This window comes from Rhodococcus sp. WMMA185, assembly GCF_001767395.1.
Taxonomy (GTDB): Bacteria; Actinomycetota; Actinomycetes; order Mycobacteriales; family Mycobacteriaceae; genus Rhodococcus_F.
This window is the reverse complement of record NZ_CP017014.1, coordinates 230,686-287,852: the sequence shown is the minus strand read 5'-3', so window position 1 is coordinate 287,852 and position 57,167 is coordinate 230,686. Positions and strand designations below refer to the sequence as shown.

Genomic DNA, 57,167 nt, shown 5'->3' with positions numbered 1-57,167 from the left:
CGCCGATCTCCTGGGTGTGATTGCGCGGGGGGTGCGGGCCGCCTGAGTGGCTCACCCGCGCCACCCGGCTATCGGGGCAGCCCCCGATAGCCCCGTTGCGAAGTGATACGGCAACCGCCGCCGCCACCTGAAACTGGGGGCGCCTTCGGCGGACGATGCTGAGTACCCTTTGTCTGTGAGCTGGTCCGCTGAGTTTCTCCCGAGCATTGTCGGGGTGACGGTCCTGGTTGCCATCACAACCGCGGTGCTCTGGGGATTCCGAACGCCGCACTATTTCGCTCCGGCTCTCGCGGTACTCCGCGGTGCACTGCAGCTAGCCCTGATCAGCATCATCCTGTCCGGAGTGATCACGGACCCTCTGTGGGTCGCTCTCGCGCTCTTCGTCATGTTCTCGGTAGCGGCGCTGACGGCAGCGGGTCGGATCGGATGGAGCCCCTGGCACGTCGAGTTGGTGTTCACGGCGATGGCACTCGGAATCGCCGTGACGCTGACCGTCACGTTCCTGACAGGTGCGATCGAGTTCTCGTCGCGCTACGCCCTGGCCATCGGCGGAATTGTCATCGGCAACGCCATGACCACCGCAACCCTCGCGGGTCGACGTTTCATGGAGGTCACCGACGAGCGGTGGGAAACAGTGGAGGGTTGGCTAGCGCTCGGCGCCACGCCTCGCCAGGCGACGCGCCAGCTCACCCGAGTCGCGGTGCACTCATCCTTGATTCCGTCGACCGACCAGACCAAGACCACGGGATTGGTCACCCTTCCCGGGGCATTCGTCGGCGCGATCTTCGGTGGCGTATCACCGCTCGAAGCCGGCCGCTTCCAAATCGTGGTGCTAGCCGCGATCATGGCGGCCGGATCGATCACCGCTGTCGTTGTCGTCTTGGGCCTTGCCCCGGTACGCACCCGCCCCCAAGTTCCCTCATGACGTCTGCGCCCTCATGACATCTGTGCCCTCATAGCGACGGCACCCTCATGACTTCGATGCGCTCGAGGTACCTCCGGTGAGCAAAGTCTCCAAGTCGTCCTCGGTATCGAAGATGGTGTCGTCGTCGGGGTCGGCGACTTCCGATGCGGACAGCTGTAGGTCCGTCTCGGTGCACCACTCATAAGCCAGCTCCGCCAAGGGGGTACTCGCAATCGTCGACATCTAGTTGTTCCTGTCTCTGTTGTGGTATCTCGATGTGTTCTGGCCCTATCAATACTGCCGAAAATGCAGAGCCCTGCCATTCCGCCGAACAGTCCCTTTGCCGGGTGAACCGAGGGTCCCCCGATCGGACCCTCGCAGCGGCTGCCCGGGTTCCCTCGCTGAGCGGACCGATGCCACGGGTGCCAAAAGCTACGCTTACGGCACACGGTTTCTCAGCCGAAAGCAGAGACGATGCAGGTGACTCCCGCCGCCTGGGGCCTGACGATCGCCGCGATCGTCGGCCTACTGCTGTTCGACTACTTCGCTCACGTCCGCAAGGCGCACATTCCCACACTCAAGGAATCGGCGATGTGGTCGGCGCTGTACGTAAGTATCGCGATCCTGTTCGGCGTTCTGGTGTTCATCTTCGGCGGCATCGACATGGGGTCGGAGTACTTCGCGGGCTATGTGACGGAGAAGGCCCTGTCCGTGGACAACCTCTTCGTCTTTCTCATCATCATTGCCAGTTTCCGGGTGCCCCGCGAAGATCAGCAGAAGGTGCTGCTGTTCGGCATCGTCTTCTCGCTGTTCGCCAGGACCGGATTCATCTTCGTGGGCGCGACCCTCATCAATACATTCGCATGGGTCTTCTATATCTTCGGCCTGATCTTGCTGGTCACCGCCGGAAACATGCTTCGCCCGGAGACCGAAGAGGCCCATTCCGCAGACAATTTCGTCATTCGGATCGCCAAGAAATACCTGCACACCAGTGCCCACTACGACGGCGACAAACTCTTCACCATCGAGAACGGCAAACGGGTGATGACGCCGATGGTGCTGGTGATGGTCGCGATCGGCGGCACAGACTTGCTATTCGCCCTCGATTCCATCCCGGCCATCTTCGGACTCACCCAGAACGTGTTCATTGTCGTCACGGCTACCGCGTTCTCGTTGATGGGGCTCCGTCAGCTGTACTTTCTGCTCGACAACCTCCTCGACCGCCTCATTTACCTCTCGTACGGACTGTCCGCAATCCTCGCGTTCATCGGCATCAAACTGGTCTTGCACGCGCTCCACGAGAACAACCTGCCGTTCGTCAACGGCGGCGAACCCATCGATGTCATCGAGGTGAGCACAGGAGTTTCACTGACCGTCATCGTCGGAATTCTGATCGTCACGATCATCGCTTCGTTGACCAGCCGGCGTGGGAAAGCCCAGTCGGCGATCGCCGGCGCACGTCGACATGCCACCAATTACGTCGGTCTCGATTACACGGCGGACCTGGCTGAGCGCGAGGAAATCTACAGCAAGTTGCTCGCCAAGGAGCAGCAGATGAAACAGCTCGACCCGAAGTACCGGAAGATGGCAAACGGGGAGAAGGCGCTCATGGAACTGATCACCCGTGCTCACACTGAGCACGACGCGTTCTTGAACCGGTAGGCGTTCCTGAACCAGTGGTGACAGACGCCTGAATAATCCGCCCGAAGATCAGCGGCAGAAAATCATCAGCTGGAAGCTGTTAGCCCCCGTAGTGGTGAATCGCCGCGGGTGAGCCGGCCGTCGGCTGTGTCATCCCCGATCGTGTCATCCGAGATTCCGCCATCCGGGATTGGCTGAGCCGGGCGCGGACCCGTGCGGTGACCTGCCAGATCTGGGCCGTGTCATAAACGCTGATGCATGGCACTCCGAGCGACTTCGCCCGCTCGAGGGCGATCTTCTCCGACTCGGAGGCGATTCCGTCGAGGATATCTTCGGTCACGATGACGCAGAGTACGTCGCCCTCGAACTCGCTGATGGGCTCCAGTCCGTGGATCAGCGCCCATTGCCTCACCATCGCCCACCGTGACACGTCGTTGTACCGGGTTGGATTTCCAATGAACAGCACCCGGTGTGATCGGCGTGCTCGAGCGACCTCAATGTTGGTTACGTGTGACATGCAAAAGTTCCTGTCCATATTCGCGACCGTCCCGACCATACTAACGACTGGTCTGACCGGTCATAACTCACTCATTGGACAGTACCGATATCCACACATCGATCAATCCTTGCGATAGCTGAATCTTGTGTCCCCCGATCGGGGGACACAAGATTCACAGGGGAGGTGTGGCGTCGACCACATCAAGCGCCCGCGCAGCGGAACAGCGCGACCTGGCGAACCAGCCACAGTCAGCCCCGCAGTTCGTCTGTTCGCCTCCGATCAGCCGTTGTCGCCATCTCCGCTATCGGTGCCTACATCGCCGGAAACCTCAGCCGCCGGGATCTCACCGTCACTACTCCCACCGGCTGCGCCCGCACCCTCGGAGGTGTCATCACCGGTACCCTCACCGGCCGGATCGTCATCTTCCGGGCTGTCGCCCTCCGGGGCATCGCCCCCCTGGTCGTCGCCATCCGGGGCGTCACCGTCCGGCGCGTCACCCTCGGGTGCGTCATCCTCTGGGGCGTCACCTTCACCACTGCCGCCGTCCGTGCCCTCACCGTCCACATCTTCACCCTCTGGGTCTGCGCCGTCGGCGCCCTCACCCTCGAGGTTGTCGTCCACTGGTGGGGCCTCCTCGGGAGGCGGCGGTTCCGCAGCGGGAGGCGGCGGGGCAGCAGGCGGTGGGGGTGCCTGAATGTGAACCGGAGCCCGTACCTGGCCGCCCGGCGCACTCCCGCTGCCGGCCCCGGGTGCGACCGCCGGCGGTGAACCTTCCGAGAGACTCGGTGGGAGCGGCGGGAATGTCTTGGTGGCTACCGCAGTGGTCGTATCCGACGTTTCGGATGTCTGTTTCGCGCCATCGTCAGACCCACACGCGGGCAAGGCCAGGAGTGCGCAACTCGTCGCGGTCACAAGCACTCGTCTCACGAAATCTCCTTCATTCGAGTATCTAGCGATCGAAGGAAACATACAGTCCGTTTAGTCCGTTTCTGCCTTCGCGGAGATTTCTCGCCGTGTCGCTCTCGATGACCGGACAGATCCCGCACACCCGGCGAGATCGGGATTTGCGCGAGCCTCGACGGATACGGCAGCGACCGGCGGTACCGTCGAGCAGGTGATGGGACTGCCTGACGCGATCGCCGCCTGCCTGTTCGATCTCGACGGCGTGCTCACCGAGACGGCGGTTGTGCACCGGAAAGCCTGGAAGCACACATTCGATGATTTCCTGAAGCGCCGCGAGGGCCCCGGCTTCCGGCCGTTCACCGACGCGGACTATCTCGATTACGTCGACGGACGACCCCGCGCCGACGGAGTTCGCACCTTCCTCACCTCCCGGGGAATCACGCTGCCGGAGGGCGAACCCGACGATCCACCCGGCGCGGCGACAATCAATGGGATCGGGAATTCCAAGAACACGTTGCTGCTGACAGTGTTGGAGAAAGAAGGAGTGACCGCGTACTCCGGTTCCGTTCGCTACATCGACGCCGTGTACAAGGCGGGCCTGAAGATCGCCGTCGTCACGTCATCCGCGAACGGCAGGGCGGTAATCGAAGCCGCCGACCTCGGCCGCTACGTACACGTCCTCGTCGACGGCGTGGTGAGCGCCGAGAAGGGTTTCAGAGGCAAGCCGGCGCCGGACTCGTTCCTCGAGGGTGCACGCGCACTCGGCGTGAGTGCCGATCGAGCAGCAGTGTTCGAGGACGCATTGGCCGGGGTGGAGGCTGGACGTGCCGGTGCATTCGGATTCGTCGTCGGCGTCAATCGAAGCGATCAGGCGGAGGCCCTGCGCGCCCACGGCGCCGACGTAGTAGTGAACGATCTGTCCGACCTCCTGGGAGGGTGAGCATGAGCGAACTGGGTTACCAAATCTCGCCGTGGCAGCTGTGCTGGAGCGGACTGGATCTGGAGGCGCTGCGCTTCACCGAGTCCACCTTCGCACTCTCGAATGGGCACATAGGGATTCGGGGCACGTTCGAGGAAGGCGAACCACGGGGGCTGCCCGGTACCTACCTCAACGGGTACTACGAACAACGCCCCCTGCCGTACGCCGAGGCCGGCTACGGCTACCCCGAGGATGGCCAGACCGTGGTGAACGTGACCGACGGCAGCATCATCCGATTGCTGGTGGCAGATGAGCCGCTGGACATGCGGTACGGGAGCGCAACGGCTCACGAGAGAGTCCTCGACTTCCGTTCCGGCACTCTGCGCCGCACCACCGACTGGACCTCCCCGACCGGCAGGAAGGTTCGGATCCGTTCGGAACGTCTGGTGTCGTTTACCTCGCGCGCCATCGCGGCCATCCGCTACGAAGTCGAGCCACTCGATGACGATATCGAGCTCGTCTTGCAATCCGACCTGCTCGCCAACGAGCGCCTACCGGTTCGGACGGACGACCCCCGTGTCGCGGCCGCACTGCACCATCCGCTGGTCGCCGATTTCGCCGCCTCCCACGACTTCAGAGCTGTTCTCGCCCACCACACGCGGGCCTCGGGGCTGCGAATGGCTGCGGGGATGGACCATGAGATCGAACTTCCCACCAATGGCCGATGCAGCATCGAGACCGAAGAGGATCTCGCGCGGCTCACCGTGGCGGTCAACGTACCGAAAGGTCAACGTCTGAAGATGACGAAGTTCCTGGCCTACGGCTGGTCGGCGCATCGGTCGACACCGGCGCTGCGGGGACAGGTCGAAGGTGCGCTTGCCGGAGCACTCGAAATCGGCTGGGCCACACTGCTACGCCGCCAACGCGAGTATCTCGACCTCTTCTGGGAAACCGCAGACATCGAGATCGCCGGTGATGCGGAACTGCAGCAAGCTGTCCGGTTCGGACTCTTCCACGTGCTTCAGGCGGGTGCGCGCGGAGAGACTCGAGCGATCTCCGCAAAGGGCCTGACCGGGCCCGGCTACGACGGACACGCGTTCTGGGACACCGAGGCATTCGTCCTTCCCCTGCTCACCTATACCGTGCCGGACTCGGCAAGAGATGCGCTGCGTTGGCGACACTCGACTCTCGACAAAGCGAAGAATCGTGCCGCACAGCTGGGTCAGGCAGGCGCAGTGTTCCCGTGGCGGTCGATCAACGGCGATGAATGCTCCGGATACTGGCCCGCGGGAACAGCCGCTTTCCACGTCGGCGCAGCCGTGGCTGCCGCCACCTCCCGATATCTCGCGGCCACAGGGGACGAGGAGTTCGAATCCGAGTGCGGTGCAACATTGCTCATAGAGACTGCACGTCTTTGGACTTCCCTCGGCCACCACAACTCACGGGGCGAATTCCGGATCGACGGCGTTACCGGACCCGACGAGTACACGGCCGTCGCCGACAACAACGTCTACACCAATTTGATGGCACAGAAGAATATGCACGATGCAGCCGCCGTCTGCGAGCGCAGGCCTGATCTCGCGCGTGAACACGGCGTGGACGACGAGGAATCGTCTCGGTGGCGCGATGCGGGTGCGCGGATGCGTATTCCGTTCGACGAGGCCCTCGGAGTGCATCAGCAGTCCGAGGGCTTTACTCATCACGCCGAGTGGGATTTCGAAGGCACCCCACCCGAGAACTATCCCCTACTGCTCAACTATCCGTATTTCGATCTCTATCGAAAGCAGGTGGTGAAGCAGGCCGACCTGGTGCTGGCGATGTATTTTCGCGGCGACGCCTTCACCGATGAGCAGAAGATGGCCAATTTCGCCTACTACGAGGCCCTCACAGTGCGCGATTCCTCCCTGTCGGCTTGCGCGCAGTCCGTAATGGCCGCAGAGGTCGGCCAGCTTCAACTCGCCTACGACTACCTCGCCGAGGCGGCACTGACCGATCTCCACGACCTACACTCCAACGTCGAGAACGGATTGCATATCGCCTCGCTGGCAGGGACTTGGATGGCTTGTGTCGCCGGCTTCGGCGGAATGCGCGACCATGGCGGCAATATCACGTTCGCACCCCGGATACCTCCGCAACTGGCCAACATGAACTTCCGGATGACCGTGCGGGGCAGTCAAATCCATGTCGACATCCGCGCGAACTCCGCAACGTACCGGCTGAGATCCGGTCGCCCGGTCAAGCTCGCCCATCACGGAAAAACGTTCACTCTGGGTTCCTCCCCCGTGACGAAACCGATTCCGGAGCTGCCGACCATTCCGCCCGTGCGCCAGCCGTACGGACGGGCACCCGTACGGCGTGGAGGCAGCTGAGCTCCCAGACTGCCGCGCCTAGTCCGGGGGAAACGTAATTACCGGGACGAGCCGCCGGCGAGCCCGGACAGTTCGGATGCCGTCGTCACCAGGCTGGGAGCGAGCTCTTCCATGCGCGCACCGACGAACCACTCATTCACGAGAGTGGCCAGAATGCGGTGAACGGCACTCTTGGGCAGGTCGACGACCTCGGCGATGCGGGCGAGCGGTAGCCCGTTGACCTTATCGCGGAACGGTGTTCCACTCTTGAAGACTGTTCCAGTTCGGTGAACTCTGGAGGCGGTGTGAACATGCGAACCACTATCACTGGGGGTGCTGGATTCCTGGGGGTACTGCGGGCGCGCCGAGCACGAGCATGAGTGCCGCCGAGGAAGACACCGTCTTGGGCGGCGAAGACGACCGATACCTTTCCGATTCCAAGCGGACATCGGTCCGCACCCCCGCCGAAGTCCGTCGGGTCGCCTTTGCCGGCGGCATCGGCACCCTCATCGAGTATTACGATTTCGCGCTCTACGGCTATGTGTCCACGATCATCGCGCCGCTGTTCTTCCCCTCCGATGATCCGATCACGTCACTACTAGCGGTATTGGCCGTGTTCGCTGTGTCCTATGTGGTCCGTCCGATCGGCGGGGTCTTCTTCGGCTGGGTCGGCGACCAGTATGGGCGCCGAAGAGCTCTGCTGGTCACGGTAATCGGAATCGGTTTGGCGAACACGGCTATCGGACTCCTACCGACCTATGCGGTGGCCGGTGTGCTGGCACCGATCCTGCTGGTGTGCATCCGCTTCCTGCAGGGCTTCTTCGCCGGCGGAGAGGTGGGCGGCGCCGCGACGGTGATCGCGGAGGCCGCCCCACCGGGCCAGCGGGCGCGGTACGGGGCATTTACCCCGATGGGCACCAACGGAGGCTTTGCGATCGCGGCTGCGGCCGTCGGGATCGTGTCCGGCGTCCTCGCCACCGACCAGCTGAACACCTGGGGCTGGCGTATTCCGTTCCTCGTGGGGCTGCCGCTGACCATCGTCTGCTACCTCGCACGCCGCACGCTGCCGGACATCGACAAGAACATCTCACTCGGCAGACACGGGTTCCCGCTGCTCTCTACGCTGCAGTCCCACCCCAAGTCGCTGTTGCAGGCCACCGCACTGGGCATTGGTGTTCAGGGTGCGGCCTACATCGGATCCACATTCGTCAGCATCTACCTCGTCACCAACCTGCACTACGCGAGGTCGCCGGTGTACTGGATCACCGCCGCCGTCACACTCGTGGCTGTGGGCCTCATGCCGTTCACCGGGCGCCTCGCTGACCGGATCGGCACGCTGAAGGTGGCGACAATCGGGCTCGTAGGGTACGCGGCCGTAACCTACCCCGCGTTTTTACTCATGGGCGTCGGCAGCCTCGCACTCGCCGCCCTCGGTTACGTCCTGATCATGGTGAACATGGCATTCCTGCAGGTCGCGTCTTTCACTGTGACACCGCAGCTCTTTCCCCAGGAGGTCCGATACACCGGCACCGCGCTGGCCACCAACCTCTCCGTCGTGATCGCCGGCGGCACCGCACCATACGTCGCCACCTGGCTCGTCCAGCAGACGAATGACCTGCGCTCGCCGTACTACTTCGTCGCGGTGACGTGCATCATCGGCCTGATCGCCGTGGCAACAATGCAGAAGCAGAGCCATGTCAGCTCAGCAGACTGACCAATACCGCCACCTCCACATAGAGCAAGCCTCTTCTCTGTCAACGACTGAGCCAGCACTGTCGACCCATCTAAACTCTGTGGTTCCGGCCCGGTAACCGGTGGAAGGAGGACCCGTGACGGGTCTGCTGGTAACCGTCGATGACTTGGCGAGCACGCTCGACAGCAATGCTCCACCGATCCTTCTCGATGTCCGTTGGGCGCTCGGCGATACCCAGGGCCGGCAGCACTATCTAGACGAACACATTCCCGGTGCGGTCTTCGTCGATCTCGAAACCGAGCTGTCTGCGCACGGGGTACCGGCGCTCGGGCGGCATCCGCTTCCGACGGTCGCAGACCTCCAGAACGCCGCCAGGCGTTGGGGCGTCCGATCCGACACCCGGGTCGTGGCATACGACGCCTCGGCCAACCTTGCCGCGGCCCGGGCATGGTGGCTGCTGCGTTGGGCTGGAGTTGCCGAGGTGGCAATGCTCGACGGTGGGCTCGACGCGTGGACGTCGGCGGGCTACGCCACCCGGTCCGGTGACGAACACCCCCAGTCCCGCGGTGACGTCGTGCTCAGCGCGGGTCACCTCCCCACGCTGACGGCGGATGATGCCGCGATACTCGGCGCCGATGGCGTGCTCCTCGACGCCCGAGCCGCCGAACGCTATTCGGGAGATGTCGAGCCAATCGATCCGCGTGCCGGACACATTCCCGGCGCCCGCAGCGCCCCCACCTCCGAGAACCTCGACCACGACGGGCGGTTCCTTCCCGTCGAGGCACTTCGCCGACGCTTCGCAGCTCTTGGGGTAGGGCGGGACGCCGCGGTCGGTGTGTATTGCGGGTCTGGGGTGACAGCGGCGCATCAAGTCGCCGCTCTCGCCCTGGCCGGTGTCGATGCAGCCCTGTACCCGGGGTCGTGGTCACAGTGGTCGTCCGATCCGAACCGCCCGGTGGCCGTCGGCCCATCGACTGCACTGTCGTAAGAAGACGTTTCCCCGTCGGTGCCTGTGACATATTCGACAGTCCCTAAATATCATTGCTTACGCTAACTATGTATATAGTGGCTGGTGATCAAGAAGCCTCACCTAGGGTTTTGCGAGCGATTGGAATACAAGACATTGACTGAAACGCAGATACGGCCAACCACCGCCAAACCGGGAAGCATGACCCACCGTCAGATCCTCGAGACCCTGGTCGGCTTGCTCGCCGCGCTGTTCACCGCACTGTTGAGCAGCACCATCGTCTCCACTGCTCTACCTACGATCATCGCCGACCTCGAGGGCACACAGACCGCGTTCGCCTGGGTCATCACGACGGCGCTACTTGCCAATGCCGCCTCCACCCCCATATGGGGCAAACTCGCCGACCTGTTCAACAAGAAGGTCCTCGTTCAGAGCGCGATTGTGATCTTCGTCATCGGCTCGATCATCGCGGGCTTCGCCCCCAATGTCTCGGTTCTGCTCGCCGCACGCGTCGTCCAGGGCATCGGCATGGGCGGCTTGACCGCCCTCGTCGTCGCCATTATCGGAAGCATCGTCTCGCCACGGGAGCGCGGCCGCTATTCCGGCTACACAGGTGCTGTCATGGCGGTGTCGATGTCAGGCGGTCCCATCCTGGGCGGTGTCGTCGTCGACAGCCCGCTCGGATGGCGTTGGTGCTTCTTCGTTTGCATTCCTCTCGCCGTCATTGCGCTCATCCTCCTACAGCGCACCCTGCACATCACCACCGAGAAGAAGCGTGACGTCTCGATCGACTGGCTCGGCGCAGCACTGCTCACAGCAGGTGTGTCGATCCTGCTGATCTGGGTCTCTTTCGCAGGCAAGGACGGCTACTACGCATGGCTCTCCCGCGAGACCGCGGTTTATGTGGGGGCCGGAATCACATTGCTGCTGGCTACCGTGATCGTCGAGTCCAGGGCGTCCTCGCCCATCATCCCGCTGAAGATCGTCACCGAGAAAACCACCGGGCTGGCGATCCTCGCCTCGATCGCCGTCGGCGTCGGAATGTTCGGGGCCACCACGTTCCTGGGCCAGTACTTCCAGACGTCGCGTGGATACACCCCCACCGTGGCCGGTATGCTCACCACTCCCATGGTCGCAGGCATGCTCATTTCCTCCGTCGGATCAGGACAGCTGATCACTCGCTTCGGCAAGTGGAAGCCGTTCGTGATCAGCGGCGCCGTGCTCCTGATCATCGGATTCAGCTTCCTCGGCACCATCGACCACGCAACCAGCCTGGTGCTGGTCGGCATCTTCATCGCAGTCGTCGGTCTGGGCATCGGCATGCTGATGCAGAATCTGGTGCTCGCGGTGCAAAACACCGTCAGCGTCCAAGACATCGGTGCGGCGTCGAGTTCGGTCTCCTTCTTCCGGACCTTCGGTGGCGCGATCGGCGTCTCGGTTCTCGGTTCCGTGCTGGCCACCCGCGTTTCCGATCTGTCCGCGCAGGGCTTCGCCGAACTCGGCCTCCCGGCGGGTTCGAGCAGTGGGGGCGACAGCCTGAATCTGGCGTCTCTGCCTACACCGGTGCAGGACGTCGTCCGCGCTGCGTACGGTGACGCGACAGGCCGCATCTTCCTGATCGCCGCCGCTGCCGCAGCCGTCACCTTGATCGCGGCCGTCCTGCTGCCCAACCGGCCACTACGGCGAACGGTCGACGTCTCGAGCGAGCACGAGGCCGCTCTAGAACCCGATAACAAGGAGGCGGTCGACGAGGCGGAGATGATCCTCGACGAGGTGTGCCGCCTGCGCGATGATCTTGCTGCCGGTCTCATCGAACTCGACGCAGTCTCGGATCGGCTCCGCGAACTGGGACTGAGCGACGAGCAAACCGCCGCGGTACTCGACCCAGTCACGCGATCGGAATCGGTGTGCTCCTCCGCGCAATGACAACGGTGCGCCCATCCGCACGATGAGATGACCCAACTTCGCGACGCCGCCGGTCGGCCCACGCACTCTCCCGTGCGTGGGCCGACCGGCGGCATGTTCGCTCAGCTGACCAGGTTCACCCTCGTGGGCACCGCGAGCAACGTGCTCTATGCGGTCGCGTTCTTCATGCTCGACGTGTACGGGTTGTTCGTGGCCAACCTGGTTGGGGTGGTGCTCAGTTCGATGTTGGCCAACGAACTTCACAGACGCCACACCTTCCACGCCACCGACCGCGTCCGATGGTTCGTCGCCCAGTGGGAGGGTGGCACGCTCGCCGTGATCGGCCTCGGCATCACCTCACTCGCGCTCTTGCTCCTCCAGCTACTCCTGCCCGATGCCGACGGACTCACGCAAGCCGCCCTCGTCATCGCCGTCACTACCGCAGTCGGCGGGCTGAGATTCTTCGCGCTTCGCGGATGGGTATTCGCGCGCTGAGCCGTTCGGCACTTCGCGCGCCGCGATTCCCGTCGGGTGGGCTCGGTATGCTCCGGCCATGTCTATCGCGCAGCGCCTGGGCGAAGACTTCGTCACACGCGCTGAACCCTACCGACGCGAGCTACTCGCTCATTGCTATCGGATGATGGGTTCGCTTCACGACGCCGAGGACCAGATGCAGGAGACCCTCATCCGGGCCTGGCGCGGATACGACGGCTACCAGCAGCAGGCATCCCTGCGGACGTGGCTGCACAAGATTGCCACCAACACGTGCCTGACGGCCCTGCAGAACAAGTCCAAGCGCCCGCTACCCACCGGGCTCGGGTCTCCCGATTCCGATCCAACGGCCGGACTCGTCGAGCGTCACGATATTCCGTGGCTCGGTCCGCTACCCAACCGTCTCATCGACGACGCCGGGGACCCAGCCGCTGTTGTCGCCTCGCGCGAGTCGGTGAGGTTGGCATTCATCGCGGCGCTACAGCATCTTTCGGCACGCCAACGCGCCGTAGTCGTCCTCCGAGACGTACTGCAGTGGAAGGCGTCCGAGGTCGCCGACACGTTGGGCACCACCACGACCGCCGTCAACAGTCTGCTCCAGCGTGCCCGCGCCCAACTCGACTTGGCCGCACCCTCCGCCGACACCCTTCTCGAGCCGGGCTCCGCGGAGGAGCGCGCTCTCCTCGACCGCTACGTGGCCGCCTTCGAGGACTACGACATCGACGCGATTGTCGATCTCTTCACCACGGACGCCATCTGGGAGATGCCACCATTCGACGGTTGGTACCGCGGTGCCGATTCCATCGGTACCCTCATCCGCACCAACTGCCCGGCCAGCGGTCCGGGCGACATGCTGCTGGTCCCGACGTCGGCCAACGGACAGCCCGCCGTCGGCCTGTATATGCGCGACGAGAACGGCGCGCATCAGCCGTTCCAGATACACGTCATCGACGCCACCGTCGCCGGGGTCTGCCACGTCGTCTGCTTCTTCGATACCGATCTGTTCGGGAAGTTCGGACTGCCGCCGTCCCCGCCGACGTGACCTCTACGCCGGCGCGGACGGATCCATCCACATGACCTCCCAGACGTGGCCGTCGAGATCACGGAACGCACGCAAGTACATGAAGCCCTCGTCCTGAAGCTTGCCCCACGCCGCACCACCCGACGCAAGCGCCCTGTCGACCAGCGCATCCACCTCTTCGCGGCTGTCGGCGGAGAGACAAGTCAAGGTCTCGACGGATGTCGAGGTGTCGCAAATATCGTCTTCGATGAAATCCTTGAACCGCGATTCCACGAGGAGCATCACCCACGTGAGTTCGTTGACCACCATGGCGGTACAGGAATCATCACTGAACGTGGCGTTGAACTCGAACCCGAGGTCGCCGAAGAATCTCCGGGCCGCGTCGAGGTCCTTGACTGGCAGATTGACAAAGAGCATTCGGCTCATGTTCACGTCTCCTTCTCTGGTTCCACCCGCTGTGGGCGGTCAGAGAGATAGACCCGAACAGACCCGATAACTCATCGGTGGTCTAGCCGACGATTCTCCTCAGCCCTCGGCCAGGTCGAGGAACGAGCCGACCATCTTGCGCCCGACCGCCTCCACCTCGTCCAGGTGCTCTCCCGAAGGCACTGCCCCCTCGGGCATCTCGGCCTGCAGCATCGGCAGTTGGGCGCGGGTCAACTCCGCATGGAACTGGAACCCGTATGCCAGACGGCCGATCGTGAATGCCTGATTCTCGTACATCTTGCTCGACGCCAGCCGCACGGCACCGACCGGAAGGTCGAACGAATCCTGGTGCCAGTGGATAGCGGGTAGATCGGATCCCACCGAACCGACTACTGGATCTCGTGCCCCGTCTTCTGTCACCGTCACGCGCCCCGCACCGGTCTCCAGGCGACCCCGAAAGAGTTCACTCCCGAACGCAGTTGCGAGAAGTTGCGCACCGAGACAGATCCCGATCATCGGAAGTCCTGCATCCACGGTCTCTTTGATGAGGTTTCGCTCACGCGGAAGATGCGCATACGGGAAATCCTCCCTGTCATGGAGCGGTCCGCCCATGACTGCAAGCCCACCGATGTCGGTGATCGACGGAAGATCCGGGGACTCGTACAGCGGATACTCGATGTAGGGGATACCCCGCTCATCCAGGAGCGCGCCGACCAATGCGGGTCCTGCGACCGGCACGTGTTTGACGACTGCCCACGGCTTGTTCACCACACCATTCATACCAGGCAGCGATACCTTCGGCTTTGGGCGAAGTAGCAAAGCTCACCACCGGAACAGCGAATCGGGCGACCGTCCAGTGGCAAGCTGTTCCTGGTTCCTGTAAAAACACCTGCGTCGCTTTTTCGTGATTTGTCCTATATCTATTTGGTTGTCCCCAGGTGGTTTCCGGCAAATCGGAGTATCACCGCGTTCAGTCACCTCCAACCCCCAGGACCAACTCCCGCACAATCCGGGAGGGCAGTCTCCGGGATAGAAAGGGCTCCAGAATGCTGCTTCCCATGTCCCCGGTCGACTCGATGTTCCTCATCGCCGAGTCGCGCGACCACCCCATGCACGTCGGCAGTCTGGAGATATTCCAGCCGCCGGAGGGTGTGGACGCTCTAGAAATCTTCGCCATGCTCGACCGTGCGGTGACCGAAGGTGACGGACTCCTCCCGCCTCAACTCACCAAGCGAGCTCGTCGGTCCCTGACTTCGTTGGGCCAGTGGGGTTGGGAGACTGTGGATGTCGACCTCGGCCACCACGTCCGACACGACGCCCTACCCGCCCCCGGCGGTGAGGCCGAGCTGATGGCCCTTTGCTCGCGATTGCACGGGTCGCTACTCGACCGCAATCGTCCCCTCTGGGAGATGCACCTGATCGAAGGGCTGAGCGACGGGCGCTTCGCCATCTACGCCAAGATTCACCACGCCGTCACCGACGGTGTCAATTCCATGAAGATGATCCGGCGCGCGCTCAGCGACGATGCCGAAGAGCGGAACATGCCGCCCATGTGGGAGCAGCGCGACCGAAGGTCGGGGTCGGCGCCATCGAAGGACACCGGTGCGCCGACCACATCCGACTCTGCACTGCGCGCCGCGCGCGACGCCGTCGGCGAGGTCGCCGGTCTCGTGCCCGCACTCGCCGGCACCGTAACGCGCGCGTTGCGCAATCAGGGGGGACCGCTCACCCTGTCTGCACCGAAGACCCCCTTCAATGTTCCGATCACAGGCGCCCGCCAATTCGCCTCGCAGATATGGTCTCTCGAACGTCTCCGCCTCGTTGCCAAGCTGTCCGACTCCACCATCAACGACGTCGTTCTCGCCATGTCCTCGGGAGCACTCCGCAGCTACCTTCAGGACCGAGGCGCACTCCCCACCGACCCACTGATCGCGATGGTCCCGGTGGCTCTCGCAAGTCAGGGCGAGGAGTCGGGTGGTAACAACGTCGGCGTGCTCATGTGCAATCTCGGCACCCACCTTGCCGAACCGGCGGACCGTCTCGCGACCATCCGCACGTCCATGCGCGAGGGCAAGGAGGCGTATGACGCGAAGACCACCACACAGATCCTCGCAATGAGCGCACTCGGCACCGCGGGCCTCGCCGCGAATATCGTTCTCGGGCAGACCCCGTGGTTGCGACCGCCGTTCAACCTCATCATCTCCAACGTGCCCGGCCCCAGCTCGCAGCTGTACTGGAACGGTGCGCGCCTCGAGGCCCTCCATTCGCTATCGGCACCCGTCAACGGACAAGGGCTCAACATCACCTGCACGAGCAATGACGACGAGATCTCGTTCGGCGTCATCGGGTGCCGCGACGCGGTGCCGGACCTCAAGTCGATCCCGAGCAGGCTGGGACACGAATTGCATGCCCTCGAAAGGACTCTCGGTATCTGACCTCTTCGCTGGGATTACGGGTGCAGGCGAATTTCGGTGTTCGTCTGCACCCGTTCCCGCATGGAGACATGACCTACTGGCGCGGGCCACCTCCGCCGGTTGCGCAGATCGGTGAGCCATTCGTCACGGACGACGGACACATCGGCCACGCCGAGCTGCGCCTGCAGACAGGGATGATCTACCTCGCCGAGGAGTTCCCGCAGATGGGGCTGACGGCACCAGAGTCCGGCGCAACGTCTGTGACCATGGTGCTGCCCGTCGACGACACCGACGCGGTGCTCGAGCGGGCCCACGACGCCGGGGGCACCGTCGAGCGCGGGAGCTCGGAGAACTTCGGCCGACGGACGGCGACGCTCACCGACCCCTTCGGACACCGCTGGATTTTGTCGGGCCCCACGAAAAAGGAACCAGCCAACTAGGGTCGTTCCCGCGAGCGAAACTCACCCGAAGCGTTGGATGATCGCATCCGCTATTCGGTCGGGGGCATCCTCCTGGATGTAGTGCTTGGCTTCGGGTAACTCGACCAGGACGTGATTGGGGAAGGCCGCCTGCACACGCGGCATCATGGTCTTGGGCTTGAACGCGAAATCCTTCATGCCCCACACGATCAGAGCCGGCTTCGTGCCGAGTCGCGCCGGCACGTCCCTGGAGAGCCTCTCGAGCATCGGGCGGGCCGCCAGAATCTGCTTGGGCATCTCCGCCACACCCCTGCGCGCCTCCCGCGAGGGTTGCACGCCGCGGTAGTGCGCCATCTCGTCGGGCGTCAACGACCTCGCGGTCCCCACCGGTACGAGACGTTCGACGAAGAAGTTGTTGTTCAGGATCGCGCGTTGCATGGGGGCACTCGACATCACCCTGCTGAACAGCTTCATCGTCGGGCTGCCGGCGGGCCAGAACCATGTGTTGCCCAATACGACACCGCGCACCCGATCGGCCCGGGCAGTATCGACCGCCATGCTGATCGGACCTCCCCAGTCCTGGCCAAACGACACGAACCCGTCGAGTCCGAGGTGGTCGACCAGGGTGCCGACGACGTATGCGTGTTCCTCGATGGTGTACCCGAACGCATCAGGATGATCCGACAATCCGAAACCGAGATAGTCGACAGCGATGCACCGGAATCGATCCCGCAGCCTGGTGATGATGTTGCGGTAGAGGAAACTCCATGTCGGGTTGCCGTGGCAGAACAGGATCGGCGGGCCTTCGCCCTCGTCGATGTAGTGCATTCGTCCGTGTGGGCTGTCGAACCAGCGGGAGGCGAACGGATACAACTCAGAGTCCGGTGTGAAGTCGATCCTCATCAAACCCCCGCTTCCCATTGCTTGGAACCCACGAGTCTCACTTGGAATCTACGAGTCCGAACGGTCGGCTCAGCCCCAGCTTGCGAATCGGCCAACCGCGACGAAGACGGCCAGCAACAACAGCACGATGTTCACCGGAAGCACCTGGAGTTCCTTGCGCCGGACGTGGAAGACTATTGCCCCCACCTGAACGATCGCCAGTCCGACTGCGGCCAGCGGAGTCAAGACCTCCGCAATTCCCGTGGCCTGAGGAAGGATCAAACCGATCGCACCGAGAAGTTCGGCCGTACCGAGCGCGCGGATCGAACTGGGGGAGAAATCTTTGGCCCAGCCCATATTCGGGTTCTCGGTGAGCTTCTTGTACGGCACTGCCACCTTCATCAGACCGGCAGCGAGATACACGACGGCCAGGACTACGGCGACGACCCACAGGGCGATGTTCACGGCTCCTCCTCAGGTCTGCTCGGGTTTGAGCTGACGAACCGATTATCCCCTACAAGCGTGGGGAATTGGGAGAAATCACAACGGCGCGCCTAGTCCTTATGGCTGCGGCACGAACCAGGCTACTTCCCGCGAAGAACTTGCGTGGACCGGGAAGCATGCGCGGTTGCTCGGGGGTTTCGTTTGCAGCACCGCGCCGCGCGTGCATCAGAATGCAAAGGAGTGAATCATGGCGACATACGCAGCAAAAAATGCGTCAGAGCACAGTGTTTCAGTTCTTGCGAGATCCACCCGAACCGCTGCAATCGGGGCAGTAGCCGGGATCGGGGCATCGTTGGCGATGGCGATGTACGCCATGATCGCAGCCGCGACGTATCAGAATTCTGGGTTCTTCACCCCGCTCTATCACATCGCGTCCACGCTGATCGCCCCGGACGCGATGATGACTTCGATGGAACGTGCCATGTCCGGCAGCAACTTCTACTTCACGTTGGGGCCTGCCATAGTCGGCGCGGTGATTCACATGACGGTCGGTGCCGCTTATGGAGTGATCCTGGCTCTCATCGCACGCGCCGCCAAACTGCATGGAGCCGGACTCATCGCCGCAGGGGCGGTCTACGGGCTTATCGTCTTTGCCGTGAGCACCTGGATCGGGCTGCCTCTGGCCGCCGCGATCTTCTCCGCCGGAGACCCGATCTCGAACATGGCCTCGATGGTCGGATACCCGACCTTCATCACCGAGCACGTCCTGTTCGGCTTGGTCGTCGCAGCAATTCTGCTCCCTGCTGCCCGCAGAAACTGGGGTCGCAGCTGACAACAGCCAGTCCGGAGGAGGGCTACCTCGACCTCACCTCTGGGCGAAGTTGAGGTACGCCTTCGACGGTGTCGGCCCCCGCTGCCCCTGGTACTTGGAGCCGACGGCGGAACTTCCGTACGGGTGCTCCGCCGCGCTCGACAGCCGGAGCAAGCACAGCTGGCCGATCTTCATGCCAGGCCAGAGCGTGATGGGCAGGTTCGCGACGTTCGAGAGTTCCAGAGTGATGTGCCCGCTGAAGCCCGGATCGATGAAGCCGGCCGTCGAATGCGTCAGCAATCCGAGACGTCCGAGTGATGACTTCCCCTCGAGCCGTCCCGCCAGGTCGTCGGGCAGCGAACACACCTCGAGGGTCGAGCCGAGCACGAACTCGCCGGGGTGCAGGACGAACGGCTCTCCCTCTGTCGGCTCGACCAGCGTCGTCAGCTCGTCCTGCCGCTGAGCGGGGTCGATATGCGTGTATCGGGTGTTGTTGAACACGCGGAACAGGCTGTCGAGACGGACATCCACGCTCGACGGCTGAACCATCGAATCATCGAACGGGTCGATGGCCAGACGTCCAGCGGAAATTTCGGCACGGAGGTCGCGATCGGAGAGAAGCACAGATAGAGGCTATCGGGTGGGGGTGAGCATCGGGAGCAGCAGTCGCCGCGGGTGTCCTGAGGCCTCCCCGACCAGGCCCGAGAGGCCATCAGCAGACTCAACCGGTCCCCGTTCGGCCAGTACGCGCTACGCCCCGGAGTGGCGTCGACGCCCCTAGATCACGATCTGATAATGTTTTCGGCGCAGGGTGTCGGGCCTGCCATTGGGCGCCCGGTATCGTGCACGCCGATGTAGTTCAATGGCAGAACATCAGCTTCCCAAGCTGAGAACGCGGGTTCGATTCCCGTCATCGGCTCTCTTGAAGGCCCCGGCTAGCGTGTTTCGCCGCCGGGGCCTTCGTCGTCCTTCCGGTAGCCAGTACCTCCGCGGTACCTCCAGCATGTCAGGGCCCCTCACTACGCTCCGCGCTATGAACACTGCCGTCTACCTGGCCAGTGGGCGCGTACTGGCCAAGGTGTTTGGTGCCGAACTGCAACTCGAAGCCGTCTTTGGTGGCGTCCTTGGGGGTTCACATCACGCAGGCGTTGTTGATCAGGAACTCGATGCGTGGTCGGTTGGCGCGCAGCTCGTCGGCAACTGCATGGATGTTGTCCAGTGACGTCAAGTCGTCCCGCTGCAGCGGGACGACCGCGTCCGGACTGGCTATCTTGATGCGATCGACCGCTTGCTTGCCCTTGACTAGGTTGCGCACCGCCAGCACGACGGGGCACCCTTGGCTGCGAGAACGGCGGCGGCCCCGTAGCCGATGCGGGTGTTGGAGCTGGTGATGTTGGCGACCCGGCCGGATCGATCGGGAAATCGGCTGCGGTCCACTTCATTTGCGCACTCGCTTCTTTAATGCGATTCGGTGGTGACCGCGTCGTCAAGGTCGGAGGGCACCCTGACGCCGAGATAGCAGCACGTGGATCGCACTGCCTCCCTGACGAATTCGTCCGTCGTGCGCTGTCCCATACGTGTTGGCATCGGTGGGTCGAAAAGTCGCGCGGACAGCATGGTGGCGAGCTGTTCAAGCACAAACGCGATGGCAAGTTCGGGGTCGGGATGGCTGATCTCGTCGCGGCGGGCCAACAGAAGATCACGAACGCCCTGGTCGAGCTGGTCGAGTAGCTCGCGGTTGCGCTCGGCCACCACCGGGTCATGCTGGGCGGCCCGAAAAGCGGCGCGTTTGAAATCGGGCCGCCCTGGATCGGCTTCGAGGGAGAAACCGATGTAACCCTGCAAGATGTCACCGATACCAGCGCCTTGCCAGCGGACCGGATCCACTGCGGCGCGGGTGGTGGCATCCAGCGCCTGGGCATACCGGTCGAACAGCGCGCGCAGGATCGCTGTCTTGTCGCGAAAGTGGTGATAGATCGCGCCGACCGAGGAATTCGCGGCCGTGGCGATGTCGGTGATCGTGGTGGTTTCCACACCTCGCTCGGCGAACAGCGACTCGGCGGCATCAAGAAGATCATCCTGCGTACGTTGGCTGCGGCCTTGCTGGCTGACTCGGATCCAATGCAAATCGGAAATCCACCGTTGCTCACCCATGCGTTTACCCCCCGCCGGTCACGTCGGGGCCGGAATCAGGCCGTGCAAGCGTCGCGATGTTGATCCCTCCATCCCATTGACAATCAGAATAAGAATTCGTATTCTGATTGTCAAGGCTGAAGTCCTCACCCAACCGTTTGGCAGAACCACGAACCCCGAGCTACCAAACCCAGCCCCAACCGCTGATGAACACAGCAATGAACGACAACACCGCCCCCGGCATCCAGATCACGGAGCTGGTCGCCTGCGGGCTTGCGTTTCCGGAGCGCACCCAATCCTCAAACGTCCCGACAGAGTCGGTCTCGACTACGGGCATGCTTTCCTTCCCGCCCGCGATGGGCGGTTGCCCACTGATCCAAGCGCGTGGTGGCGCGCCTCGGCAGTGGCTCGGTGCGCTTGGCGACTGCCGCACTGGACTTCCAGCCTCAGCTGCATAGCGGACGACGAAGAGGAGAACCCCCATGTTCGCGAAGATGGTTTCGGACATGATGATCAAGCCGGGTAACTCCCCGGTGTTCGATCAGCCCGCGGACTTCAGCCTGGACTACGAAGACGTCGAGTTCAAGACGAGGGATGGCGTCACCTTGCGCGGCTGGATCATCAAGGGCGGCAACGACAAGGTGATCGTTCAAACGCACTTCGGCGTGCAGTGCAGCCGATCCGGCTACACGCCCGAGGGCAAGGGGCGCATCAAGATGTGGAAAGAGAACATCTCCTTTCTCCGGCAAGCCAAGTACCTCAACGAGCGTGGCTACACGGTTCTGATGTACGACATGCGCAACCACGGCGAGAGCGATCTAGGAAATCCCCCCTGGATTTCATGGGGTCCCAACGAGGCTGAGGACGTCATCGCCGCCGTGGATTTCATTTCGAGCAACCCTGTCTACAAGGACGCCAGCATCGGTCTGCTCAGCATCTGCATGGGCGCAGTCGCCAGCACCTATGCGTACGGCAAAGGGGATGCAGGCCTACGGAAGTATCCCAACATCAAGGCCATGATCGCGGTGCAGCCCCTGAACTACCGAGCGTTCGTCAAGGCGTTCGGCCTGCCAGGCTTTCTCGACAAGGCGGGAAGCAAGAAGTCTCGCGAACGGCTGGGCTTCGATCTCGACACGAAGACGTTCGTCCCCGACATCAAGCATGTCAGCGTCCCAACGCTCGTCATACAGAACAACAACGACCCGTGGACCGACCTCGATTTCGTCCAGCACTACTACGACGAACTCCACGTCGAAAAAGACATGCTCTGGCTCGACCTGTCCAAGGACCGAGCCGCCGCCTACGACTACCTCGGCACGAATCCAGAACCGCTGGCCGACTTCTTTGACCGGTATCTATGAGAAGGCTCACGTGGGCAGTCGGGCTGATTGGAGTGATCACCATGGCACTGTCGTTGTTGGGACGCAAGAATGTGCATGCCGAGCTGATGATCCCGGCGCCGGCGGAAGCGATCTGGTCGGTGCTCACCGACGCGGAGGGCTACCAGGACTGGAACCCAGTCTTCACGAGCGTAACGGGCGAGTACCGCCCAGGCGCCAAGATGGCCTATCTCATGCGTGACAAGAGCGGCAACGAAACCGACGTCACCGCCTCCGTCGCCAAACTGGATGAAGCGCGCGAACTCAACCAGTTCGGAGGCATCCGCGGCATCCTCACCTTCGACCACCACTGGTTGCTCGAGCCCGTCGAAGGTGGAATTCGCGTAACCCAGCACGAGGAGTATCGCGGCATCGGCGTGTGGTTCTGGGACCCGAGCTGGTTCAAAACGGCCTACGAGCGAGCAAACGAGGCGTTGAGAGACAGAGTTCTAGGAAACGTAGAAGAAGAGACAGCTCCTTAGGCACGCTCACACGAAAGGCAGAACCATGGAAACGGCACAAGAGACGACGGAGTTTCTGAAGAGCCTGGCCTGGAATCTCGCAAAGCCTGTGAGAAGTCCGATGCTCCGCAGGCCCGACGAATACGAGTTGGAGTACGAAGAGGTGAACTTTCCTGCGCTCGACAACGTGAAGCTCGACGCCTGGTTCATCCCGGCGGATTCCAACAAACTGGTCATTCACAATCACTTCTCTCCGGCCAACCGCTATGGGTTTCCCGGTCACATGAAGAACTTCGAGGCGTCAGGCGGGTTCGAAGTGAACTTCCTTCCCAAGTACAAGGCGCTGCACGATGCCGGCTACAACATCCTGACCTACGACATCCGCAATCATGGCACCAGCGAGTCTTCGCCGAACGAAATCTGCGGCGTGGGCTACTGGGAATGGCAGGACGTGATCGGTTCGTTGAGATTCGCGCGATCGTTCGAAAAGACGGCCGGAATGGATATCTCGCTGCAGAGCATGTGCATGGGCGCCAACTCGACCTTGCGTGCGATGGAAAACCACCCCGAAGAGTTCGAGGACATCAAATGTTGGATTCTGATCCAACCACTACATGGACAGACCTGCGTCGAGCGCAGTTGCGAAGCGATGGGCATAGACGTGGAAAAAGGGCTCGAGGAGTTCATTCCGATCAACGAGAAGCTGACCGGGCTCAAGCTCGAAGACCACGATATGCGACCCCTGATCAAAGCGGTGAACATCCCAACCCTCATGCTGCAGGTCAGAAACGATATGGTTTCGAGGGAATCAGATATCCAGGAGCTCTATGAGAACCTTCCTGTCACAGACAAGAAAATCATCTGGATAGAAGACACACCGTGGAGATTCCATGGGTACACCTACTTCTCCGATCACCCGGAAGAGATGATCGAATGGTATGACGCGCATAATTGAATGTCGCTTGCCACGGTCATCGGACCGTGTGAGCAACCGGAACCTAGTGGTACCACTATGGTATGCAACGGATTTCGTCGGCTCTGACTTAGGATCGACCTCTCCCGGCGGAGCTGCTCGGCGAAGCAGATCGTTCCCGAATGTCCCTGTACAGCGGTGGTGCTGACAAAGCATCGAAGTGCGCCGTAGAGTGGCCGCAGCACGGCAATGCTGGGCAGCGCCCGGCGAGCCGATACGCAAATCCCTGATCCGTGATCGGGCTTCCAGATTCGGCAACAGGTGGCCGAAAATTCCCAGCGCTCCTAGATCACGATCTGTTAGTGTTTCCCCGCGCTGGGGGTAGGCCTGCTTCTAGGCGGCCGATATCTTGCACGCCGACATAGTTTCAATTGGCAGAGCATCAGCCTTCCAAGCTGAGGGTACGGGTTCGATTCCCGTTGTCGGCTCTCCGGAAAGCCCCGGCCAGGTCGTTTCCTGGTCGGGGCGTTCTCTGTTGGCGCCTAGTTGCGCTCATTTGCTCTGTCTCCCTTGTTGGTTGGGACGAACCCGCTGAAACTGAAGCCGGAGCGTCGTCTTCGGTGGCGGTCCGCAACGGCTGCTTCACCATGCGGTCAGCAGTGTTCTCCAACCGAACGCGCGCCTTCGCCCCAAGTGGTCGCATTCCTTGCCGGTCCGGGCCGATGGCAAAAAGGTCAAATCCTTTACACCAATGGAGGACTCGCCTGAGCCGCTACTACCTGTGGGACCACCCTCGCCGTAGGTCGGGCGTAGATTCCATTGGTTCATAGGGATGGCGATCGGCGTCGGCCCCGGTCTGCTAGACCGGCTACAGTGCGGTCTCGGCAACCGAGAGGCGTTCCTGCCCCGGGGCAGTCAGCCCTGCCGAGGACGCCGCAGCCCTTCGAGGAGTAGATCGATCAAGCGCCGGGGGTCGTAGCGGAGGTCGCTGTCGCGTCCGATGCAGAGGTTGCCTATGCCGCGCATCAGTTCGTAAGGCTGTACGTCGGATCTGATGTCGCCGGCGTCGGCCGCAGCGGCGAGCAGTTGGGCACACACGGGCAGCAAGCGGTCGATGAAGTAGGTGTGCAGCGCGGCGAAGCGGTCGCTGTCGGACTGCAGAGCGTCCGCCAGTCCGTGCTTGGTGACCAAAAAGCCGACGAAGAGGTCAATCCACTGACGCAGCGCGTCGAATGGGGAGTCGGCACTTGCCAGCAGCTTCGGGCCGGCCTCGGCACATTCCTCGATCTGGTGGTGGTAGACCGCGGTGACGAGATCCGCTCGAGTCGGGAAGTGACGGTAGATGGTAGCCATCCCGACGCCCGCCCGTGCCGCGATCTGGCGGATGGGCGCGTCGACACCGGAGGTGACGAACACCTCGGCGGCGGCAGTGAGCACTGCCTGTTGGTTGCGCTGCGCGTCGACCCGCTGGCTTCGGGCCGACGCCTTCCCGGTGGGGCTCTCGGTGACCATCACGCGTTCCTTCCGACACCACTTGACAAAGCGGAGCACTGTTCCGAATAGTAAGTGGAGCAGTGCTTCATTTCAGGTTAGCTGAAGCGGGACACTGCTGAACGCTCAGCCGCCGATCGACCGAGACTGGCGGGCGACAGGATCCCGAGAAAGGGCAACCAACCCATTATGAGCACATCCACCGCCACCGCTTCCGCCGACACCATGACCCCGCCCGTACCGGTCATGTCCTTCAGCCCAGTGGTCTTCTCGGTGCCCGGACGTCCCGCGGACCTCCAGTTACGCGTCACCGCGCCCCAGACCGGAACCGACCTCCCCGTCATCCTTTTCTCCCACGGCCATGGCCCCTCGAACAACCTCTCCTCGCTGAACGGCTACGCGCCGCTCGTCAACTTCTGGGCGGCAAGCGGATTCGTCGTCATCCAACCCACTCACCTCAGTTCCAGGACATTGAGCCACCTGATCGCCGATACCCCCGGAGCACCCTTCTTCTGGCGTTCGCGCAACGAGGACATGATCCACATCCTCGACCGGCTCGACGGGATAGAGGAAGCCGTGCCACTGATCGCGGGGAGGATCAACCACACGAAGGTCGCCGTTGCCGGACACTCCTTCGGGGGCTTCACCTCCAGTCTCCTGCTCGGCGCACGGGTCACCGATCCGGACAACGGGGAGGAAGTGAGATTCATCGAACCCCGGATCAAGGCGGGTGTGCTTCTGGCCGCGACAGGCAGGGGCGACGTCATCAACGGGCCCATGGGCGACTCGCTGCCGTTCCTCCGGACCATCGACTTCTCCACGCTGACCAAACCCGCGCTGGTCGTCGCCGGCGACGCGGACGACTCACGGCACTTCACGGACATGGGGCCGGACTGGCACGCCGACCCCTACACGCTCGGCCCTAGCCCGAAGTCCCTGCTTACCCTGTTCGGTGCGGAGCATTCACTCGGCGGGATCCCCGGATACGACGTCGTCGAGTCCACGGACGAGAGCCCCGAACGAGTCGCCGCCATCGGATGGCTCACCTCGGCCTACCTCCGCAGCGAGCTCCACCCTGGTGACAACGCCTGGCAGACCGCCCGCGAGGCGCTGGCGGCCAGCTTCGACCCAGTCGGGCGAGTCGAAGGTAAGTAGACCGTCCTCGAGAGTTGTCCGGTAGCTCATGACCTCACCAGGGAGTGTTTGTCGAGCCACGCGCGGCCAGGCAAACACTCCCTGCGGTGTCTACTCAATCGCCCCCGGGGTGTATGTGCAGGGAACTCCAGTCTGGCGTGCGGGCCTCCACAACCAGTACTCAAGCGGCAGTAGGCAACAGGAGGTCCGCACCCCGATTTTGCCAGGTCACGATCTGATAATGTTTTCGGCGCAGGGTGTCGGGCCTGCCATTGGGCGCCCGGTATCGTGCACGCCGATGTAGTTCAATGGCAGAACATCAGCTTCCCAAGCTGAGAACGCGGGTTCGATTCCCGTCATCGGCTCAGCGAAAAGGACCTGGTCGGAGCACTTGCGGCCGGGTCCTTCGACTTGTCGCAATCGCGTGATCCGAAATCAGGCATGAACCCGACCTGGGCGGGTTCGTAGTCCACACCACTGCTTCGGCGTCGAGGAAATTCCTTGCCGAAGAAGGGTGGTGCCTCGAAAGTATCGAACGCCGCATTAGTCCTGGCCGTGACGCAACTGTTCTATTGGTGGCCTTGAGACATGACACGCATCGGATGACGATGGATTTAGTGCGCAATGTGCACTGGGCAAGAAGGGAAGTTTCTCTCATGACACGCAGAATTTCCTCGGCACTCGCCGCTATCGCGGTCACTCTCTCCCTGGGCGTGTTCGCCGCCCCGGCCGCGTCAGCCACGACTTTGTCTGAGGCACAAACGCCCGTGCAGGGTTCGGTGGGGCTCTGCCTCGTCATCCCGCTGGGATCACTGGTTCTACCGATCTGCATCTGATCCGGTGTCCTCTACACACCCGAGGGTGACCAACCAGGGCTCGCGGGCGCCGCCGCCCGTGAGATCGGCGCGACGTCGGCGGTGACGCAAGTGGCGTCACGGCTCCAGCGGCACGCCGCTGCAATTCCTGTGCGACGAGCAGAACGGCTCGAACCCGGACATCGCGATCAACGGACTTCTTGATCTGCCGAAAGTCCTCGAAGGCCTGCCCCGTCACTTACCGCTACCTCCGACTAGCCTGGCCTGGTGCGGAGAAGAAGGCGATGACAGCCCAGCTGTCGCCCAGCGGAGAGACCGGTCCGGGCCTACAGACTCGTGGCCACGGTCACGGACACGGACACGGACATTTCGAGGGACCGGCACCTGTCGGCCCGACTGCCGCCCGAGTGGTCGTCGGGATCCTCGTTGCGATTGCGATCGCCGTTATCGGCAGTGCCGCCTTCCTGTGGCCGAGCAATGCGGAGGTCGAGGTCCCCTTGCCGTTCCGGAACGCCGGCGGCGGCGCCGTCGCCACCGAAGCCGGGACGGTCGTCTCGCAGGACCTGGGGCCGTGCGGCAGCCCGTCCGCTGGGCGGGCATTCTCCGGCGATCCCGCACCCCCTCCGGAAACGAGCGGCAATATCGACTGCCAACGAAGCCTCGTCACCATCGAGTCCGGGCCGAACGAAGGCACCCGGACTCTACTCGAGAGCGTACCGGGGCCGGGTCAGCCGAACCTGGCGGTTGGCGACAACATCCGCCTTGTCCGGCAGACGGATTCGACCGGCACCCCGGTATACGCATTCAACGATTACGCACGGGGATTGTCGTTGACGCTCGTCGTCGCGGTGTTCGTACTGGCGATCGTCGCCGTCGCTCGGTGGCGCGGGTTTCGCGCACTGCTCGGACTCGGCTTCGCCTTCGGCGTGCTGACCGTCTTCACCTTGCCCGCACTCCTGGACGGCAAACCCGCGATGCCCGTGGCGCTCGTGTCCGGGGCGGCGATCCTCTACGTGGTGCTGTACCTGGCGCATGGGGTGAATCTGCGGACGAGTTCCGCGTTGCTCGGGACTCTCGCGTCGATGGTCCTCGCAGCGGTGCTGTCCACCGCCGCGATCGGGATGACCCGGCTGACCGGGCTGTCCGAGGAACAAAACGTCAATGTCCAGGCCTATGTCGGAACGGTGAGCATCACCGGACTCCTGCTGGCCGGCTTCATCATCGGGTCGCTCGGTGTGCTCAACGACGTCACGATCACCCAGGCGTCGGCTGCGTTCGAGATCGCGTCGATAAACGAATCGTCTTCGCGTCGGGAGATCTTCGCGGCCTCGATGCGGGTGGGACGCGATCACATCGCCAGTACGGTGTACACGTTGGTGCTCGCCTACGCCGGCGGCGCGCTCCCGCTGCTCCTGCTCTTCAGCGTCTCGGGCGATTCCGTCACGAATGTGCTGACGGGCGATGCGGTCGCCGTCGAGATCGCGCGATCCGCGGTCGGCGGTATCGCGCTCGCACTGTCGGTTCCCCTCACGACGGCAATAGCAGTGCTGCTTGCGCGTCCACGGATCGCCGCCACGATGTCTCGACAACCGCGCGGTGGCCGTCACGCCCTAGCCCGGCGTCCCTAGATCTACGGGATCGGTGACAACCGCGCGCCTGCTGCGAGCTGAGGATCCGGCAGGTCGCTGTGCCACACAAGCGAGGTCAAGCGGGAGGCAGAGGATGAACCATCGGCTGCTATGTACTCGAGTCCGGGGGTGAGCAACCGCCGGCTAGGGCGTCGCAGCAGTGTCAGAAGGCGACTGAGATGATGCATCGTCGGACTCACCGCTGATGTCACCCATGACGCCAATCAAAATCAGCGCGGCTGCGACCAAGGACGCAACCACAACGCCTTTCCGAACGGGCTTCTTTGCCGGCGTCTCAGGCGGAGTCGCGAATGCGACCGACGTGTCTCCTGCCAGGAACGCCTCGTGGCCAGCCTGAGCCCTTGCGGCAAGGGCATCTTTCTCAGCCTTGATACGAGCGAAATGATCGCGGATAGGTTTGCCGACCGCGAGATACCACAGCCCCACAGCAAACAGAAGCGCGGTCACCACCAAACTGAAATCGCCTTGGACGACGCTGTCGACTGCCATCCAGGTGAAGATTGCGGCGAAGAACCCGGCAACGACTCTGAGATATGGGCTGATGAACTTCATTGCGCTCCTTGTGTACCGAGGTGGTTCGGTGATCCACGCCGACTGGATGGAAGGTGCCAGTGACCGCCGACAGTTCGATGACTTGTGCGGGGAAGCCTCACGCTTGTCCTGAATCAAGTCGACGGCGAACGGGTTCCCTTCAAACGGATGAGTGCCTCACCGCTTTCGAGATGAGGGGACAGCCGAAAAACAATACCGCACCGAAGCGTTCACGATCACCTTGAACGCGAACGTGTCCCGATATCTCCCGACCACTCGGCGATCAAATTTCCTCTCGCGGTTGTCGTACATCTCGGGCAGTGTGTGTGGCGCACTTGAACCCCGACCAGAAGGAGATACCGTGCTTGCCGTCATCCACCTCCGCAGAAATCAAGGTCCCCGTGTCGAACCGGCCCGCGCGGTCGCCGCATGGTGGTCCGATCGCGCGATCGAGACACAGCTGTTCGTCTACGACGACGCGAGTGATGCGTCCTACTACGGGGCCGGACTCGATGCCTTCACCCTGCTCCTCGAGATCTCGGCCGCGACGTCGGAACCGATTCTCCTCCACATCACCGACAGCACACTCCGCAAGGAGATCAGCGGGGTTGTCGACGCCTTCCCTTCGGTATCGCTCGTCGGAGCCAACCGCTCGGCTGTCCTGGAACTCACGCTCGCGGCGCTCGACGTCCTCGATGCCGACAGCCGCGACCAGGAGGCCGCGCTCGAGGAGCGCGAGCGCGAACGGATCGCGGCTCTGCCGGAACTGACGGTCGCCACCGATGCTTCCAAGTCACGCCGCCGGGGAGTCGGCGTGGCTTGCGTCAGCGAGGAAGGCGTCCGCTATCAGAGGATGGTCCCGAAAGTCGCGACCATCCTCGAAGGCGAATTGCTCGCGATCGAACTCGCGATCGTAAGGTTCGAGGATCGCCGGCTGCACATCCTCACCGACAGCCAACCGGCGCTCGAGCACCTCGGTGTGCTGCAGAACCCGCGACCGTTGCGGTCTTGCGGTGGCGTGAAGGCAACAGTGGATCGTATCCACGAGGCGATGCGGGGTCGCGAAATACGCCTCTCATGGGTCCGCGGGCACGACGGGCATCTGCTGAACGAGACCGCTGACCGACTCGCCATGGCAGTGCGCCGCGCCCATGAGTCCGATGTCCCCACCGAGGCTCTCCAGACAATCGCCCAGCAGATTATGGAGCCCTTGCTCGGTGCGGCCTGATTCGTGGGCGGCCGCGCGCCTGTTCGAGCCGACGGCGATTCTCATCGACCTCTAAGAATCCACCAATGAGGCCGCAGTTTTGGGCACATAACTTCTTCGGTGTGGAAGCCACGGGGGCCCACAAGAACGAGGAGTTCACCCATGAGAATTGCCAGTTTCAGCAGCGCGGCCCGACGCCGGACCGCGATCGCCGCAGCCTGCCTCGGTGCGGCCACGATCGCGGTTCCCGGCGTCGCCTGGGCCCAGAACCCGATCGGGAGCAGTTCCCCTACAGTGGTCGGCTCGTTCGCCCCGGCGGCAGCACCCGACCGCATCGACGGCTGCCAGTACCTCGAACGGGCGATCCCTTCGGGGGAGGCACATATCATGCAACCTGACGGCATCATCCAGAATTTCGACTTTGAAAACGGGGAGATCAGGTACGCCGAGCCCGGGAATGGCCCAGGGGAGATGCAGCTCATGTACCCCGATGGCACCGTCCAGAAGTACAACGTGGAAGACGGGGTTGCAGTCGAGATCACCGAGACAGGCCCCGGAGCCGGTTTGCCGGGCGGCGACTGGAACCTCATCGAGGTCACCCCCGACCAGGCGATCCGCGCCGTGAATCCCTGCTAACAGCCAGCGGATGCAGGCATCATGGGACGAATGACTGACAGTGCCCGCATCCTGCTCGTCGACGACGACCCCAAGGTCTTGTCTTCCCTGACGCGGGGGCTCCGACTGTCCGGTTTCGAACTCGAGACCGCCGAGGACGGAGCCTCCGCGCTCCGGGCTGTCACCGAGTCGCGGCCGGATGCCATCGTGCTCGATGTGAACATGCCGGTGCTTGACGGTGTCGGTGTGGTCACTGCCCTGCGGGCGATGGGCAACGATGTTCCGGTCTGTGTACTGAGCGCACGCAGCACCGTCGGCGACCGGATCGCGGGACTCGAGGCCGGCGCCGACGACTACCTCACCAAGCCGTTCGAACTCGGCGAACTCGCGGCCCGCCTGCGGGCCCTGCTACGCCGGGCGCCGCGCACGCCCACACCGGCGGGCACGGTCACGGTCGGCGCGCTCGAGGTGGACGTTCCGGGTCGGCGGGTTCACGTCGGCGGCGAACGCGTCGAACTGACCAAACGAGAGTTCGATCTGCTGGCCGTTCTCGCGGAGAACGTCGGGATCGTGCTCAGCCGGGTCCAGCTACTGGAACTGGTGTGGGGGTACGACTTCGACGCCGACACGAACGTCGTCGACGTCTTCGTCACTTATGTGCGAAAGAAGCTCGAGGCAGCCGGGATGCCGCGCGTGCTTCACACCGTTCGGGGGGTGGGGTTCGTGCTCCGGGAGCAGCCATGAGTACGCGTCGACGTTCGCTGTCACTACGTGCCCGTGTCGCACTTGTCTCTGCGCTCGCTGCCGCGATCGTTATCGCCGCGATCGGTGTGGCCTTCGCTGTCTTCCTGCGAGTCAACGGGTCCGAGCAACTCGACAACACCCTGGATTCGGTGTCGTTGAGCACCGTTACCGGGATTCCCTCCCAGGGGTACACCGTGCCCTCCGAGGGGTACACCCTGGTGTTGCCGGAACCGCCGGCTACACCGGACTACTTCGATTCGGTGCGGACTGAAGTCATCGACGGCAGGGAAGTACGCCTACGCGACGTCCCGGTCGCGGGCGTCAACGACGCATACGTCGCGGTCTCTATTCCCGAAGATGCCCTCAGCCGCGCAATTCGAGAGCAGCAGTGGTGGGTGGCGGGAGCCTCACTCGCCGCCATCGCGGTCGCCGCCGGCCTGGGCTGGCTGATGGCGGGGCGGGCAGTGAGACCGCTCGAGCGTCTCGCCGCCGCCACTCACACGGTGGGGGACGCACTACCTGCTGCGCTACCGGACGTCCATGGAGCCCGTGAGGCCGAGGAACTCGCGGATGCCATTCGTCACATGCTCGAACGAATAGGCAAGGCTCAGAAACGAACCCACGAGGCTTTGAGTTCGGCGCGCGACTTCGCGGCAGTGTCGGCTCACGAGTTGCGAACGCCCCTCACCTCGATGCGCACCGACCTCGAAGTCCTCGCAACAATGCGTCTCACAGACGAGCAACGCACCGAGATCCTGAGCGAACTCCGTGCAACAGAACGGCAGATCGAGGTGACTCTCACCGACCTCGAGAGCCTGGCCGTGGGAGAACTGTCCGAAGCCGCCGATCACGAAGACTTCGACCTCGTGGAACTTGCCGACCGCTGCGTACAGGAATCGTCTCGTCGTCTCACCGGTGTGACCATCGAATTGGCCGCACCGAGGTCGCTGTCGATGCGCGGGCTGCCGTCGGGGATTCGCCTGGTGCTCGAGAACGCGATCACGAACGCGGTCAGGCACGGACGTGCCGATCGGATCGAGATCACCATCGCCGGGGACAAAAGGGGTGCCGCGATTACGGTCGACGACAACGGGATCGGTGTTCCCGAACACGAGAGGGCAACACTGTTCAAACGTTTCGTGCGGGGATCGTCCGCCCACCCCGACGGATCGGGACTCGGCCTCGCCCTCATCGCACAACAAGCCTCCCTGCACGGAGGCACCGCCGAACTGACCGACAGCCCACTCGGCGGTGCACGGCTACGACTCGACCTACCGGCGGCCGCGTCGCGGTGATTGCCGTGGCGGTTGCAAGAAACCCCGCACCCGGCGAGACATCTACTCGCCGGGTGCGGGGTTCGGGTTGGGAGTGATCAGGCGAGGTCGAACCGGTCGAGGTTCATCACCTTGTCCCACGCAGAGATGAAGTCCTGCAGGAACTTCTGCTGCGCGTCGTCCGTGGCATACACCTCGGCGAGAGCGCGCAGCTGCGAGTTCGAACCGAAGAGCAGGTCGACACGGCTTCCGGTCCACTTCACCTCACCGGTGGCAAGGTCGCGGCCTTCGTAGGTGCCGTCGTCTCCGGATGCCGGTGCCCACTTCGTGCCCATGTCGAGCAGGTTGACGAAGAAGTCGTTCGTCAACGTTTCGGGGGCCGAGGTGAACACACCCAGCTTCGACTGCTTGTGGTTCGCACCCAGAACGCGCAGGCCGCCGACGAGGACCGTCATCTCCGGGGCGCTGAGGGTCAGCAGGTTGGCCTTGTCGACCAGGTGGTATTCGGCCGGCAGCGGGTTGCCCTTCCCGAAGTAGTTGCGGAAGCCGTCCGCACTGGGCTCGAGCACGGAGAACGATTCCACATCGGTCTGCTCCTGGGTCGCGTCACCGCGCCCCGGCGAGAAGGGAACCTCCACGTCGTGCCCGGCGTTCTTTGCGGCCTGCTCCACGGCAGCACACCCACCGAGCACCACCAGATCGGCGAACGAAATCCTCTTGTTCCCGGTCTGGGCGGAGTTGAACGATTCCTGGATTCCCTCCAAGGTCCGTACCACCTGCGCGAGCTGGTCGGGGTCGTTGGCCTCCCACCCGGCCTGCGGTTGAAGGCGGATACGCCCGCCATTGGCACCGCCGCGCTTGTCACTGCCGCGATGCGATGCCGCAGCCGCCCACGCCGTCGAAACCAGCTGAGAGATACTCAGACCGGACGACAGGATCTGGCTCTTCAGCGCCTTGATGTCGTCCGCGCCCACGAGGTCATGCGTCACGGCGGGAATCGGGTCCTGCCACAACAGCGTCTCCTGCGGAACCAGCGGCCCGAGGTAACGAACGACGGGCCCCATGTCGCGGTGGATCAGCTTGTACCAGGCCTTGGCGAACTCTTCGGCGAGCTCTTCCGGGTGGTCCAACCAGCGTCGGGTGATCTGCTCGTAGACGGGGTCCACCCGCAGCGAGAGGTCGGTCGTCAGCATGGTCGGGGCGCGGCCCGCCGACTTGTCGAAGGGATCGGGAATCGTGCCGGCACCGGCGCCGTCCTTCGCAACCCACTGGTAAGCATCAGCGGGACTCTTCGTCAATTCCCACTCGTAGCCGTAGAGGACCTCCAGGAAGGTGTTGTCCCACTTGGTCGGGGTGGGTGTCCACACAACCTCGATGCCGCTGGTGATCGCGTCCTTACCCACACCGGTGCCGAAAGAGCTCCTCCAACCGAGGCCCTGTTCCTCGAGCGGTGCAGCCTCAGGCTCGGGTCCGACCAGATCGGCCGGTCCTGCGCCGTGAGTCTTGCCGAAGGTGTGGCCACCGACGATCAGGGCGGCCGTCTCCACGTCGTTCATCGCCATGCGGCGGAACGTTTCCCGGATGTCCGTCGCTGCGGCGAGCGGGTCCGGGTTACCGTTGGGCCCCTCGGGATTCACGTAGATCAGGCCCATCTGGACCGCTGCGAGCGGATTCTGGAGGTCGCGCTTACCGGTGTAGCGCTCATCGCCCAGCCAGGTGGTTTCCGGGCCCCAATAGACATCTTCGGGCTCCCACTCATCTACTCGGCCGAAGCCGAAGCCGAAGGTCTTGAATCCCATCGACTCCAAGGCGCGGTTGCCGGCGAAGACGATCAGATCAGCCCAAGAGATCTTCTTGCCGTACTTCTTCTTGACCGGCCACAGCAGCCGACGAGCCTTGTCGAGGCTCGCGTTGTCGGGCCAGCTGTTGATCGGTGCGAACCGCTGCATGCCGGACCCCGCGCCTCCGCGACCGTCCTTGATCCGATACGTACCCGCGGCGTGCCACGACATCCGGATGAAAAGCGGTCCGTAGTGGCCGTAGTCTGCGGGCCACCACTCCTGCGAGGTCGTCATCACTTCGTCGACGTCCCTGCTCAGGGCATCGATATCGAGGGTCGCGAACTCCGCCGCGTAGTCGAAGTCTTCGTCCATCGGGTCGGCCACGGCGGGGTTGTGCGCAAGGATCTTCAGGTTGAGCTGGTTGGGCCACCAGTCGTGGTTCCCGCCACCTTCTGTGGGGTACTTGAAGCGACCAGCCCCAACGGGACAACCGTTCGATCCCGCTTGGGCCTCTTCAACAGGCCGGGTGTTCTCAGGCACAGCATTCCTTCCGGGTGTGGGTGGATAGAGCACTGATCATGGGTAAAACTGCCTCATTGATGTGGCTGCCGCCTAGATGACGTCGCGCAATCGGGGCATCTACCCCAATAGATGATCTCGGCCTCCTCGACAGAGAAACCGTGATCGTCGGATGCCGTCAGGCAGGGAACCTCGCCGACTGCACAGTCGACGTCCGCGATGGCTCCACAAGACCGGCAGATGACGTGGTGGTGGTTGTCTCCGACTCGCGACTCGTAGCGAGCAACGGAGCCAGGCGGTTGGATCCGCCGCACCAATCCCACTGCCGTCACGGCATGCAACACGTCGTATACGGTCTGGCGGGACACACCTTCCAGAACCGTGCGCACCGCCCCGAAAATCGTCTCGGTGTCGGCATGCGGACGCGCGTCAACCGCTTCGAGCACCGCGACCCGGGGGCGGGTCACACGAAGCTCAGCCCCACGCAGCAGCGCTGCGTACTCCGACGTGGATGGCATACCTCCACTACTACCTACTTTTCTGGAATCGGTCAAGTCTTTGGGGAAACAATTCTGGATAAGAATGACGAGCCGGACTTCCCGGGCGGCAGAAGTTCGCCTGCTGGATGTATCGGATTCGAGCACAACGCTTTACCTGATGTTGAGATTCGCAATGAACCGACCCGGGATGTGGACGACTCGTAGCCGCTCCGCACCTCGACGGAAGGCCCGCACCCTGTCCGAGCATCAGTCTCCGTGATGCCATGGCCGAGGCCGACCGGCACGGCCGGATCGGACATCGGCATGGTGACGGAATCGGAGACTCTCACATAGATGAGCCTTGGATGCCTTCGGCAAGGGCGAGGCGCCTTCGACGGTCGGACCCGATTCGGATCTTGGCTGTCCGCATCCGGTTTCTTTGTGCATCAAGGCGTTTCAATCGAGCGGAATCTCGACCGCATCCGGGTGATCCTGAACCAGACGGCCCCCACCCGTTGTCGACAACTTGAACTTCGCGCTTCACTATCATTGAAGCTACGGCACACTTGTGATCAGTCGGTTTTCGGAATCAACACCCGCACAGTAGTTTTCGCCAGCAAGACGCCGATCATGCTCGTCGGGGAAGACATGGGCGCAGACATCGCACACAACCAATTCGGCATGAGCTACCGCGAACACTTCTCCCATTTCTCGCTGTTGAGTGTCAAGCGTGTGTTCGAAGCCCATTGCCTACGATTGTTCGGCGCCGGGACAACACCGCGTTCGGGAACCTTGCCCCGACCATCTGCTGATCCTCCCTTGGAATCTGCCGAGGTTGTGCAGGCCATGCCCTATATCCGAGAATGGGGAGGAAAGTTCGGCGTCCCAGTTCCGGAACTGGTTGTGCTCTGTGCATCGGGTTATCGGATCACTCGGGTAGGACCGGAACTCGATCCGTAGACTGCGCAGGATCCATGACCGATCACGAGATGTCCAGTCGCCGCCCCGCAACGAATAGTCCGCGCAGCAAGTAGTCGATTCGACTGACGGGTTCATGCACTTCCTGAAAGGATAAGCCAGTGAGTTCAGAGGCAGAATACGGGGACAGACGGCAGCCTGTCCCGGACTCTCCGATGGGCTACCTCGAACAACTCCCCGCTCTGGTCCTGCTCGGACGCCTGCCGATTCCTGTCCTGGCAGTGGAGCACGACGGGACCGTCGTCCACGCAAACACTGCATTCGAGGACATGCTGGGCCGTTCCCTCGACTCACTTCGTGGACGCTCGGTGGCGGAAATTCTCGCCCGAGGCGAAGCAACCACCGGTCAGGCTGCAGTGGAATACCTCCAAGACTGCGCGACCGCACCGGTCGATCTCGTCCACTCCGATGGATCCACCGTGCACGCACTGGTCAGCCAGTCGATCCTGCGCCGAAGTGACGACCCGGTGACGCTGGTCTGTTTCCACGATGTCACCGAGCAATTGTGGAACGGTGGTCGCGCACCTCTCTTCGGGTGAGGCGCTCACCCCACCTGACCTCATCGCAAAACCCACCCGACGGCACTCGAGAGCTGATTAGCTTGGCTGTATGGCGACCGGCTCGGGCAAGTCTCCCGCTGTAACCCTGGAGGTCGGTGACCGGAAGGTACGGATCTCGAATCCCGAGCGGATCTACTTCCCCGCCACCGGTGCAACCAAGCTCGATCTCGCGAACTACTACCTCAGCGTTGGCGACGGCATCGTTCGTGCGCTCTTCGAGCGACCCTGCATGATGCACCGCTTCCCGGAGGGCCTCAGCGGCGAGAAAGTGCACCAGAAACGGTTACCGCACGGTGCGCCGGACTGGGTGCAAACGGTCCGGGTGAACTTTCCCCGGTATAACCGTCACGCCGACGAACTGTGCGTGACACATCTGGCGGACGTGATCTGGTCAGTGCAGATGTCCACGGTCGAGTTCCACCCGTGGAACTCGCGCCGCGCCGACGTAGAGCGTCCCGATGAGTGGCGGATCGATCTCGATCCGATGCCCGAGTGCGGATTCGACAGGGTGCGCCGGGTTGCCGGGGTGGTTCACGAGTTACTCGACGAACTCGGCGCGACGGGGTGGCCGAAGACCTCGGGCGGAAGAGGCGTGCATGTCTACGTACGAATCCGACCGGAATGGGGGTTCGGTGACGTCCGTCGGGCTGCGCTGGCCTTTGCGCGCGAGGTCGAGCGCCGGGCGCCACAAGACGTGACGACCGCCTGGTGGCGCAGGGACCGCGATCCCCACAGGTTGTTCGTCGACTACAACCAGAACGCGCGCGATCACACCATCGCCAGTGCCTACTCGGTGCGCGGTGTGCCCGATGCGACGGTGTCCACCCCGATCACCTGGGACGAGATCGATGACGTGCATCCTCGCGATTTCACCATCTCGACCGTGCCCGCACGCTTCGCCGAACTCGGCGACCTGCACGCGGGAATCGATGATGCGGTGTACTCGATCGAGGAACTCCTGGAATGGGCCGAACGCGACGAGTCGGAGGGCCGGCCCGATCACGGCGGAGCCGAGGACTAGCAACGGAGGACTAGCAACAGAGGACTAGCAACCAAGCACCGAAGTCGCCGAAGGACGCCTGCAGACACGACCCAAGCCCCGACCGTACGGCCGAGGCCTGCGTCTCGCATCCAGTGGCTACCCCACCGCACCGTTGAGACCGTTTCGGTGATGGGGATGGGGTGTTCCCTTGCCCGACTTGCGAATTCCTTGTGAGAATCGCGGGTCCGTGTGCGATGTACTTCAAGCTTCAGGGATTGGCGCCATCGCGGCCAGGGACCCTAGGCGTGGAAACGCCACACCTTTACCGACGTGGAAACGCCACACCTTTACCGACGTGGAAACGCCACACCTTTACCGACGTGGAAACGCCACACCCTTACCGACGTGGAAACGCCACAGCCTACCGACCTGGAACTCTCACACCCTGCGATCCCACCCGGCCGATCACGTCCAAGGCATCGCGGAGCGCGGACAGCGAGTGTGCCGGGAGGAAGGCATCGCAGAGTGGCAGCGCAGCCGCCATGGATCCGGCGAGCGGCTCGAAGCCGGGGTCGCCGGCGCGAGGGTTGAGCCACACCACGCTGTGCGCACGCCGTCGGATGCGTACCAGCATGTGTGCGAGAGTGTCCGGGTCGTCGCTGTCCCATCCGTCGGAGGCGATGACGACCAGCGCGCCCCGCAACGCGTTGCCGTGCGGCGATGCCAGCAGCTCACCCAGGCTGCCGGCGATATGGGTGCCGCCGAACCGGTCGGCCACCTTCTCGTTCGCCCTCTCGACCGCGGTCTCGGCGCTGCGATGCGACAGCACCGGCGTCAGGCGCGTCAGGGAAGTGGAAAAGGCGAACACCTCCGGTCGACCCGCGCTCGGCCGCTGCACGGCTGCCCGCATGAGGTGCAGATAGATTGCCGCGTATGGCTGCATCGATCGGCTCACGTCACAGAGCATCACGATGCGACGCGGGCGGGTCCGGGTGCGCGATCTCGCAAGGACCACCGGTTCCCAACCCGTGGCCCTCGACCGATTCATGGTGGCGCGCAAGTCGATACGCCGACCACGGCGGTGCACTTCGCGGCGGCGGGCACGGCGGCGCGGCCATCGGGCGGTGGCCTGCTCGAGCCATGATCCAAGGAGCCTGAGATCGTCGGCATCGAACCGCGCGAAGGGTTCGTCCGCCATTGCGGCGAGACGGCTGGGTAGGGTGTCCGGCACAGCGGTGAGCACATCGTCGAGTTCCTCGACGGACCCGCCGCCGGTCACCGTCGGTCGGGTCACCCACGGCACGCCCTCGACGTCCTCGACCTCCTCGTCGCCACGATCGCGTCCGCCATGGATACCGGCCAGCGAGGTCTCCCGCCCCGGCGCCACGCGGCGTGCGACCGGATCCAGGGATACGAGCGCGTCGTCGAACACCGCAGAAAACACCGCATCGAAGGCGGCGAGGTCTTCCACGCGGTTGACGAGAGTCAGACGTGCCGACCAGTAGAGCGGCGCTCGCGAGGTCGGAGGTGACAGGTGTAGGGACTCCACGAAAACTGCTGGGCCGCTGGCAGAAACAATGACACCGCTGGATCTGAGTTTGGCCACCAACGCCACGGCGAAGGCCGCCAGATCGACCCCTCGCAGAATTCCAGAGGACGTCATCGTCCTCGGCGACCGACCAGGACCGCGACCACAACTCCCGCCAGGACGGCGACCACAACAGGAGCGTAGCGCTTCCATTTCCCGGCACCCGAAAGCTCGAGCAGATCCAGTGGCTCGGACTCGGATACGGGCCGGACAGCCGTGAGCGTGGAGGTACCTTCCGCGACCTCGGCTGCAGACTGCCCCTGATCGACGGGCCCCTCGGTCAGCCGTGATTCCAACGACTCCGCGAACTGTCCGAGGAGTTTCTCCGACACCTGCGTCAGCATGCCGCTACCGAATTGCGCGAGTTTGCCGACGATCTTCATGTCGGTGTCGACGGTGACGCGAGTGCCGTTGTCCACCTCGTACAACTGCGCGGTGATCGTCGCTGACGCATTGCCCGACCCCCGTGATTCCCGGCCACTGGCGTCGATCACCGCTCGGTACGTCTTCTCGTCAAGGACGACGAAGGTGGCCTTGCCTTTGAACTCACTCGTCACCGGACCGACCTTCACTTTGACCTTGCCCAGGTAGTCGTCCCCCTCCCGTCCGATCATCTGCGCGCCCGGCAGCAGCGGGGCCACTTCGTCGAGATCGCTCAGCACCTCCCATGCCTTGTCGATCGGTGCACTGACGGTGAACTCATTGGCAATCTTCATGACACTTGCCCTCTCATCGTGTGGCCAGGTCGTGTGCGTAATCGGCGAAAGCGTCCTGGATTGTCGTGCGGTCGTCCGGAGTCTTGGCAAGCGCACTCAGGCTCCGGAACGCGTCGTCTCGAACGAGATCGGCGACACCGAGCGCGGCTAGTGCCGAAACCCAGTCGATCGTTTCCGCGATCCCGGGCGGCTTGTCGAGATCGAGTTCGCGTGCCTGGCCCACGAATCGTGTGGCGTGGTCGATGAGAAGCGCCTCGGCCGCCGGGACGGTACGCCGCACGATGGCGGCGGCCCGGGCGGGTTCGGGATAGTCGATCCAGTGGTACAGGCAGCGCCTCCGGAGAGCGTCATGTAGATCCCGACTCCGGTTGGATGTCAACACAACGACGGGGTGATGTTCGGCCGTGAAGGTTCCGAGCTCGGGAACCGTCACCGATCCCTCGCCCAGGAACTCTAGGAGAAGTGCCTCGAATTCGTCATCGGCTCGGTCAATTTCGTCGATCAGTAGCACCGGCGGGGTAGGGCCCCGATACCTCACGCACTGGAGGATCGCGCGTTGCAGCAAGAACTCCTCGGTGAAGAGGTCATCCTCCTCGAGCCCGTCGCCTCGAGATTCGGCCAGCCGGATGGTGAGCAGTTGCCGCTGATAGTTCCAGTCATAGAGCGCCTCGTTGGCGGTGAGGCCCTCGTAGCACTGCAATCGGATCAGCGGCGCGTCGAGCACGTTGGCGAGAGTCTTGGCTGCGGTCGTCTTACCGACGCCGGGTTCGCCTTCGAGCAGGAGCGGACGTCGCAGCACGGTTGCGAGATACAGCGCCGACGCGGTACCGAGGTCGAGAAGATAGTCCTCGTGATCGAAGCGGCGCACAACATCCGCCACATCCTCGAATACCTGCGTCATGCCGCTCCCCCCGCCTGCGAAAAGGACGCTCGACAACCCGGTCCGCAGAACCAGAAATCCTCGCCGCCTCGACTCAGGTGCAGGGTGTCCGGACCAACAACCACACTCATCCCGCACACCGGATCGATCGCCTCGGTCGCCGCCGGTTCGGACGATTCGGTTGCCGGAGCGACAAGCCCGCCGATCCGCAATTCCCTGACCAACTCCGCTGCGATCGACACTGCGATCTCGGCCGCTGTCTTTGCGCCGATGTCCAAGCCGACCGGAGTGTGCACCCGGGCCCGCTCGGCCCCCGTCAGATCCAGGGTGTCGAGAATTGCCCCACCTCGGGTTCGACTGGCGACGAGGCCGACATAGCCGACACCGGCATCGAGAGCAGCCCGAATCACCTCGGCTTCGGGTCCACCGTGACCAGCGAGAACCACGGCGGTGGCCCCGGAGAGTTTCTCGATGTCCGCGTCGTCTCCCTCGACGGCGAAACCCAACATCTCAGCCATATTCGTCAGATGGTTCGCGATCGGTGTGGTCCCGTAGATCCGCACCAGCGGCGCCGGCAACTGTGGCTCGAGGAATATCTCCATGGCGCCGCCCGACAGGCACGGATTCACCACGACGGACGCACCCGGAGCTTCGGGGAATTGCACGGCACCGTCCGGAAGGACGCGCAGCAGGACGCTCTCGTTGGTCTCGAGCGCGGCCAGGGCCGCCTGCCGAACCGAGTTCTGCGCGCACTGACCACCGACGAAACCCTCGATCGACCCATCCTGCAGGAGGATCGCCTCGTCTCCGGAGTGACTCGACGTCGGCTGTTGCGCCCGCACCACTGTGGCACGCACGAACGGCCTGCGGTCACGCGTCAGCTGCGCCGCACGCTCCTTCAGATCCATCGGACCTGTTTCCATCGGACCTCCTGCCGAGTGAAGTTGTGCCCTGGTCAGATCGGTGGAGTCGCACGGCCCTGCATTGCTTCCCACACCCGCGACGGCGTGAGCGGCATGTCGGCGTGCCGAACACTGAACGGGGCGAGCGCGTCCACGACGGCATTCACCACGGCCGCCGGTGATCCGACGGTCGCGGACTCACCGACGCCCTTCGCGCCGATCGGGTGGTGGGGCGACGGCGTGACGGTGAAGCCCGTCTCGAGCGGCGGGATCTCGAGGGACGTGGGGATCAGATAGTCCATGAGCGATCCGGAGAGACAGTTGCCGTCCTCGTCGAACTCGATGATCTCCATCAACGCCATACCGATGCCGTCGACGATTCCGCCGTGCACCTGGCCCTCGATGATCATCGGGTTGATGCGAGTGCCGCAGTCGTCGACGGCGAGGAACCGCCGCACCTTCACCTCCGCGGTGCCGGGATCGACGTCGACGACGCAGAAGTAGGCGCCGTAGGGGTAGGTCAGATTCTCGGGGTTGTAGCAGATCTGCGCCTCTAGCCCACCCTCGATGCCCTCCGGCAGATCGCCCGCGCCGTGCGCCCGCATTGCGATGTCCTGGATCGTCACCTTAGCGGACGGGTCGCCCTTGACGTGGAATTCGCCCTTCTCCCATTCCAGATCCGCAACCGAGACCTCGAGCATTCCCGACGCGATGATCTTCGCCTTGTCCCGCACCTTGCGTGACACCAGTGCCGCCGCCGCCCCCGACACCGGCGTCGACCTACTGCCGTACGTGCCGAGCCCGAACGGCGTGTTGTCCGTATCGCCGTGCACGACATCGATGTCGTCGGGCGGAATCCCCAACTCCTCCGCCACGATCTGCGCGAACGTCGTCTCGTGCCCCTGCCCCTGCGTCTGCACCGACAACCGCACCACGGCCTTGCCCGTCGGGTGCACACGCAGCTCGCACCCATCCGCCATGCCCAGTCCGAGAATGTCCATGTCTTTCCGAGGCCCGGCACCGACCGCTTCTGTGAAGAACGACATCCCGATCCCCATCAGTTCACCGCGTTCGCGGCGCTCAGCCTGTTCCCGGCGCAGCTGTTCGTACCCGACCAGGTCCATGGCCTTGCGCATGGTGGTCTCGTAGTCGCCCGAGTCGTACACCCACCCCGTCTTGCTGGTGTAAGGGAACTGGTCCGGCTTCAGCAAGTTCTTCAGCCGGAGTTCCGCCGGATCCATTTTCAGATCGAACGCGAGACAGTCGACGAGCCGCTCGACCAGATAGACCGCCTCGGTGATACGGAACGAGCAGGCGTACGCCACGCCGCCGGGTGCCTTGTTCGTGTAGACCGCCGTCATCGCACAGTGCGCGGCCTCGATGTCGTAGCTGCCGGTGAAGACGCCGAAGAATCCTGCCGGATACTTCAAGGGCGCCGCCGTTCCGTTGAACGCCCCGTGGTCGGCGAGCACCTTCGTGCGGATCGCGAGCATCTTCCCCTCGGAGGTCGCCGCGATCTCACCGACCATGATGTAGTCGCGGGCGAATCCGGTGCTCATGAGATTCTCGCTGCGATCCTCCATCCACTTCACCGGCTTGCCCGTCACCAGTGATGCCACGATCGCGCACACGTACCCGGGGTAGATCGGGACCTTGTTACCGAATCCTCCACCGATATCGGGAGAGACCACCCGGATCTTGTGCTCGGGGATTCCCGCGACGAGGGCATAGAGCGTCCGGTGTGCGTGCGGGGCCTGCGAGGTGGAGTACAAGGTCAGCTTGCCCGAGACCCGGTCGACGTCCGCGACCGCTCCGCACGTCTCCATCGGCGCCGGATGCACTCGGGGGTAGACGATCTCCTGCTTCGTCACTACGTCCGCCTTCGCGAACACGGCCTCGGTAGCCTCGGCATCTCCTGTCTCCCAGTCGAAACAGTGATTGTCTTTCTTGCCGTCGAGGTCGGTGCGGATGACGGGAGCGTCCGGAGACAGAGCCGTGCGAACGTCGACGACGGGATCGAGCATGTCGTACTCGACGTCGATCAACTCCAGCGCATCGCGCGCGGAGTATCGATCCTCTGCGATGACGAACGCTACCTCTTGACCCTGGAAACGCACCTTGTCGGTGGCGAGCACGGCCTGCACGTCATTGGACAACGTCGGCATCCATGCCAGGTTCTTCTCCGCGAGGTCCGCGCCGGTCACCACCGCCTTCACCTTCGGAAGCTCTTGCGCCGCAGAGGTATCGATACTCACGATTCGTGCGTGCGCGACGGGCGAGCGCAGAATCGCCAGATGCAGCATCCCCGGAAGGGTGATGTCGTCGAGGTAGTTGCCTGCCCCTCGAATGAACCGCGGATCCTCCTTGCGGAGCATGCGGCCGTGGCCGCAAGGCTTCTTGTCGTTGTCTTCCAGCTGGGCGTCTTCCAGTTCGACGCCGCCGGACGCCGGACGTGATTCGGTGGTGGTCATGACGCACTTCCTGCATGTTCGTCCGCCGTCTGGGGGGCACTCTCACTGCCGGCGGACTCACCGTCGCGGTGCTCGGCGGCCCATTGAATCGAGCGGACGATCGTGGTGTACCCGGTGCAGCGGCAGATCTGCCCGGAAATCGCTTCCCGGATGGTGGCCTCGTCCGGGCTTTCCTCCCGATCGAGCAAAGCCCGGGCCGTCATCATCATTCCGGGGGTGCAGAACCCGCACTGCAATCCGTGGCACTGCATGAAACCCTGCTGGACCGGATCGAGTTCGCCGTCTTGCTCGAGACCCTCGACCGTGCGGACGTCGTGTCCGCCGGCCATCGCCGCGAGCATTGTGCACGACTTCACCGGATCGCCATCTACGGTGACCACACAGGTTCCGCAGTTGCTGGTATCGCACCCCCAGTGGGTCCCGGTCAGACCGAGTTGGTCACGAAGGAAGTGAACCAACAGCATGCGCGGTTCTATCTCGGCGGCCACCGGGTCGCCGTTGACGGTCATATTCACCTGCATGGCTACGCCTCTTCCTGGCTCGGCTCGTGCCCGACTTCGCTGCGGAGCACTCGATCGACCGCGGTACGGAGCGTGCGGATCGTCAGTTCCGACGCGAGATGACGTTTGTAGTCCGCCGTGCCCCGCGCGTCCCCGACCGGCGCGCAGGCCTGCGAGGCGAGGCGTCCGGCCTGCTCGAACGTCTCCTCCGACGGAGGACGACCGACGAGGTAGTCGGCGACCGACGCGAGTCCGGACGGGTCCGCGTCGACCGCGGTCAGGCCGACCGCCGCGCGTGCGATCTCACCGCCCTCCACCGTCACCGCAGATCCGGCCGCTGTGACCGCCCAATCCCCGGTTCGCCGTTCGACCTTGGCGTATGCGCTCGAACTGTGGCTGCGCACTGGAATCACGACTTCGATGAGCATCTCGTTGTGTTCGAGCGCCGTCTCATACGGTCCGACCTCGAAATCGGATACCGGGATTTCGCGGCGTCCGCGCGGGCCCTGCACCACGCACGTCGCGTCAATGACCTCGCATACCGTCGTGAGATCTTCTGCGGGATCGGCTTGGCACAGCGAACCACCGATGGTTCCCCGATTACGTACGACCGGATCCGCGATCACTTTCTCCGCGTCGCGGAACAGCGGAAACACCGCCGCGAGTTCGTCCGATTCGAGGAGCCTGCGGTGCCGTGTCATCGCGCCGATCCGCACTTTCTTGGGCTCCGTCGTGATATATCCGAGTTCGCGCTCGAGGTCGTTGATGTCGATGAGGTACTCGGGATTGGCGAGGCGAAGCTTCATCATCGGAAGTAAACTGTGCCCGCCCGCCACGAGTCTGGCTTCGTCGCCCAGTCGGTCGAGCAGGCTAATGGCGTCCTCGACGCGGGTTGCGCGCTCGTACTCAAAATTCCCTGGAACTTGCATTGTGGCCTTCCTCACAAAGGGGGATTCTTTCAGACTGCGCAAGAACCTGTTGCCCGTCAAGCCCGGGCGAATCGCGTGATACGGGATACGCCGATCGCGCATACAGATGCACCAAGCAATCTCGGTGAAATACCCTGCCTTGGAGGGTAAATGGGGAAACTTGAAGGCTCGTGTCCTTCGGAGTCAGACCTGATCGACGCGCGAGTCGACGGGCTCGTCGTGGTGAATCCGCCCGCTCGACTCCGCGAGCGGGCGCCCGGTCCCTCCCCATCGGTGGGCAATGATCTCGGCCGCGATCGACACCGCCGTCTCCTCCGGTGTCCGGGCGCCGATATCGAGCCCAATCGGACTGGACAGCCGAGCAAGTTCGGTGTCGGTCACACCGGCCTCGCGCAGGCGCTCGCGCCTGTCCAGGTCGGTTCGGCGCGATCCCATCGCCCCGATGAACGCGATATCAGGCAGCCGCAGCGCCATCTCGAGCAGTGGGACGTCGAATTTCGGATCGTGGGTGAGCACGCAGATCACCGTCCGACCGTCGATAGCGCCGGCCTCGGCCTGGTCGGCGAGGTAGCGATGCGGCCAGTCCACCACCACCTCGTCCGCCGTCGGAAACCTCGCGGTTGTCGCGAATACCGGGCGAGCGTCACACACCGTCACTCGATAACCCATGAATGATCCCTGCCTGGCCACGGCCGCAGCGAAGTCGATTGCCCCGAACACGAGCATGCGTGGCCTGGGCGCGTAGCTGGCAACGAATACTTCCATCCCCTCACCACGACGCTGCCCGTCCGCACCGTACGTCAGCACGGCGCTGACACCCGCTGCGAGAAGGCCCCGAGCATCATCGGTGACGGCACAATCCGCACGGGCCGAACACAACGACCCGCTGCGATTCTCCGGCCACACGACCAACCGACGCCCTATCCGCGCGGAATCCGGATGCGCAATCACCGTTGCCACCGCTACCGGGCGGTGATTCTCGATGTCGCCGGCCACCTCGCCCAGCTCCGGGAACCTCTCGCGCGATACCGGTTCGACAAAGATATCGATGGTTCCGCCGCAGGTCAGTCCGACAGAGAAGGCGTTCTCGTCGCTGACTCCGTACCGCTGCAACTCCGGCACCCCCGAAGCCGTGACCTCTGCAGCCAAGTCGTAGACGGCCCCCTCGACGCACCCACCCGAAACCGACCCGGAGACGCTCCCATCCGGTGCCACGACCATCGATGCCCCGGGCGGTCGCGGTGCCGAGTGGAACGTGCGGACCACGGTTCCGACTCCCGCCGTTCCACCTGCGGTCCACACCGCCATCAGATCTGCCAGCACCTCGCGCATCAGAACCTTCCCAGCCGAGTCAGGCCCCACCTCCTTCCAGCCTATTCTGCTAGGGGCTGTTCGGCTCAGGAGCTGCAAAATCGGCCTCAACCGGGCCCAAGGAACGGTGAGGTGCCCGCGGTATCTCTACACGTTTTTGACGGCGCCCGAGTTCAACGTCGAACCATCAAACCTTTGCCAGAGATACCGCACCACTCACGTTGCCCCACAAGTTTGTTGGCGGCGTTGTCGGTTGTCGACCTCATCGTGGATCGCCGACTGGGCGCGGTCCGAGAATTGCGAATCGGGCTATCTCGACCGCCGGTTCTTCGAACAGCATTCTCGCTCAACTATTCCCACATCGGCTCCCCTCTGGGGCGGGTAGGCAGCAGCGCGAAACCCCGTGACCTTCCTCACTGCAGAACATGCCGATCCGGACGAATAGGCCGCGTCGCATTGATGGTCCCCGTATAGTCCCCACCCGCTGGAATGACTGTTCGAGGGGGTCCCATCACGATGTCACGCACCACCATTGTCGACCCGTCCGGTCGTGTAGGTAGCCAGAGGGCAGAGCCCCGGACCGGGCCACGGCAAACGGCAGGGTTGGTCGCTGCCCTGGCTGTGGGGCTGATGCTCACGGCAACTCCGGCTGCGCACGCCGACACCGTCACCACCACGATCGACGTGGGCAAAGGCCCGGACGGGGTCGCAATTACCCCCGACGGCACCCACGCCTACGTCACCAACACCCTCAGCAACACGGTGTCGGTAATCGACACCACCACCCACGACGTCACCACCATCGACGTCGGGAACCTACCGTTCGACGTGGCCATCACCCCCGACGGCACCCGCGCCTACGTCACCAACCTCCGAAGCAACACGGTGTCGGTAATCGACACCACCACCCACGACGTCACCGCGATGGACGTCGGCGACGACCCGTCCGCGGTGGCGATCACCCCCGACGGCACCCGCGCCTACGTCACCAACCTCCGAAGCAACACGGTGTCGGTAATCGACACCACCAACCACGACGTCACCACGATCGACGTCGGCGACGGACCGAACGAGGTGGCGATCACCCCCGACAGCACCCGCGCATACATCACCCACAACAGCGGCCACGCGGTGTCGGTGCTCGACACCACCAACCACACCGTCATCACCACCGTCGACGTCGGCCGCAACCCGATCGATGTGGCGATTGCTCCCCGTGGCACCCACGCCTACGTCACCCACACCAACGGGGACGCGGTGTCGGTACTCGACACCACCACCCACACCGTCACCGCGATCGACGTCGGCGACGGACCGACCGGGGTGGCGATCAACCCCGACGGCACCCACGCCTACATCACCCACAACAGCGGCGACGCGGTGTCGGTACTCGACACCACCACCCACACCGTCGCCACCACCGTCGACGTCGGCGACGGACCGACCGGGGTGGCGATCAACCCAGACGGCACCCACGCCTACGTCACCAACAACAACAACAACACGGTGTCGGTAATCGCGATCGAGGAGTCACGGTCGTCATTCGGCAGCCTCGGCTCACTGAGCTGGCCGTCCTAATCAACAGGCTCGGACCACCAGAAATGCCTCCGCCCAGGCACCCCTTATCCGTCGAAGGAGTCCTATCACGATGTCGCGCAACACCATTGCTGACTATCCCCGTCTCGTCGGTCGCCCGGATGCGGAACCCGGCACCGGGCAAGAGCGCGCCGTGGGTATGGTCGCCGCCCTGGCTGCGGGGCTGATGTTCTCAGCCGTCCCTGCCGCGCACGCCGACACCGTCACCACCACCATCGGCGTCGGCAGCGGCCCGGACGGCGTCGCAATTACCCCCGACGGCTCCCACGCCTACGTCGCCAACCGAGACTCGAACTCGGTGTCGGTGATCGACACCACCACCCACGACGTCACCACGATCGACGTCGGCGACGAACCGCACGACGTGACGATCACAGCCGACGGCACCCACGCCTACGTGACCAACTTCGGTGGCGGCACGGTGTCGGTGCTCGACACCACCACCCACACCGCCACCACCATCGATGTCAGCAGCTATCCGCTGAGAGTGGCGATCACCCCCGACGGCAACCACGCCTACATCACCAACCTCACCCGCGACATGGTGTCGGTGATCAACACTGGAGCCAACACCGTCACCACCACCATCGACGTCGGCGACGGACCGTACGGGGTAGCGATCACCCCCAACGGCAACCACGCCTACATCACCAATGCCTCCAGCGACACGGTGTCGGTGATCAACACTGGAACCAACGCCGTCACCACCACCATCGACGTCGGCGACGGACCGTACGGGGTAGCGATCACCCCCAACGGCAACCACGCCTACATCACCAACAGCAGCGACAACACTGTGTCGGTGATCGACACCACCACCAACACCATTGCCACCACCATCGGCGTCGGCAACTCCCCGAGCGCGGTAGGGATCACCCCCGACGGCACCCGCGCCTACGTCACCAACACCCTTGGCAACACGGTGTCGGTACTCGACACCGCCACCAACACCGTCACAGACACCATCGACGTCGGCGACGACCCGACCGGGCTGGCGATTACCCCCAACGGCACCCACGCTTATATCACCAACAGCAACGACGACACGGTGTCGGTGCTCGCGATCGACGCGGCACCAACGCTGACCGGCACACCCCCGGTCGGTGTCGTCGGGCAGCCCTACGAGTACGCCTTCACCCTGACCGGAGAGCCTGAACCCACCACCACCTTCACCGCCGGACCCCTGCCCGATGGGCTTACTATCAGTGCCGATGGTGTCCTGTCCGGCACCCCCACTGCCGCAGGGAAGTTCGCATTCACGGTCACCGCGATCAACGGCATCGGTGACGACGCCTACCTGCCCGTCACCCTCGACATCACGGACACGCCGTCGACCGGGTCCAGCGGCAGCCTCGGCTCGTTGGCCTGGCCCTCCTGACCCACAGGTTCGAACCACCGCACCCGATCTTGGCGCTCGCAAGCAAAGCCTGTGCGCCCCAACCGCTGCGGGACATGCCGAACGGCACGAATATCCCGCACTGCGCCGGTAGGTCCCGTAAAGTCCGCCTCGCACAGGAAGACTTTTCGGTTTCCATCTCGCGGTGCCCCGCGCGTGCTGAGCCCCGTGAATTCCGGTACCCAGGCGCCGTTTCGTCCTTCGAAGGAGTCCGATCACGATGTCGCACACCACAGTCGAATCACCCCATCGCGGCGGTTGCACGGAGTCGGGGTACCGCACTGGGCAACGACGCACAGTAAGCCTCGCCGTCGCCCTCGCGGCGGGACTGGTGCTAGCGGCCGCCCCGACCACGCATGCCGACACCGTCACCACAACCATCGATGTCGGGGACTATCCAGTCGGGGTGGCGATCACCCCCGGCGGCACCCACGCCTATGCGATCAATCACGGCGGCGATTCGGTGTCGGTGATCGACACCACCGCCCACACCGCAACCACCATCGAGGTCGGCAACGGCCCGGGCGATGTGGCGATCACCCCGGGCGGCACCCACACCTACATCACCAACTACTACGACAACACCGTGTCGGTGCTCGACACCACCACCCACGCCATCACCACCATCGACGTCGGCCAAAAGCCCGTCGGGGTGGCAATCACCCCGAACGGCACCCACGCCTACGTCACCAACAGCGCCGACAACACCATGTCGGTAATCGGCACCACCGCCCACACCGCAACCACCATCGACATCGGCAACGGCCCGGGCGATGTGGCGATCACCCCCGACGGCACCCACGCCTACATCACCAACCTCTACGACAACACCGTGTCGGTGCTCGACACCACCACCCACACCGTCACCACCACAATCGACGTCGGAGACAAACCAAAAGCGGTTGCGATCACCCCCGACGGCACCCACGCCTACATCACCAACAGCGCCGACAACACCGTGTCGGTAATCGGCACCACCACCCACACCGTCACCACCACAATCGACGTCGGCCACGGCCCGTCCGGAGTGGCGATCACCCCCGACGGCACCCACGCCTATGTCACCAACCTCTACGGCGACACCGTGTCAGTGATCGACACCGCCACCCACACCGCCACCACCATCGACATCAGCAACGGCCCGTACGGGGTGGCGATCACTCCCAGCGGTACCCACGCCTACGTCACCAACTACTCGGGCCATTCAGTGTCGGTGATCGCGATCGAACAAGCACAGTCGACGGGATCGCTCGGCAGCCTCGGCTCACTGGCGTGGCCGTCCTGATCGGATCGGATCGCAGACGAATCCTGACATCAGCGCACTGATCGGCGGCCCACGATTCAACAGAGATGTGCAGGTGCACATCATCGCGCTCAAAACGTGGGCGAATAGCGGTTGTCGCAGGTGGTCGGCTCAGACAACGTGTGTTTATTGACCACGACACGTGTGGGAAAGCCTGGATCATGACGGGACGCATCACCGGTGAAACGAGGCGAGCCGACGTCGTCGACTGATCTTGCAGCGAAAGGCCACACTGTGGAGGTCTATACAGACGCAAAGAGTCCCCGCGCGACAGTGCAGGGAGGAAAACATCGGCGCATTGCCCTGGCTGCGTTCACGGGCACAGCGATGGAGTGGTACGACTTCTACTTGTTCGGAACCGCCGCGGCCCTGGTCTTCGGTGACGTCTTCTTCCCGTCCGAAGATCCGGTAGCGGGCGCGCTCGCTGCGTTTGCGACCTTCGCGATTGGATTCGTTGCACGCCCACTCGGCGCGATTATCTTCGGCCATATCGGGGACCGAGTCGGTCGCAAGAGAAGTTTGATGATCACGATCTGGATGATGGGGATTTCAACGTCTCTGGTCGGATTCATTCCCGGTTCTCATTCGATAGGAATTACGGCTGCGATCCTGTTGGTGTGCCTGCGCCTCGTACAGGGGATCGCGATGGGAGGCGAGTGGAGCGGAGCGTCCGCAATGATCACCGAGCAGACTCCGTCAGGGAAGCGAGGCTTCTATGCAATGCTCCCGCAGCTCGGAAATCCGGCGGGAATTCTCATCGGAACCGTTACGTTCAGTGTCCTGACCGCCGTGCTCACCACGGAGGCATTTTCTGACTGGGGTTGGAGAGTGCCATTTATCATGGCACTACCATTCATGCTCATCGTCGTCTGGCTTCGGCGTGCGCTGCCCGAAGCCTCGGCGGCCGAACTGGCGGAATCAGAGAAGCACTCGGCCCCACTGGGTATGGTTGCCCGAACACACAAGAATCCCCTGCTCATCGGAATCGGCGTTGCTGCACTGGGAGTTGCCGGGTACTACTTCGTCAACACGTTCGTCCTCAACTACGCCACCCGTGAACTGGGGTTGGATCCAACACCGCTCCTGAATGCCTCGCTCATCGGATCGGCGACAAACGTAGTGCTGTTCTTGGGGTGGGGGTTGCTTGCCAATCGCATTGGTGGCGTAAATGTCGGACTGCTCGGAGCGACCGCATCTACCATATTCGCCCTTCCCATCTTCGCAATCGTGGTAGGGGGCACGCAGAACACTGTCGCATTCGCAATGATTGCCGGTTCCGCGCTGATTTCCATTTCGTATGCGGCGTGTGGTGAAGTCCTGAATGGTCTATTCCCTGCACACGTGCGCCAGACGGCTACCGGAATCGCGTACAGCCTGGCGGGTGTTATAGCCGGACTCGTCCCGTTCGTGGCCACCTTCGTCTTGGACATCACAAATGATTCGATATGGTGGACAGGTTCAATTCTAGTAATACTCTCCCTGGTCACACTCGTATCTTTTGCTTCGGCGAAGCGCCGCCCAGTTCTCCTCGACGACTGACAGCGCTCTTCACGAAACGACTGGGATAGAACAGATGAAACAGATAGAACAACGGAGCAGTTCATATGTCGAATCCAAAGAATGTTCATGAAGTTCTCGGACCCGAGCCCGAACCCGGGTTTCTCGACCGTGAAGAACTTCGCTCCAACTGGGGGCGCGCCTGGGGAGCGGCAGATGAGGTGAGCCAGCTCCGCACGGTCCTCATGCGGCCGCCGAACCCTGGTCTGCGCAATATTCGCCCGGATGCCTGGAGCGAAGAGCTCCAAGCCTGCATCGATCCCGCAGGAAGCTGGTACTGGAGGGACCGCAACGCGCCCGACTGGGAAAAACTCGTCGCCCAGTACGCGGGCTACGTCGACACCCTCGAGAGCGAGGGAATCGAAGTGCTGATGGCTCCCGAACTTCCCGAGACGTTTACGAAGTCGATCTACACGCGCGATCCACTGATCACCGTGCCCGGCGGTGCAGTCATTCTGCGCCTTGCCCCCCGGATGCGACGGGGCGAAGAACAATCGATCACTCGGACCGTCGCCGCAGCGGGAATGCCCATTCTCGGCACGCTCACCGGTACCGCCGTGGCGGAAGGCGGCAGTTTCGTGAAGCTTCGCCCCGACTTAGCGGCATTCGGTACATCAATTCGGTGCAACCATGAGGGTTTTCTTCACATCCGCCGGCATCTCGAGGCCGTCGGAATGGATGTCATCGAAGTTCCGTTGCCGGGGTACTGCATTCATATCGACGGAAGCATGGTCATGCTCGATCATGATCTGGCACTCGTCGAGAGCGCGGAACTTCCCTACGAATTCATCGTCGAGTTGAACCGGCTCGGAATCGAGACGGTAGAGGTGCCGCGGGGCGAGGAGTGGGCAGTCAACTCCTTGACCATCGCTCCTCGAAAGGTGGTGATCGGTGCTCATCTGCCACGCACCGCCGAGCTTCTCACGTCAAAGTTCAACGTAGAGACCATCCCGGTTGAGTACGACGAGATCCAAAAGAACGGCGGAAGCTTGCATTGCAGCACTATGGAGTTACAACGCGACTGGTAGGCAGCGTCGAAGCCCCTGACGGAAGCGAACATCCAGTGCAAACTCTCATCGCGCTCGACATAGGCACCACAGGCACCAAGGCCGCGCTCGTCGCGCAGGATGGTCGGCTGCTGGCCAGCGGATATGCGGGCTATGAGACCTACGCTGACGGTGCTCGAATCGAGCAGGAGCCCAGCGCATGGTGGCAGGCGACCCGAGACTCGCTGGCTCAGCTTCGGCAGATGGTCGACCTGTCGGCGCAGGATCTGGCCGGAATTACGCTGACCGGCCAGATGCAAGACCTGATCCTCATAGGCGCGGACGACTCGATTGGGCGCGCCATTCTTTACTCGGATACGCGTGCGCAGCGCGAAGCCAAGACAATCGCCGCGCATATCGGCAACGACGAGTTGTTGCGCATCACCGGCAATACGCAGGATGCGGCGAGCCTGTTGGCGAAGTGGCGGTGGCTGCGGGGGCACGAAGCAGATCGACTGGCCGCGGCACGAACGATTCTCCTCGGCGCACACAGCTACATTGCCTGGAAGCTCTGCGGTGTCGCCAGCTGCGATTACACGACGGCCAGCACCACCGGTCTGCTCGATTTACGGAACAACATGTGGGCGACCGACCTCTTGGAACGCTTGGGGTTGGATGCGCACAAGCTACCTCCGCTGTTCGCGGCTCACGAATGCATCGGGACGCTGACAGCTGCTGCCGCGCAGACACTTGCGCTGCCGGCAGGACTGCCTGTCTTCGCCGGTGCGGGCGACTTGGCAGCCAAGACGGCGGGTGTCGGTGCGGGCGAACCGAATCGCTCCTACTGCTACCTCGGCACCACTGGCTGGATCGCATCCACTTTGCTTGACACTGTTCAGTCTTCGGCCTCCAGCGCCGAAGCCGGTATCTTCACCCTGCGCCATCCCGACCAACAACGATTCATCCAGGTCGCGCCCATGCTCACCGCAGGCGGCAATCTGGATTGGGTGCGCGACGAGGTAGCACACGGAAGCGGCTATGCGGAGCTCAACGCAACTGCGGCGGCTGCACCGGTCGGCAGCAACGGTGTCATCTACCTGCCATACCTGACCGGTGAACGTTCCCCATTTCGCGATCCCCACGCCCGCGCCTGTTATATCGGAATCTCCCATCAGACCACGCACGCCGACCTCATACGGGCCGTCATGGAAGGCGTCTGCTTTGCCTATCGATCGCTCTTCGAGGTGTTGGGGACGACGGCGGAGACGTTGTATGTCGTCGGCGGCGGCGCCAAGTCGGCGGTCTGGATGCAGATACTGGCAGATGTCCTGGCACGTGACCTCGAGGTGGTCGCCGAGCCGGAGAATGCCGCGACGCGCGGCGCCGCCATCATCGCCGGACACAAACTGGGTTGGTACGACACGTACGCACCGCCGGGGCTCTTTCCCGTCGCTCAATCGTATAGGCCGCGCAGCGCGACATCCGAGGCATATGAGGCGCAATACCGTGTCTTCGCGTCCCTCTACCCACAGCTGAAGAGCACCTTCGCAAACCTGTTGAAGACCCAACCCAACGGCTGACGCGTTCCATGATCGGTGCCGCGGCCAGAATCATCCGTTTGCCCGTGAAGGCAGCCCTATATTTCCGGCTTCTTCCGTAGGTTCTTCGTCTGGGCGCGCTGTTTCTTGTCCTCGAGTCTTCGTCGACGCGAACCCATGGTCGCGGTGGTGGGAAGACGCTTGCGCGGTTCGATCAGGAGCGCATTTCTCAGCAATGCCGACATTCGCGCCCGCGCTGCCCATCGATTGCGCAGTTGCGATCTCGAGTCGGATGCCGTCACGGTAATCACCCCGTCAACCAGCCTGTGCGCCAGCCGAGTCCGGATGGATTCGATCTGCTCGGGCGACAGCGCCGGCAAAGCCGAAATGTTCACGGCCAGTTGCACCCTCGAGTCCGTGGTATTGACTCCCTGGCCACCCGGGCCGCTGGATCGGGAAAACCGCCAGTGCAGCTCCGTGGCGGGAACGACCAACGATCGCGTGATCTCCAGATCGTCGGTAACCGCGCCCTGCGCAGGGTATTCCTTCATCACCATCATCGGAATCCTTCTCTGGACCTCATATCCAGTGTCTCAAGATGCATGAACTCGAGGGAACCAGTCGGAAAGCGCATACAAGTGGATCTCGAGCCTGGGCCTCACGATTCGGCCGCTGGCCTAACAGAAGATCAACCTCGTCTGCAGATTTCTCCACAGAAGAACTCGGAATTACACATTGCCGAGAACAGATGTAACCGCAACCACCAACGGTGGTTCACTTGGGGCCGGATTCGCAAGGGTATTTGGCACACCAGGAGTTCGGATACCTCGGGTGAACAGAGTCTGGTTGCAACTTTCTACTGTCACAACAGGATCACGTTCGAGTTCGACTCACACAGGTAGCCGTAACCGAGCGTACGGTGGTCGCTGGACCCGCCAGTCACCACAGGGGCCGCCCGGATCTGGCGCAATTGTTGAATGCGAAGGATCCGGATCTCGAACAAGGAGCACCACATCATGAACTATTCGCACTTTCCCTCACGCCGAACTCTCGCCAAGATCATCGCTGCCGGAGCGCTCGTCGCGCTGCCCCTCGGGATCGGAGTAGCGCCAGCTAGCGCCGCACCCGTCGTGTCACATTCGGCTCATTCCGCTGAACTCG

General features: G+C 63.2%; 54 protein-coding genes, 3 tRNA genes and 2 pseudogenes (1 of these 59 running past the window's edge). 35 read left to right on the top strand and 24 right to left on the bottom strand.

What is annotated here, in order from left to right; genetic code table 11:
• Both BFN03_RS01145 and BFN03_RS01140 read left to right on the top strand, forming a co-directional pair.
• Positions 1–46, top strand: the 3' end of a protein-coding gene (locus tag BFN03_RS01145) for an arsenate reductase/protein-tyrosine-phosphatase family protein (RefSeq protein ID WP_070377465.1). Its footprint begins 476 nt before the window's first position; only the last 46 of its 522 coding nucleotides appear in the window; its start codon lies beyond the left edge, outside the window; the stop codon is at positions 44–46.
• Between the two features lie 129 nt (positions 47–175).
• The gene (locus tag BFN03_RS01140; protein WP_070377464.1) at positions 176–925 is read left to right on the top strand and encodes an ABC transporter permease; all 750 of its coding nucleotides are present in this window, start codon (positions 176–178) and stop codon (positions 923–925) included.
• A 45-nt stretch (positions 926–970) separates the two neighbouring features.
• Here BFN03_RS01140 and BFN03_RS20360 read toward each other — a convergent pair whose 3' ends face one another.
• A complete protein-coding gene (locus tag BFN03_RS20360) occupies positions 971–1,147 on the bottom strand; it encodes a hypothetical protein (protein ID WP_157109539.1) in 177 nt (58 codons plus the stop codon).
• 231 nt (positions 1,148–1,378) lie between these two features.
• Between BFN03_RS20360 and BFN03_RS01135 the strand changes: the two genes are divergently transcribed.
• A complete protein-coding gene (locus tag BFN03_RS01135) occupies positions 1,379–2,566 on the top strand; it encodes a TerC family protein (RefSeq protein WP_070377463.1) in 1,188 nt (395 codons plus the stop codon).
• A gap of 79 nt (positions 2,567–2,645) precedes the next feature.
• On the opposite strand, the gene BFN03_RS01130 is transcribed toward BFN03_RS01135, so the two are convergent.
• Complete coding sequence (locus tag BFN03_RS01130; RefSeq protein ID WP_070380500.1) at positions 2,646–3,062, bottom strand: hypothetical protein; 417 nt, start codon at positions 3,060–3,062, stop codon at positions 2,646–2,648.
• Positions 3,063–3,323: 261 nt separating this feature from the next.
• Positions 3,324–3,971 (bottom strand): chromosome condensation regulator RCC1, encoded by a 648-nt coding sequence (locus tag BFN03_RS20545; RefSeq protein WP_198163338.1) that lies wholly within the window; start codon positions 3,969–3,971, stop codon positions 3,324–3,326.
• A 190-nt stretch (positions 3,972–4,161) separates the two neighbouring features.
• On the opposite strand from BFN03_RS20545, the gene BFN03_RS01120 reads away from it, so the two are divergent.
• Together BFN03_RS01120 and BFN03_RS01115 are read left to right on the top strand one after the other, a co-directional pair.
• Positions 4,162–4,887: an HAD family hydrolase gene (locus BFN03_RS01120; RefSeq protein WP_070377461.1), complete on the top strand. Its 726-nt coding sequence runs from the start codon at positions 4,162–4,164 to the stop codon at positions 4,885–4,887.
• A 2-nt stretch (positions 4,888–4,889) separates the two neighbouring features.
• Positions 4,890–7,235 carry a glycoside hydrolase family 65 protein gene (locus BFN03_RS01115; protein ID WP_070377460.1) on the top strand — a complete coding sequence of 782 codons (2,346 nt, stop codon included), beginning with the start codon at positions 4,890–4,892 and terminating at the stop codon, positions 7,233–7,235.
• A gap of 143 nt (positions 7,236–7,378) precedes the next feature.
• Here BFN03_RS01115 and BFN03_RS20975 read toward each other — a convergent pair.
• A pseudogene (locus BFN03_RS20975) lies at positions 7,379–7,663 on the bottom strand (helix-turn-helix domain-containing protein); the annotation flags it as partial.
• On the opposite strand from BFN03_RS20975, the gene BFN03_RS01110 reads away from it, so the two are divergent.
• From BFN03_RS01110 to BFN03_RS01090, 5 genes are all read left to right on the top strand, one after another.
• A complete protein-coding gene (locus BFN03_RS01110; protein ID WP_070377459.1) occupies positions 7,591–8,928 on the top strand; it encodes an MFS transporter in 1,338 nt (445 codons plus the stop codon). The pseudogene BFN03_RS20975 and the gene BFN03_RS01110 overlap by 73 nt on opposite strands.
• 127 nt (positions 8,929–9,055) lie before the next feature.
• Positions 9,056–9,895 carry a sulfurtransferase gene (locus BFN03_RS01105; RefSeq protein WP_070380499.1) on the top strand — a complete coding sequence of 280 codons (840 nt, stop codon included), beginning with the start codon at positions 9,056–9,058 and terminating at the stop codon, positions 9,893–9,895.
• Positions 9,896–10,075: 180 nt separating this feature from the next.
• On the top strand, positions 10,076–11,800 hold the full coding sequence (locus BFN03_RS01100) for an MDR family MFS transporter (RefSeq protein WP_070377458.1): 1,725 nt from the start codon (positions 10,076–10,078) through the stop codon (positions 11,798–11,800).
• Between the two features lie 27 nt (positions 11,801–11,827).
• Positions 11,828–12,274: a GtrA family protein gene (locus BFN03_RS01095; protein WP_070377457.1), complete on the top strand. Its 447-nt coding sequence runs from the start codon at positions 11,828–11,830 to the stop codon at positions 12,272–12,274.
• Between the two features lie 58 nt (positions 12,275–12,332).
• Positions 12,333–13,313: a sigma-70 family RNA polymerase sigma factor gene (locus tag BFN03_RS01090; RefSeq protein ID WP_070377456.1), complete on the top strand. Its 981-nt coding sequence runs from the start codon at positions 12,333–12,335 to the stop codon at positions 13,311–13,313.
• Positions 13,314–13,316: 3 nt separating this feature from the next.
• Here BFN03_RS01090 and BFN03_RS01085 read toward each other — a convergent pair whose 3' ends face one another.
• Positions 13,317–13,718, bottom strand: coding sequence for a VOC family protein (locus BFN03_RS01085; RefSeq protein WP_070380498.1), 402 nt, complete (start codon positions 13,716–13,718; stop codon positions 13,317–13,319).
• A gap of 99 nt (positions 13,719–13,817) precedes the next feature.
• Positions 13,818–14,498 (bottom strand): type 1 glutamine amidotransferase, encoded by a 681-nt coding sequence (locus tag BFN03_RS01080; RefSeq protein ID WP_232320391.1) that lies wholly within the window; start codon positions 14,496–14,498, stop codon positions 13,818–13,820.
• A gap of 266 nt (positions 14,499–14,764) precedes the next feature.
• Here BFN03_RS01080 and BFN03_RS01075 point away from each other — a divergent pair, with 266 nt between their 5' ends.
• Positions 14,765–16,153, top strand: a complete 1,389-nt coding sequence (locus BFN03_RS01075; RefSeq protein WP_070377455.1) for a WS/DGAT/MGAT family O-acyltransferase — start codon at positions 14,765–14,767, stop codon at positions 16,151–16,153.
• 68 nt (positions 16,154–16,221) lie between these two features.
• Positions 16,222–16,572 carry a VOC family protein gene (locus BFN03_RS01070; RefSeq protein WP_070380496.1) on the top strand — a complete coding sequence of 117 codons (351 nt, stop codon included), beginning with the start codon at positions 16,222–16,224 and terminating at the stop codon, positions 16,570–16,572.
• Positions 16,573–16,593: 21 nt separating this feature from the next.
• On the opposite strand, the gene BFN03_RS01065 is transcribed toward BFN03_RS01070, so the two are convergent.
• Together BFN03_RS01065 and BFN03_RS01060 are read right to left on the bottom strand one after the other, a co-directional pair.
• On the bottom strand, positions 16,594–17,454 hold the full coding sequence (locus tag BFN03_RS01065) for a haloalkane dehalogenase (protein WP_070380495.1): 861 nt from the start codon (positions 17,452–17,454) through the stop codon (positions 16,594–16,596).
• Positions 17,455–17,523: 69 nt separating this feature from the next.
• Positions 17,524–17,898 (bottom strand): DoxX family protein, encoded by a 375-nt coding sequence (locus tag BFN03_RS01060; RefSeq protein ID WP_070377454.1) that lies wholly within the window; start codon positions 17,896–17,898, stop codon positions 17,524–17,526.
• Between the two features lie 226 nt (positions 17,899–18,124).
• On the opposite strand from BFN03_RS01060, the gene BFN03_RS01055 reads away from it, so the two are divergent.
• The gene (locus BFN03_RS01055; RefSeq protein ID WP_232320389.1) at positions 18,125–18,709 is read left to right on the top strand and encodes a hypothetical protein; all 585 of its coding nucleotides are present in this window, start codon (positions 18,125–18,127) and stop codon (positions 18,707–18,709) included.
• Between the two features lie 33 nt (positions 18,710–18,742).
• On the opposite strand, the gene dcd is transcribed toward BFN03_RS01055, so the two are convergent.
• The gene (dcd, locus tag BFN03_RS01050) at positions 18,743–19,312 is read right to left on the bottom strand and encodes a dCTP deaminase (protein ID WP_070377453.1); all 570 of its coding nucleotides are present in this window, start codon (positions 19,310–19,312) and stop codon (positions 18,743–18,745) included.
• A gap of 224 nt (positions 19,313–19,536) precedes the next feature.
• On the opposite strand from dcd, the gene BFN03_RS01045 reads away from it, so the two are divergent.
• Positions 19,537–19,607, top strand: a tRNA-Gly gene (locus tag BFN03_RS01045).
• Positions 19,608–19,736: 129 nt separating this feature from the next.
• On the opposite strand, the pseudogene BFN03_RS20720 reads toward BFN03_RS01045, so the two are convergent.
• Positions 19,737–20,130: pseudogene (locus tag BFN03_RS20720) on the bottom strand (SDR family NAD(P)-dependent oxidoreductase); the annotation flags it as partial.
• Between the two features lie 16 nt (positions 20,131–20,146).
• Positions 20,147–20,842, bottom strand: coding sequence for a TetR/AcrR family transcriptional regulator (locus tag BFN03_RS01035; RefSeq protein ID WP_070377451.1), 696 nt, complete (start codon positions 20,840–20,842; stop codon positions 20,147–20,149).
• 461 nt (positions 20,843–21,303) lie between these two features.
• Here BFN03_RS01035 and BFN03_RS01030 point away from each other — a divergent pair, with 461 nt between their 5' ends.
• From BFN03_RS01030 to BFN03_RS01015, 4 genes are all read left to right on the top strand, one after another.
• A complete protein-coding gene (locus BFN03_RS01030; protein WP_070377450.1) occupies positions 21,304–22,182 on the top strand; it encodes an alpha/beta hydrolase in 879 nt (292 codons plus the stop codon).
• A gap of 41 nt (positions 22,183–22,223) precedes the next feature.
• Entirely contained in the window at positions 22,224–22,682 is a 459-nt protein-coding gene (locus BFN03_RS01025; protein ID WP_070380493.1) for an SRPBCC domain-containing protein, read from the top strand.
• 25 nt (positions 22,683–22,707) lie between these two features.
• A complete protein-coding gene (locus tag BFN03_RS01020; protein WP_070377449.1) occupies positions 22,708–23,616 on the top strand; it encodes an alpha/beta hydrolase family protein in 909 nt (302 codons plus the stop codon).
• Positions 23,617–23,989: 373 nt separating this feature from the next.
• Positions 23,990–24,062: transfer RNA gene (locus BFN03_RS01015), tRNA-Gly, on the top strand.
• 427 nt (positions 24,063–24,489) lie between these two features.
• On the opposite strand, the gene BFN03_RS01010 is transcribed toward BFN03_RS01015, so the two are convergent.
• A complete protein-coding gene (locus BFN03_RS01010; protein ID WP_070377448.1) occupies positions 24,490–25,086 on the bottom strand; it encodes a TetR/AcrR family transcriptional regulator in 597 nt (198 codons plus the stop codon).
• 168 nt (positions 25,087–25,254) lie between these two features.
• Between BFN03_RS01010 and BFN03_RS01005 the strand changes: the two genes are divergently transcribed.
• The 4 genes from BFN03_RS01005 (at position 25,255) to BFN03_RS00995 (ending at position 28,642) form a co-directional block, all read left to right on the top strand.
• Entirely contained in the window at positions 25,255–26,220 is a 966-nt protein-coding gene (locus BFN03_RS01005) for an alpha/beta hydrolase family protein (protein WP_070377447.1), read from the top strand.
• A gap of 273 nt (positions 26,221–26,493) precedes the next feature.
• A tRNA-Gly gene (locus BFN03_RS01000) sits at positions 26,494–26,564 on the top strand.
• A 291-nt stretch (positions 26,565–26,855) separates the two neighbouring features.
• A complete protein-coding gene (locus tag BFN03_RS19980; protein WP_084385719.1) occupies positions 26,856–27,035 on the top strand; it encodes a hypothetical protein in 180 nt (59 codons plus the stop codon).
• A gap of 263 nt (positions 27,036–27,298) precedes the next feature.
• A complete protein-coding gene (locus BFN03_RS00995; protein ID WP_070377446.1) occupies positions 27,299–28,642 on the top strand; it encodes a YibE/F family protein in 1,344 nt (447 codons plus the stop codon).
• A gap of 144 nt (positions 28,643–28,786) precedes the next feature.
• Here BFN03_RS00995 and BFN03_RS00990 read toward each other — a convergent pair whose 3' ends face one another.
• Positions 28,787–29,215, bottom strand: a complete 429-nt coding sequence (locus BFN03_RS00990) for a hypothetical protein (RefSeq protein WP_070377445.1) — start codon at positions 29,213–29,215, stop codon at positions 28,787–28,789.
• A 340-nt stretch (positions 29,216–29,555) separates the two neighbouring features.
• Here BFN03_RS00990 and BFN03_RS00985 point away from each other — a divergent pair, with 340 nt between their 5' ends.
• The 4 genes from BFN03_RS00985 (at position 29,556) to BFN03_RS00970 (ending at position 33,055) form a co-directional block, all read left to right on the top strand.
• A complete protein-coding gene (locus BFN03_RS00985) occupies positions 29,556–30,422 on the top strand; it encodes an RNase H family protein (protein ID WP_157109538.1) in 867 nt (288 codons plus the stop codon).
• Between the two features lie 141 nt (positions 30,423–30,563).
• A complete protein-coding gene (locus tag BFN03_RS00980) occupies positions 30,564–31,037 on the top strand; it encodes a hypothetical protein (protein ID WP_070377443.1) in 474 nt (157 codons plus the stop codon).
• A 21-nt stretch (positions 31,038–31,058) separates the two neighbouring features.
• Positions 31,059–31,760, top strand: a complete 702-nt coding sequence (locus BFN03_RS00975; RefSeq protein ID WP_070377442.1) for a response regulator transcription factor — start codon at positions 31,059–31,061, stop codon at positions 31,758–31,760.
• Positions 31,757–33,055: a sensor histidine kinase gene (locus BFN03_RS00970; protein WP_070377441.1), complete on the top strand. Its 1,299-nt coding sequence runs from the start codon at positions 31,757–31,759 to the stop codon at positions 33,053–33,055. Before BFN03_RS00975 ends, BFN03_RS00970 begins: the two co-directional genes overlap by 4 nt.
• A gap of 77 nt (positions 33,056–33,132) precedes the next feature.
• Here BFN03_RS00970 and katG read toward each other — a convergent pair whose 3' ends face one another.
• Together katG and BFN03_RS00960 are read right to left on the bottom strand one after the other, a co-directional pair.
• The gene (gene katG / locus BFN03_RS00965; protein WP_070377440.1) at positions 33,133–35,355 is read right to left on the bottom strand and encodes a catalase/peroxidase HPI; all 2,223 of its coding nucleotides are present in this window, start codon (positions 35,353–35,355) and stop codon (positions 33,133–33,135) included.
• A gap of 53 nt (positions 35,356–35,408) precedes the next feature.
• Positions 35,409–35,852: a Fur family transcriptional regulator gene (locus BFN03_RS00960; protein WP_070377439.1), complete on the bottom strand. Its 444-nt coding sequence runs from the start codon at positions 35,850–35,852 to the stop codon at positions 35,409–35,411.
• A 402-nt stretch (positions 35,853–36,254) separates the two neighbouring features.
• Here BFN03_RS00960 and BFN03_RS00955 point away from each other — a divergent pair, with 402 nt between their 5' ends.
• The 3 genes from BFN03_RS00955 (at position 36,255) to ligD (ending at position 38,372) form a co-directional block, all read left to right on the top strand.
• Positions 36,255–36,773, top strand: a complete 519-nt coding sequence (locus BFN03_RS00955) for a hypothetical protein (RefSeq protein WP_070377438.1) — start codon at positions 36,255–36,257, stop codon at positions 36,771–36,773.
• Between the two features lie 173 nt (positions 36,774–36,946).
• Positions 36,947–37,330 carry a PAS domain-containing protein gene (locus BFN03_RS00950; protein WP_070377437.1) on the top strand — a complete coding sequence of 128 codons (384 nt, stop codon included), beginning with the start codon at positions 36,947–36,949 and terminating at the stop codon, positions 37,328–37,330.
• A 70-nt stretch (positions 37,331–37,400) separates the two neighbouring features.
• Positions 37,401–38,372, top strand: a complete 972-nt coding sequence (ligD, locus tag BFN03_RS00945) for a non-homologous end-joining DNA ligase (protein WP_070377436.1) — start codon at positions 37,401–37,403, stop codon at positions 38,370–38,372.
• A 382-nt stretch (positions 38,373–38,754) separates the two neighbouring features.
• On the opposite strand, the gene BFN03_RS00940 is transcribed toward ligD, so the two are convergent.
• From BFN03_RS00940 to BFN03_RS00905, 8 genes are all read right to left on the bottom strand, one after another.
• Complete coding sequence (locus BFN03_RS00940) at positions 38,755–39,996, bottom strand: vWA domain-containing protein (RefSeq protein WP_070377435.1); 1,242 nt, start codon at positions 39,994–39,996, stop codon at positions 38,755–38,757.
• The gene (locus tag BFN03_RS00935) at positions 39,993–40,637 is read right to left on the bottom strand and encodes an SRPBCC family protein (protein WP_070377434.1); all 645 of its coding nucleotides are present in this window, start codon (positions 40,635–40,637) and stop codon (positions 39,993–39,995) included. The genes BFN03_RS00940 and BFN03_RS00935 overlap by 4 nt, the downstream gene beginning before the upstream one ends.
• Positions 40,638–40,650: 13 nt before the next feature.
• Positions 40,651–41,538 (bottom strand): AAA family ATPase, encoded by an 888-nt coding sequence (locus tag BFN03_RS00930; RefSeq protein WP_070377433.1) that lies wholly within the window; start codon positions 41,536–41,538, stop codon positions 40,651–40,653.
• Positions 41,535–42,425 carry an XdhC family protein gene (locus BFN03_RS00925; RefSeq protein ID WP_070377432.1) on the bottom strand — a complete coding sequence of 297 codons (891 nt, stop codon included), beginning with the start codon at positions 42,423–42,425 and terminating at the stop codon, positions 41,535–41,537. Before BFN03_RS00925 ends, BFN03_RS00930 begins: the two co-directional genes overlap by 4 nt.
• Before the next feature lie 47 nt (positions 42,426–42,472).
• Positions 42,473–44,890: an aerobic carbon-monoxide dehydrogenase large subunit gene (locus BFN03_RS00920; protein ID WP_070377431.1), complete on the bottom strand. Its 2,418-nt coding sequence runs from the start codon at positions 44,888–44,890 to the stop codon at positions 42,473–42,475.
• A complete protein-coding gene (locus BFN03_RS00915) occupies positions 44,887–45,411 on the bottom strand; it encodes a (2Fe-2S)-binding protein (protein WP_070377430.1) in 525 nt (174 codons plus the stop codon). The genes BFN03_RS00920 and BFN03_RS00915 overlap by 4 nt, the downstream gene beginning before the upstream one ends.
• A 2-nt stretch (positions 45,412–45,413) precedes the next feature.
• Positions 45,414–46,319, bottom strand: coding sequence for an FAD binding domain-containing protein (locus BFN03_RS00910; protein ID WP_070377429.1), 906 nt, complete (start codon positions 46,317–46,319; stop codon positions 45,414–45,416).
• 183 nt (positions 46,320–46,502) lie between these two features.
• The gene (locus tag BFN03_RS00905; RefSeq protein ID WP_070380492.1) at positions 46,503–47,651 is read right to left on the bottom strand and encodes an XdhC family protein; all 1,149 of its coding nucleotides are present in this window, start codon (positions 47,649–47,651) and stop codon (positions 46,503–46,505) included.
• Between the two features lie 495 nt (positions 47,652–48,146).
• Between BFN03_RS00905 and BFN03_RS00900 the strand changes: the two genes are divergently transcribed.
• The 6 genes from BFN03_RS00900 to BFN03_RS00875 all read left to right on the top strand — a co-directional run bounded on the left by BFN03_RS00900 (position 48,147) and on the right by BFN03_RS00875 (position 56,048).
• Entirely contained in the window at positions 48,147–49,208 is a 1,062-nt protein-coding gene (locus BFN03_RS00900; protein WP_084385454.1) for a beta-propeller fold lactonase family protein, read from the top strand.
• 70 nt (positions 49,209–49,278) lie between these two features.
• A complete protein-coding gene (locus BFN03_RS00895; RefSeq protein ID WP_084385453.1) occupies positions 49,279–50,604 on the top strand; it encodes a beta-propeller fold lactonase family protein in 1,326 nt (441 codons plus the stop codon).
• A gap of 238 nt (positions 50,605–50,842) precedes the next feature.
• Positions 50,843–51,907, top strand: coding sequence for a YncE family protein (locus BFN03_RS00890; protein ID WP_084385452.1), 1,065 nt, complete (start codon positions 50,843–50,845; stop codon positions 51,905–51,907).
• 252 nt (positions 51,908–52,159) lie between these two features.
• Entirely contained in the window at positions 52,160–53,464 is a 1,305-nt protein-coding gene (locus BFN03_RS00885) for an MFS transporter (protein ID WP_070377427.1), read from the top strand.
• Between the two features lie 65 nt (positions 53,465–53,529).
• Complete coding sequence (locus BFN03_RS00880) at positions 53,530–54,510, top strand: dimethylarginine dimethylaminohydrolase family protein (protein WP_070377426.1); 981 nt, start codon at positions 53,530–53,532, stop codon at positions 54,508–54,510.
• A gap of 35 nt (positions 54,511–54,545) precedes the next feature.
• Positions 54,546–56,048, top strand: a complete 1,503-nt coding sequence (locus BFN03_RS00875; RefSeq protein WP_070377425.1) for a xylulokinase — start codon at positions 54,546–54,548, stop codon at positions 56,046–56,048.
• Positions 56,049–56,104: 56 nt separating this feature from the next.
• Here the strand turns inward: BFN03_RS00875 and arfB are convergent, their stop codons facing one another.
• Positions 56,105–56,566 carry an alternative ribosome rescue aminoacyl-tRNA hydrolase ArfB gene (gene arfB / locus BFN03_RS00870; RefSeq protein WP_157109537.1) on the bottom strand — a complete coding sequence of 154 codons (462 nt, stop codon included), beginning with the start codon at positions 56,564–56,566 and terminating at the stop codon, positions 56,105–56,107.
• Positions 56,567–57,167: the final 601 nt, after the last annotated feature.

Excerpts from the sequence above, each read along its gene's own strand:
- BFN03_RS01120 (WP_070377461.1), top strand. The coding sequence starts at position 4,162 with ATGGGACTGCCTGACGCGATCGCCGCCTGCCTGTTCGATCTCGACGGC.
- BFN03_RS00930 (WP_070377433.1), bottom strand. The coding sequence starts at position 41,538 with ATGACGCAGGTATTCGAGGATGTGGCGGATGTTGTGCGCCGCTTCGAT.
- BFN03_RS01035 (WP_070377451.1), bottom strand. The coding sequence starts at position 20,842 with ATGGGTGAGCAACGGTGGATTTCCGATTTGCATTGGATCCGAGTCAGC.
- BFN03_RS00905 (WP_070380492.1), bottom strand. The coding sequence starts at position 47,651 with ATGCGCGAGGTGCTGGCAGATCTGATGGCGGTGTGGACCGCAGGTGGA.
- BFN03_RS00975 (WP_070377442.1), top strand. The coding sequence starts at position 31,059 with ATGGGACGAATGACTGACAGTGCCCGCATCCTGCTCGTCGACGACGAC.
- BFN03_RS01075 (WP_070377455.1), top strand. The coding sequence starts at position 14,765 with ATGCTGCTTCCCATGTCCCCGGTCGACTCGATGTTCCTCATCGCCGAG.
- BFN03_RS01130 (WP_070380500.1), bottom strand. The coding sequence starts at position 3,062 with ATGTCACACGTAACCAACATTGAGGTCGCTCGAGCACGCCGATCACAC.
- BFN03_RS00910 (WP_070377429.1), bottom strand. The coding sequence starts at position 46,319 with ATGCAAGTTCCAGGGAATTTTGAGTACGAGCGCGCAACCCGCGTCGAG.
- arfB (WP_157109537.1), bottom strand. The coding sequence starts at position 56,566 with ATGATGGTGATGAAGGAATACCCTGCGCAGGGCGCGGTTACCGACGAT.
- BFN03_RS20360 (WP_157109539.1), bottom strand. The coding sequence starts at position 1,147 with ATGTCGACGATTGCGAGTACCCCCTTGGCGGAGCTGGCTTATGAGTGG.
- BFN03_RS00890 (WP_084385452.1), top strand. The coding sequence starts at position 50,843 with ATGTCGCACACCACAGTCGAATCACCCCATCGCGGCGGTTGCACGGAG.
- BFN03_RS00995 (WP_070377446.1), top strand. The coding sequence starts at position 27,299 with ATGACAGCCCAGCTGTCGCCCAGCGGAGAGACCGGTCCGGGCCTACAG.
- BFN03_RS00920 (WP_070377431.1), bottom strand. The coding sequence starts at position 44,890 with ATGACCACCACCGAATCACGTCCGGCGTCCGGCGGCGTCGAACTGGAA.
- BFN03_RS01095 (WP_070377457.1), top strand. The coding sequence starts at position 11,828 with ATGACCCAACTTCGCGACGCCGCCGGTCGGCCCACGCACTCTCCCGTG.
- BFN03_RS01135 (WP_070377463.1), top strand. The coding sequence starts at position 1,379 with ATGCAGGTGACTCCCGCCGCCTGGGGCCTGACGATCGCCGCGATCGTC.
- BFN03_RS01110 (WP_070377459.1), top strand. The coding sequence starts at position 7,591 with ATGAGTGCCGCCGAGGAAGACACCGTCTTGGGCGGCGAAGACGACCGA.
- BFN03_RS00925 (WP_070377432.1), bottom strand. The coding sequence starts at position 42,425 with ATGGATCTGAAGGAGCGTGCGGCGCAGCTGACGCGTGACCGCAGGCCG.
- BFN03_RS01100 (WP_070377458.1), top strand. The coding sequence starts at position 10,076 with ATGACCCACCGTCAGATCCTCGAGACCCTGGTCGGCTTGCTCGCCGCG.
- BFN03_RS19980 (WP_084385719.1), top strand. The coding sequence starts at position 26,856 with ATGACACGCAGAATTTCCTCGGCACTCGCCGCTATCGCGGTCACTCTC.
- BFN03_RS00950 (WP_070377437.1), top strand. The coding sequence starts at position 36,947 with ATGGGCTACCTCGAACAACTCCCCGCTCTGGTCCTGCTCGGACGCCTG.
- BFN03_RS00915 (WP_070377430.1), bottom strand. The coding sequence starts at position 45,411 with ATGCAGGTGAATATGACCGTCAACGGCGACCCGGTGGCCGCCGAGATA.
- BFN03_RS00960 (WP_070377439.1), bottom strand. The coding sequence starts at position 35,852 with ATGCCATCCACGTCGGAGTACGCAGCGCTGCTGCGTGGGGCTGAGCTT.
- BFN03_RS00990 (WP_070377445.1), bottom strand. The coding sequence starts at position 29,215 with ATGAAGTTCATCAGCCCATATCTCAGAGTCGTTGCCGGGTTCTTCGCC.
- BFN03_RS00980 (WP_070377443.1), top strand. The coding sequence starts at position 30,564 with ATGAGAATTGCCAGTTTCAGCAGCGCGGCCCGACGCCGGACCGCGATC.
- BFN03_RS00935 (WP_070377434.1), bottom strand. The coding sequence starts at position 40,637 with ATGAAGATTGCCAATGAGTTCACCGTCAGTGCACCGATCGACAAGGCA.
- BFN03_RS01010 (WP_070377448.1), bottom strand. The coding sequence starts at position 25,086 with ATGGTCACCGAGAGCCCCACCGGGAAGGCGTCGGCCCGAAGCCAGCGG.
- BFN03_RS01065 (WP_070380495.1), bottom strand. The coding sequence starts at position 17,454 with ATGAGGATCGACTTCACACCGGACTCTGAGTTGTATCCGTTCGCCTCC.
- BFN03_RS00895 (WP_084385453.1), top strand. The coding sequence starts at position 49,279 with ATGTCGCGCAACACCATTGCTGACTATCCCCGTCTCGTCGGTCGCCCG.
- BFN03_RS01020 (WP_070377449.1), top strand. The coding sequence starts at position 22,708 with ATGGAAACGGCACAAGAGACGACGGAGTTTCTGAAGAGCCTGGCCTGG.
- ligD (WP_070377436.1), top strand. The coding sequence starts at position 37,401 with ATGGCGACCGGCTCGGGCAAGTCTCCCGCTGTAACCCTGGAGGTCGGT.
- BFN03_RS01055 (WP_232320389.1), top strand. The coding sequence starts at position 18,125 with ATGGCGACATACGCAGCAAAAAATGCGTCAGAGCACAGTGTTTCAGTT.
- BFN03_RS00880 (WP_070377426.1), top strand. The coding sequence starts at position 53,530 with ATGTCGAATCCAAAGAATGTTCATGAAGTTCTCGGACCCGAGCCCGAA.
- BFN03_RS01115 (WP_070377460.1), top strand. The coding sequence starts at position 4,890 with ATGAGCGAACTGGGTTACCAAATCTCGCCGTGGCAGCTGTGCTGGAGC.
- BFN03_RS01005 (WP_070377447.1), top strand. The coding sequence starts at position 25,255 with ATGAGCACATCCACCGCCACCGCTTCCGCCGACACCATGACCCCGCCC.
- BFN03_RS00970 (WP_070377441.1), top strand. The coding sequence starts at position 31,757 with ATGAGTACGCGTCGACGTTCGCTGTCACTACGTGCCCGTGTCGCACTT.
- BFN03_RS01025 (WP_070380493.1), top strand. The coding sequence starts at position 22,224 with ATGGCACTGTCGTTGTTGGGACGCAAGAATGTGCATGCCGAGCTGATG.
- BFN03_RS01090 (WP_070377456.1), top strand. The coding sequence starts at position 12,333 with ATGTCTATCGCGCAGCGCCTGGGCGAAGACTTCGTCACACGCGCTGAA.
- BFN03_RS01085 (WP_070380498.1), bottom strand. The coding sequence starts at position 13,718 with ATGAGCCGAATGCTCTTTGTCAATCTGCCAGTCAAGGACCTCGACGCG.
- BFN03_RS00900 (WP_084385454.1), top strand. The coding sequence starts at position 48,147 with ATGTCACGCACCACCATTGTCGACCCGTCCGGTCGTGTAGGTAGCCAG.
- BFN03_RS01070 (WP_070380496.1), top strand. The coding sequence starts at position 16,222 with ATGACCTACTGGCGCGGGCCACCTCCGCCGGTTGCGCAGATCGGTGAG.
- BFN03_RS01030 (WP_070377450.1), top strand. The coding sequence starts at position 21,304 with ATGTTCGCGAAGATGGTTTCGGACATGATGATCAAGCCGGGTAACTCC.
- BFN03_RS01080 (WP_232320391.1), bottom strand. The coding sequence starts at position 14,498 with ATGAATGGTGTGGTGAACAAGCCGTGGGCAGTCGTCAAACACGTGCCG.
- BFN03_RS00940 (WP_070377435.1), bottom strand. The coding sequence starts at position 39,996 with ATGACGTCCTCTGGAATTCTGCGAGGGGTCGATCTGGCGGCCTTCGCC.